General features: G+C 68.1%; 48 protein-coding genes (1 of these 48 running past the window's edge). 35 read left to right on the forward strand and 13 right to left on the reverse strand.

Going from position 1 to position 56,930, the window contains the following annotated elements:
* The first annotated feature begins 195 nt into the window (after positions 1 to 195).
* The 3 genes from HWX25_RS08375 to HWX25_RS08385 are packed head-to-tail and all read left to right on the forward strand — an operon-like array spanning position 196 to position 3,292.
* Positions 196 to 1,110, forward strand: a complete 915-nt coding sequence (locus HWX25_RS08375; RefSeq protein WP_175908144.1) for a glyoxalase — start codon at positions 196 to 198, stop codon at positions 1,108 to 1,110.
* On the forward strand, positions 1,107 to 1,805 hold the full coding sequence (locus HWX25_RS08380) for a DUF1275 family protein (protein ID WP_175908146.1): 699 nt from the start codon (positions 1,107 to 1,109) through the stop codon (positions 1,803 to 1,805). Before HWX25_RS08375 ends, HWX25_RS08380 begins: the two co-directional genes overlap by 4 nt.
* Positions 1,802 to 3,292 (forward strand): alginate export family protein, encoded by a 1,491-nt coding sequence (locus tag HWX25_RS08385; protein ID WP_175908148.1) that lies wholly within the window; start codon positions 1,802 to 1,804, stop codon positions 3,290 to 3,292. The genes HWX25_RS08380 and HWX25_RS08385 overlap by 4 nt, the downstream gene beginning before the upstream one ends.
* 105 nt (positions 3,293 to 3,397) lie before the next feature.
* Here the strand turns inward: HWX25_RS08385 and HWX25_RS08390 are convergent, their stop codons facing one another.
* Positions 3,398 to 4,984, reverse strand: coding sequence for an acid phosphatase (locus tag HWX25_RS08390; RefSeq protein ID WP_059817948.1), 1,587 nt, complete (start codon positions 4,982 to 4,984; stop codon positions 3,398 to 3,400).
* A 222-nt stretch (positions 4,985 to 5,206) separates the two neighbouring features.
* Here HWX25_RS08390 and HWX25_RS08395 point away from each other — a divergent pair, with 222 nt between their 5' ends.
* The 3 genes from HWX25_RS08395 (at position 5,207) to HWX25_RS08405 (ending at position 7,528) form a co-directional block, all read left to right on the forward strand.
* Entirely contained in the window at positions 5,207 to 6,547 is a 1,341-nt protein-coding gene (locus HWX25_RS08395; protein ID WP_175908150.1) for a cytochrome c peroxidase, read from the forward strand.
* 112 nt (positions 6,548 to 6,659) lie between these two features.
* Positions 6,660 to 7,046 (forward strand): hypothetical protein, encoded by a 387-nt coding sequence (locus HWX25_RS08400; protein ID WP_059524065.1) that lies wholly within the window; start codon positions 6,660 to 6,662, stop codon positions 7,044 to 7,046.
* Positions 7,047 to 7,057: 11 nt separating this feature from the next.
* Positions 7,058 to 7,528: an NUDIX hydrolase gene (locus tag HWX25_RS08405; RefSeq protein WP_059524067.1), complete on the forward strand. Its 471-nt coding sequence runs from the start codon at positions 7,058 to 7,060 to the stop codon at positions 7,526 to 7,528.
* A 112-nt stretch (positions 7,529 to 7,640) separates the two neighbouring features.
* On the opposite strand, the gene HWX25_RS08410 is transcribed toward HWX25_RS08405, so the two are convergent.
* A complete protein-coding gene (locus tag HWX25_RS08410) occupies positions 7,641 to 9,350 on the reverse strand; it encodes a glutamine--tRNA ligase/YqeY domain fusion protein (protein WP_175908152.1) in 1,710 nt (569 codons plus the stop codon).
* A 253-nt stretch (positions 9,351 to 9,603) separates the two neighbouring features.
* Here HWX25_RS08410 and HWX25_RS08415 point away from each other — a divergent pair, with 253 nt between their 5' ends.
* Entirely contained in the window at positions 9,604 to 9,813 is a 210-nt protein-coding gene (locus tag HWX25_RS08415) for an ornithine acetyltransferase (RefSeq protein WP_175908154.1), read from the forward strand.
* Between the two features lie 172 nt (positions 9,814 to 9,985).
* Entirely contained in the window at positions 9,986 to 10,534 is a 549-nt protein-coding gene (locus HWX25_RS08420) for an alpha/beta hydrolase (protein ID WP_175908156.1), read from the forward strand.
* 107 nt (positions 10,535 to 10,641) lie between these two features.
* Here HWX25_RS08420 and HWX25_RS08425 read toward each other — a convergent pair whose 3' ends face one another.
* Positions 10,642 to 11,862, reverse strand: coding sequence for a CaiB/BaiF CoA-transferase family protein (locus HWX25_RS08425; protein ID WP_175908158.1), 1,221 nt, complete (start codon positions 11,860 to 11,862; stop codon positions 10,642 to 10,644).
* A gap of 239 nt (positions 11,863 to 12,101) precedes the next feature.
* On the opposite strand from HWX25_RS08425, the gene alaS reads away from it, so the two are divergent.
* Entirely contained in the window at positions 12,102 to 14,726 is a 2,625-nt protein-coding gene (gene alaS / locus HWX25_RS08430; RefSeq protein ID WP_175908160.1) for an alanine--tRNA ligase, read from the forward strand.
* A 141-nt stretch (positions 14,727 to 14,867) separates the two neighbouring features.
* Here the strand turns inward: alaS and HWX25_RS08435 are convergent, their stop codons facing one another.
* Complete coding sequence (locus HWX25_RS08435; RefSeq protein WP_175908162.1) at positions 14,868 to 15,785, reverse strand: LysR family transcriptional regulator; 918 nt, start codon at positions 15,783 to 15,785, stop codon at positions 14,868 to 14,870.
* A gap of 124 nt (positions 15,786 to 15,909) precedes the next feature.
* Between HWX25_RS08435 and HWX25_RS08440 the strand changes: the two genes are divergently transcribed.
* From HWX25_RS08440 to HWX25_RS08475, 8 genes are all read left to right on the forward strand, one after another.
* A complete protein-coding gene (locus tag HWX25_RS08440; protein ID WP_175908163.1) occupies positions 15,910 to 17,166 on the forward strand; it encodes a YbfB/YjiJ family MFS transporter in 1,257 nt (418 codons plus the stop codon).
* A gap of 121 nt (positions 17,167 to 17,287) precedes the next feature.
* Positions 17,288 to 17,824, forward strand: a complete 537-nt coding sequence (locus HWX25_RS08445; RefSeq protein WP_059524079.1) for an NUDIX domain-containing protein — start codon at positions 17,288 to 17,290, stop codon at positions 17,822 to 17,824.
* A gap of 139 nt (positions 17,825 to 17,963) precedes the next feature.
* On the forward strand, positions 17,964 to 18,401 hold the full coding sequence (locus HWX25_RS08450) for a thioesterase family protein (RefSeq protein ID WP_059606502.1): 438 nt from the start codon (positions 17,964 to 17,966) through the stop codon (positions 18,399 to 18,401).
* 13 nt (positions 18,402 to 18,414) lie between these two features.
* A complete protein-coding gene (locus HWX25_RS08455; protein WP_175908362.1) occupies positions 18,415 to 19,350 on the forward strand; it encodes a branched-chain amino acid ABC transporter permease in 936 nt (311 codons plus the stop codon).
* Positions 19,343 to 20,569, forward strand: a complete 1,227-nt coding sequence (locus tag HWX25_RS08460; RefSeq protein WP_175908165.1) for a branched-chain amino acid ABC transporter permease — start codon at positions 19,343 to 19,345, stop codon at positions 20,567 to 20,569. Before HWX25_RS08455 ends, HWX25_RS08460 begins: the two co-directional genes overlap by 8 nt.
* A complete protein-coding gene (locus tag HWX25_RS08465; RefSeq protein ID WP_175908167.1) occupies positions 20,566 to 21,315 on the forward strand; it encodes an ABC transporter ATP-binding protein in 750 nt (249 codons plus the stop codon). Before HWX25_RS08460 ends, HWX25_RS08465 begins: the two co-directional genes overlap by 4 nt.
* Positions 21,312 to 22,016 (forward strand): ABC transporter ATP-binding protein, encoded by a 705-nt coding sequence (locus HWX25_RS08470; protein WP_175908169.1) that lies wholly within the window; start codon positions 21,312 to 21,314, stop codon positions 22,014 to 22,016. Before HWX25_RS08465 ends, HWX25_RS08470 begins: the two co-directional genes overlap by 4 nt.
* Before the next feature lie 164 nt (positions 22,017 to 22,180).
* Positions 22,181 to 22,927, forward strand: a complete 747-nt coding sequence (locus HWX25_RS08475; protein ID WP_059817968.1) for a glucose 1-dehydrogenase — start codon at positions 22,181 to 22,183, stop codon at positions 22,925 to 22,927.
* Positions 22,928 to 22,949: 22 nt separating this feature from the next.
* Here the strand turns inward: HWX25_RS08475 and HWX25_RS08480 are convergent, their stop codons facing one another.
* The 5 genes from HWX25_RS08480 to iolC all read right to left on the reverse strand — a co-directional run bounded on the left by HWX25_RS08480 (position 22,950) and on the right by iolC (position 29,277).
* Positions 22,950 to 23,444: a heme-degrading domain-containing protein gene (locus HWX25_RS08480; protein ID WP_175908171.1), complete on the reverse strand. Its 495-nt coding sequence runs from the start codon at positions 23,442 to 23,444 to the stop codon at positions 22,950 to 22,952.
* A 92-nt stretch (positions 23,445 to 23,536) separates the two neighbouring features.
* Positions 23,537 to 24,355, reverse strand: coding sequence for a 5-deoxy-glucuronate isomerase (gene iolB, locus HWX25_RS08485; RefSeq protein WP_175908173.1), 819 nt, complete (start codon positions 24,353 to 24,355; stop codon positions 23,537 to 23,539).
* Between the two features lie 42 nt (positions 24,356 to 24,397).
* Positions 24,398 to 25,327 carry a myo-inosose-2 dehydratase gene (iolE, locus tag HWX25_RS08490; RefSeq protein WP_175908175.1) on the reverse strand — a complete coding sequence of 310 codons (930 nt, stop codon included), beginning with the start codon at positions 25,325 to 25,327 and terminating at the stop codon, positions 24,398 to 24,400.
* A 61-nt stretch (positions 25,328 to 25,388) separates the two neighbouring features.
* The gene (gene iolD / locus HWX25_RS08495; protein ID WP_175908177.1) at positions 25,389 to 27,272 is read right to left on the reverse strand and encodes a 3D-(3,5/4)-trihydroxycyclohexane-1,2-dione acylhydrolase (decyclizing); all 1,884 of its coding nucleotides are present in this window, start codon (positions 27,270 to 27,272) and stop codon (positions 25,389 to 25,391) included.
* 46 nt (positions 27,273 to 27,318) lie between these two features.
* The gene (iolC, locus tag HWX25_RS08500) at positions 27,319 to 29,277 is read right to left on the reverse strand and encodes a 5-dehydro-2-deoxygluconokinase (protein ID WP_175908180.1); all 1,959 of its coding nucleotides are present in this window, start codon (positions 29,275 to 29,277) and stop codon (positions 27,319 to 27,321) included.
* 308 nt (positions 29,278 to 29,585) lie between these two features.
* On the opposite strand from iolC, the gene HWX25_RS08505 reads away from it, so the two are divergent.
* From HWX25_RS08505 to HWX25_RS08540, 8 genes are all read left to right on the forward strand, one after another.
* Positions 29,586 to 30,512, forward strand: a complete 927-nt coding sequence (locus HWX25_RS08505) for a sugar ABC transporter substrate-binding protein (protein WP_059690890.1) — start codon at positions 29,586 to 29,588, stop codon at positions 30,510 to 30,512.
* Between the two features lie 68 nt (positions 30,513 to 30,580).
* Positions 30,581 to 32,155, forward strand: a complete 1,575-nt coding sequence (locus tag HWX25_RS08510; protein ID WP_175908182.1) for a sugar ABC transporter ATP-binding protein — start codon at positions 30,581 to 30,583, stop codon at positions 32,153 to 32,155.
* Between the two features lie 27 nt (positions 32,156 to 32,182).
* The gene (locus tag HWX25_RS08515; protein ID WP_014722872.1) at positions 32,183 to 33,208 is read left to right on the forward strand and encodes an ABC transporter permease; all 1,026 of its coding nucleotides are present in this window, start codon (positions 32,183 to 32,185) and stop codon (positions 33,206 to 33,208) included.
* 37 nt (positions 33,209 to 33,245) lie between these two features.
* Positions 33,246 to 34,160 (forward strand): sugar phosphate isomerase/epimerase, encoded by a 915-nt coding sequence (locus tag HWX25_RS08520; RefSeq protein WP_175908184.1) that lies wholly within the window; start codon positions 33,246 to 33,248, stop codon positions 34,158 to 34,160.
* Between the two features lie 73 nt (positions 34,161 to 34,233).
* Positions 34,234 to 35,247 carry a Gfo/Idh/MocA family oxidoreductase gene (locus tag HWX25_RS08525; RefSeq protein ID WP_175908186.1) on the forward strand — a complete coding sequence of 338 codons (1,014 nt, stop codon included), beginning with the start codon at positions 34,234 to 34,236 and terminating at the stop codon, positions 35,245 to 35,247.
* An 85-nt stretch (positions 35,248 to 35,332) separates the two neighbouring features.
* Positions 35,333 to 36,259 carry a TIM barrel protein gene (locus HWX25_RS08530; protein WP_175908188.1) on the forward strand — a complete coding sequence of 309 codons (927 nt, stop codon included), beginning with the start codon at positions 35,333 to 35,335 and terminating at the stop codon, positions 36,257 to 36,259.
* A gap of 54 nt (positions 36,260 to 36,313) precedes the next feature.
* Positions 36,314 to 37,486 (forward strand): Gfo/Idh/MocA family oxidoreductase, encoded by a 1,173-nt coding sequence (locus HWX25_RS08535; RefSeq protein ID WP_059817987.1) that lies wholly within the window; start codon positions 36,314 to 36,316, stop codon positions 37,484 to 37,486.
* A gap of 284 nt (positions 37,487 to 37,770) precedes the next feature.
* Positions 37,771 to 38,655 (forward strand): MurR/RpiR family transcriptional regulator, encoded by an 885-nt coding sequence (locus tag HWX25_RS08540; protein ID WP_059524114.1) that lies wholly within the window; start codon positions 37,771 to 37,773, stop codon positions 38,653 to 38,655.
* A gap of 62 nt (positions 38,656 to 38,717) precedes the next feature.
* Here HWX25_RS08540 and HWX25_RS08545 read toward each other — a convergent pair whose 3' ends face one another.
* Positions 38,718 to 40,238 (reverse strand): CoA-acylating methylmalonate-semialdehyde dehydrogenase, encoded by a 1,521-nt coding sequence (locus HWX25_RS08545; protein WP_175908190.1) that lies wholly within the window; start codon positions 40,236 to 40,238, stop codon positions 38,718 to 38,720.
* Between the two features lie 107 nt (positions 40,239 to 40,345).
* Here HWX25_RS08545 and HWX25_RS08550 point away from each other — a divergent pair, with 107 nt between their 5' ends.
* From HWX25_RS08550 to HWX25_RS08580, 7 genes are all read left to right on the forward strand, one after another.
* Positions 40,346 to 41,281, forward strand: coding sequence for a LysR family transcriptional regulator (locus HWX25_RS08550; RefSeq protein ID WP_059690898.1), 936 nt, complete (start codon positions 40,346 to 40,348; stop codon positions 41,279 to 41,281).
* A gap of 127 nt (positions 41,282 to 41,408) precedes the next feature.
* Positions 41,409 to 41,636 (forward strand): sulfurtransferase TusA family protein, encoded by a 228-nt coding sequence (locus tag HWX25_RS08555; RefSeq protein WP_006753156.1) that lies wholly within the window; start codon positions 41,409 to 41,411, stop codon positions 41,634 to 41,636.
* A gap of 226 nt (positions 41,637 to 41,862) precedes the next feature.
* Entirely contained in the window at positions 41,863 to 42,315 is a 453-nt protein-coding gene (locus HWX25_RS08560; protein ID WP_175908192.1) for a peptidase, read from the forward strand.
* A 264-nt stretch (positions 42,316 to 42,579) separates the two neighbouring features.
* On the forward strand, positions 42,580 to 43,284 hold the full coding sequence (locus HWX25_RS08565) for a response regulator transcription factor (protein ID WP_175908194.1): 705 nt from the start codon (positions 42,580 to 42,582) through the stop codon (positions 43,282 to 43,284).
* The gene (locus HWX25_RS08570) at positions 43,281 to 44,642 is read left to right on the forward strand and encodes a FecR domain-containing protein (RefSeq protein WP_175908196.1); all 1,362 of its coding nucleotides are present in this window, start codon (positions 43,281 to 43,283) and stop codon (positions 44,640 to 44,642) included. The genes HWX25_RS08565 and HWX25_RS08570 overlap by 4 nt, the downstream gene beginning before the upstream one ends.
* 10 nt (positions 44,643 to 44,652) lie before the next feature.
* Complete coding sequence (locus HWX25_RS08575; RefSeq protein WP_175908198.1) at positions 44,653 to 47,040, forward strand: CHASE2 domain-containing protein; 2,388 nt, start codon at positions 44,653 to 44,655, stop codon at positions 47,038 to 47,040.
* Between the two features lie 37 nt (positions 47,041 to 47,077).
* Positions 47,078 to 47,692 carry a DUF4136 domain-containing protein gene (locus HWX25_RS08580; RefSeq protein ID WP_059818000.1) on the forward strand — a complete coding sequence of 205 codons (615 nt, stop codon included), beginning with the start codon at positions 47,078 to 47,080 and terminating at the stop codon, positions 47,690 to 47,692.
* 59 nt (positions 47,693 to 47,751) lie between these two features.
* Here HWX25_RS08580 and galU read toward each other — a convergent pair whose 3' ends face one another.
* Both galU and HWX25_RS08590 read right to left on the reverse strand, forming a co-directional pair.
* On the reverse strand, positions 47,752 to 48,636 hold the full coding sequence (galU, locus tag HWX25_RS08585; RefSeq protein WP_059818002.1) for a UTP--glucose-1-phosphate uridylyltransferase GalU: 885 nt from the start codon (positions 48,634 to 48,636) through the stop codon (positions 47,752 to 47,754).
* 88 nt (positions 48,637 to 48,724) lie between these two features.
* Complete coding sequence (locus HWX25_RS08590) at positions 48,725 to 51,592, reverse strand: valine--tRNA ligase (protein WP_059818004.1); 2,868 nt, start codon at positions 51,590 to 51,592, stop codon at positions 48,725 to 48,727.
* 214 nt (positions 51,593 to 51,806) lie between these two features.
* Between HWX25_RS08590 and HWX25_RS08595 the strand changes: the two genes are divergently transcribed.
* On the forward strand, positions 51,807 to 54,170 hold the full coding sequence (locus HWX25_RS08595) for a UvrD-helicase domain-containing protein (RefSeq protein ID WP_175908200.1): 2,364 nt from the start codon (positions 51,807 to 51,809) through the stop codon (positions 54,168 to 54,170).
* Positions 54,167 to 54,964 carry a 5'-methylthioadenosine/adenosylhomocysteine nucleosidase gene (locus tag HWX25_RS08600; protein ID WP_175908202.1) on the forward strand — a complete coding sequence of 266 codons (798 nt, stop codon included), beginning with the start codon at positions 54,167 to 54,169 and terminating at the stop codon, positions 54,962 to 54,964. The genes HWX25_RS08595 and HWX25_RS08600 overlap by 4 nt, the downstream gene beginning before the upstream one ends.
* 66 nt (positions 54,965 to 55,030) lie before the next feature.
* Here the strand turns inward: HWX25_RS08600 and HWX25_RS08605 are convergent, their stop codons facing one another.
* Positions 55,031 to 56,269, reverse strand: a complete 1,239-nt coding sequence (locus HWX25_RS08605) for an MFS transporter (RefSeq protein ID WP_059524136.1) — start codon at positions 56,267 to 56,269, stop codon at positions 55,031 to 55,033.
* Positions 56,270 to 56,668: 399 nt separating this feature from the next.
* Between HWX25_RS08605 and HWX25_RS08610 the strand changes: the two genes are divergently transcribed.
* Positions 56,669 to 56,930, forward strand: the beginning of a protein-coding gene (locus HWX25_RS08610) for a methyl-accepting chemotaxis protein (protein WP_175908204.1). 1,412 nt of this gene lie beyond the right edge of the window; 262 of the gene's 1,674 nt are visible here — the first part of the coding sequence; the start codon lies at positions 56,669 to 56,671; the stop codon falls past the right edge of the window.

The raw sequence follows: 56,930 nt of genomic DNA on the forward strand, positions 1-56,930 counted from the left end.
CGTGCACCAGCATGCGCATGCGAGCGCGTGGGGCAGCGCATTGCCGACGTCGGACGCGAAGGGCTTCTGGGGCGCGTTCGGCTGTTCGTGCTGGGCGGTCTGACATGTCGACGACAACCGGTCGGCGACGGGTCGAGAGTGACCGGGATCGCCTGAACCGCTGCACCATTCGATGAAACAACAAGGACATCCGTTATGAACTTTCTTCGTTCCGCGTTGCTGGCGCTTGCGATTGCCAGCGGCCTCGTCGCCGCGCCTGCCGCGTTCGCGAAACCGCCCGTGCCGCCCGCCGTCGCGCCCACGGTGGCCGTCGGTCCGCAGTACGATACGACGCACGTGTGCGTGGCACCGGAAGACTTCGACCGCTTCACCGACAGCTTCGTCGCGACATTCGGCGGCAGCAAGTCGAAGCAGGGCGTGTTCCAGGTCACGCCGACACCGAGCCAGACGATGTCGCAGCTCGTGTTGACGCCCGTCGGCACGATCTCGGTGTTCGGCTTCAAGACACCGATCCCGTATCCGTTCTGCGCGGAGCGCACCGGCTATCTCGTCACGGACATGGACGTCGCCGTGAAGTCGGCGCGCGAGCATGGCGCCGACGTGATCGTCGACACGTTCCCGGATCCCATCGGCCGTGATGCGGTCATTGCGTGGGCGGGCGGCGTGAAGATGCAGCTCTACTGGCACACGCAGACGCCGAACTACGATGCGCTGCAGACGATCCCCGAAAACCGCGTCTACGTGTCGCCGCAAAGCGTACGCAAGTTCGTGCACGACTTCGTCAAGTTCTCGAAGGGCAAGGTGGTGTCGGACAACTTGAAGGCGCCGGGCATCGAGATCGGCCGTCCGAACGACACGTATCGCCGCATCCGCATCGAGTCGGGCTTCGGCAAGATGACCGTGCTCGTGACCGACGGCCATCTGCCTTATCCGTTCGGGCGCGAGATGACCGGCTACGAAGTGCCCGATCTCGCCGCGACGCTGAAGAAGGCCGAAGCCGCGGGCGCGACCGTGCTCGTGCCGCCGTTCGCGGCGGATGGGCGCGACGCTGCACTCGTGCAGTTCCCGGGTGGCTATGTCGCCGAGATTCACGCGAGCGTGACGCGATGAAGCACGAAGACACGATTCTTGCCGCGGTGGCCGGCTTCGTCGACACGCTGAGCTTCGTCGCGCTGTTCGGGCTGTTCACTGCACACGTGACCGGCAACTTCGTGCTGATCGGCGCGGGCATCGCGGGCTTCGGCCAGGGTGTCGTGCTGAAGCTCAGCGTGTTTCCCGCGTTCGTGTGCGGCGTGATCGCGGCGAGCCTGATCGCGCGGTCGATGTCCGGGCGACCCGCGTGGCAAGGTGCGCGCGCGCTGCACGCGGTGCAGGCGGTGCTGCTGCTCGGCTTCTGCGCGGCCGGCGTGTGGGCGACGCCCGTCACGCAGCCGGACGCCTTGCCGGCGCTCGTGGCCGGCATTGTCGGCACGTTCGCGATGGGCGTCCAGAATGCGCATCCGCGCGTGATTTCGCGCGCGGGCGGCGTGCCGAATACGGTGATGACGGGCAACGTGACGCAAGCGATCCTCGACGTCGTCGACCTGCTGTCGGCCGGCACGTCCGACGCCGCGCGCGCGGCGGCACGGGCGCGCTTCGGCAAGATGCTGCCGGCGATCGTCGCGTTCGCGCTCGGCGCGGCGGGCGGTGCGCTCGGGTTCCGCCATGTCGGATTCCTGGCGCTGCTCGTGCCCGTCGGCGCGCTTGCGATCCTTGCACTGTGTGCGGCGCAAGCGGCCGGACCCGCCACGCAGGAGCGCGCATGATCGCGCGGGCGCGGGGGAGACAAGGGAGGCGCCACGGCCGCCGCTTCGAGCGGGCCGCGCGCGTGTCGATCGTCGCGGGTCTGCTGCTCGCGGGCGCCGACGCGGCGTTCGCGGAATCGGCGGCGACATCCACGTCGACATCGACATCCGGTGACGCAACCGCCTCGACCTGCACGGTGAAGCGGCCGACGGTGCTGTTCAACCGCTGGCAGGAAGACTGGTCGGTGCTGGCGAATCCGTGCGTGCCGCGCGCGCCGCTCGACGGGCTCAAATACATTCCGCTCGGCAATGATCCGGCATCCTATCTATCGCTCGGCGTGAACCTGCGCGAGCGGCTGGAGACCAACGACGCGCCGCTGTTCGGGATCGGCTCCGCGCAATCGGACACCTACCTGATCCAGCGCGTCGAAGTGCATGCCGATGCGCATCTGGGCCAGCACTGGCAGTTCTTCGTGCAGTTGCAGGACGATCGCGCATTCGGCAAGAACACGATCTCGCCGGTCGACCGGAATCCGCTCGATCTCGAACAGGCATTCGCGACCTACACGGGCGCGCTCGGCGGCGGCACGTTCAAGTTTCGCGTCGGCCGGCAGGAAATGGCGTTCGACTTGCAGCGCTTCATCGCCACGCGCGACGGTCCGAACGTGCGGCAGGCGTTCGATGCAGTGTGGGCTGACTACGAATATCAAAAGTGGCGCTTCATCGCGTATGCGACGCAGCCCGTGCAGAACCGCACGGTGTCCGCGTTCGACGACGTGTCGAACCGCGACCTCACGTTCAGCGGCGTGCGCTTCGAGCGGCAGTCGGTCGGGCCGGGCGATCTGTCGGGCTACTGGTCGCGCTACAACCGCAGCAACGCGCGTTTTCTCGATGCGAGCGGCCCCGAGCATCGCGACGTGTGGGACTTGCGCTACACGGGCACGCAGGGCCGCTTCGACTGGGATTTCGAGACGATGCTGCAGACGGGGACGGTCGGTAACGACACGATCGGTGCGTGGGCCGTCGGCTCGATCGCCGGCTACAAGCTCGATGCGCCGTGGTCGCCGCGCATCGCGCTGCAGTTCGATGCGGCATCGGGCGACCGGCATCCGCACGACGGCCGCGTCGGTACCTTCAATCCGCTGTTTCCGAACGGCTATTACTTCACGCTGGCCGGCTACACGGGCTATTCGAACCTGATCCACGTGAAGCCGTCGGTGACGCTGAAGCCGTCGCCGAACCTGTCGCTGCTCGGTGCGCTCGGCTTCCAGTGGCGTGAGACGACCGGCGACGCCGTCTATCAGCAGCCGAACGTCGCGGTGCCCGGCACGGCAGGCAAGGGCGGCCTGTGGACGGGGATGTACGTGCAGCTGCGCGCGGACTGGACGATCGCCGCGAACCTGATCGGTTCGGTCGAGGCCGTGCACTTCCAGGTCGGCGACGCCATCCGGCAGGCCGGCGGGCACAACGCGGACTACGCCGGCGTCGAGCTGAAGTACGGTTGGTGACGCGACCGCGCGGCAACCGCGCGCGTATCAAAAAGGGCGGCCCCGCGGGGCCGCCCTTCGTTCGTCCGGGCCGGCAGCGCGGCCGGCCCGTTCGCCGCGATGCCGTTACAGGTTCGGCGACAGCGCGAGCGCGTTCGTCAGGTCGCCCATCGGCTGCGCGCCATTTGCCTTCAGCGCGTCGTCGCGCTGCTGCAGGCCCGCGAGGCGCGGCAGCGAGAAGCGACGCGTGATGAAGCGCAGGATCGAACCCGTGTCGTATTGCGTATGGTCCACGAAACCCTTCTTCGCGAACGGCGACACGATCAGCGCCGGAATGCGGGTGCCGGGGCCCCAGCGATCGCCGCTCGGCGGTGCGGCGTGATCCCAGAAGCCGCCGTTTTCGTCGTACGTGACGACCACGACCATGTTCTTCCACTGCGGGCTGGCCTGCAGGTGCGCGATCACGTCCGCGATGTGCTGATCGCCGGAGGTGACGTCCGTATACCCCGGGTGCTCGTTCAGGTTGCCCTGCGGCTTGTAGAACGTGACTTGCGGCAGCGTGCCCGCGTCGATCGCCTTGATGAATTCCGCGCCGTTCGCGCCGCCGTCGAGCAGGTGCTGCGCGCGGTTCGCGGTGCCCGGTGCCTGGTTCGCGTAGTAGTTGAACGGCTGATGGTGCGGCTGGAAGTTCGGCGTCGAGAGGTCGGCGCCGTAAATCACGTTCGACGTGCCGTTCTGGCTCGCCTGCAGTGCCTGGCCCCATGCGCCGCTATACCATGCCCACGACACGTTGGCATTGGTCATCAGGTCGCCGATGTTGGTCGCCGTCTGCGGCGGCATCGTCGAGGGGTTGGCCGGGTCGGCGAGCAGCGGGTCGCCGCCCGTCGCGGCCTTGTTGCCGCTCGGCTGGTACGCCGGCTGCATCGTGTTGACACCGTAGAAGTCCGGCGTCAGTGCGCCGTCGTTGACGAACTTCGGCGGGCCGCTCAGCGCGGATGCCGGCGAGTTCGCGGCGACCGCCAGCGACTTGCCGTCAGCGTTCAGGACTGCGATCTTGCCGGCCGCCGGGCTCTTGTCGGCGTTCGCGTAGAACGGCGCGCACGCGCAGATCAGGTACTGGTGGTTCAGGAACGAGCCGCCGAACGCGCCCATGAAGAAGTTGTCGGCGAGCACGTATTGCTGCGCGATCTTCCACAGCGGCAGCTTCGACGGATCCGGCGTGTAGTGGCCCATCGTCAGGCCGCCCGCATCGGTCCATGCGGCATACATGTCGTTCTTGCCGCCGTCGATCTGCATCTGGTCCTGGTAGAAGCGGTGCACGATGTCGCGCGTCGCGATGCTCATCGACTGGTTGAAGCCGTTGGGATCGTCGATCGCGAACGGGGCGTTCGGCAGGTTCGCCGTCATCGCTTCGGTGACCGCAGGCGTGATGCCGGTTGCCGTCAGACCACCCCAGATCTTCGGCAGCGTCGCCATCGTCGAGCCGTCGCGATCCTTCTGCACCGAGTTCGCAGCCGTTGCGTTCTGCAGACCGTTCGCGCCCGGGAAGTTGCCGTAGAGGTTGTCGAAGCTGCGGTTTTCCGCGTAGATCACGACGACGTTCTTCACGGCCGACAGGCCTTGCTGCGTGACATCGTCGCCGCCGCAGGCGGTCAGGCTGAGCGCGGCCGCGAGGGCGATCGGCGTGTAGCGAATCCAGGCGTGCTTCTTCATGCGATGTTCTCTCTCATTCGTCGTTTGTCGCGTGTGGGAACCGGGTGGCGTCAGACCGGAGCAGGGGCCACGGGGCACCGACCGGCTGCGCGCATTATCTGGAACCCGTTTGACAGCCGGGTGTAGGGGCGCTTTCAATTGACTGTCGGTCGAACGTCATGCACCGGTCACGGAACTGACATAAGCTCCGGCCGATTGCCCACCGCTACAAGAAGAACGACGATGCACAGCCTTCTGAAATCCCTCGCGTTCGCGCGATCGTTGATCCCAGCCGCGGCGACGCTCGCGCTGATGGGCGGGCTCGCGCCGCTCGCCGGTTGCGATGCGCGGCCCGATGCGAACGCGCAGGCGGTTTCCGTCGTGTCGGCGGCGCAAGCCGCTCCGGCGGTCGCGCCGGCCAGCCAGCCGCAGACGCGCGCGCAGGTATTCGAGGGCGTGAAGCAGATGACGGCGCTCGGCAAGCAATTGTTCTTCGATCCGTCGCTGTCCGGCTCAGGCAAGCTCGCATGTGCGTCGTGTCATAGCGTCGAGCACGCGTTCGGCCCGCCGAACGCGCTGTCGGTACAACTCGGCGGCGACGACATGCATCGCATGGGCTTTCGCGCGGTGCCGTCGCTGAAATACGTGCGCGGCATTCCGCCGTTCACCGAGCACTTCCACGATTCGCCCGACGAAGGCGACGAAAGCATCGACGCAGGCCCGACCGGCGGATTGACCTGGGACGGTCGCGTCGACACGCGCGATGCGCAGGCGCGCATTCCCCTCACGTCGCCATTCGAGATGAGCAGCTCGCCGGCGCGGGTCGCGCAGGCGGTGCGTGCCGCGCCCTATGCCGACGCGTTCCGCAAGGCGTTCGGCGATCGGGTCCTCGGCGACGACCAGGCGACTTTCGGTGCGGTGCTGCGTGCGCTCGACGCATTCCAGCAGCAGCCTGCATTGTTCGATCCGTACACGAGCAAGTACGACGCGTATCTGGCCGGCCACGCGCAGCTCACGCCCGCCGAGTTGCACGGGCTGCAACTGTTCAACGACGAGAAGAAGGGCAACTGCGCGAGCTGTCACGTGAGCCAGCGCACGCTCGAAGGCGGGCCGCCGCAGTTCAGCGATTTCGGTCTGATCGCGATCGCGGTGCCGCGCAACCGCGCGCTGCCGGTCAATCGCGATCCGCGCTTCCACGATCTCGGCGCGTGCGGCCCCGAGCGCACCGACCTGAAGGGCCGCGACGAATTCTGCGGGCTGTTCCGCACTCCGTCGCTGCGCAACGTCGCGTTGCGCAAGACGTTCTTCCACAACGGCGTGTACCACTCGCTCGAGGACGTGATGCGCTTCTACGTCGAGCGCGACATCCATCCGGAGAAGTTCTATCCGGTCGTGCACGGCAAGGTGCAGGTGTACGACGACCTGCCGAAGCGCTACTGGCCGAACATCAACCGCGAACCGCCGTTCGACCGCAAGCGCGGCGACGCTCCCGCGCTGAACGCGGCCGAGATCAAGGACGTGATCGCGTTCCTGAACACGCTGACCGACGGATATCAACCGGCGGCCACGTCGGCCGCGCGCTAGAACGCGACCCTCGCGGCACGCATGCTATGCTCGCTGGCTGACGGGCGTGGCGCGTGCCGGTGTGCCGGCCGTGCGCCACGCCGTTCGATCGAACATCCAAGGAGAACAACACATGTCGATGCGTGCATCCCTTTCCGTCGTCACGCGCGTGCTGGCCGGCGCCGCGTGCGCAGCCGCGATGCTGCCCGCCCACGCGCAAAGCAACCTCGGCTTCCTGAACGACACGCCGCTGGCCTACTTCAGCAAGGCCGACCGCGCGTCGCTGGCCAAGGCCGTCGTGCAGGCGCGCGACGAAGGCAAGGACGGCGAGACCACGACGTGGCAGAGCAGCGGTCGCGGCACCCAGATCGACGCGAAGCTGACGCCGTCGACGTCCGAGAACGACGGCAAGACCTGCCGCGAAATCGCCACCGACATTTCCGCGAAGGGCCAGACGATGACGCTCAAGCCCGTCTATTGCAAGACCGCCGCGGGCAAGTGGCAGCTGCAGAAGCGCTGAGCGCGCGAGCAATGAAGCGCAGCGGTGCGCCGCGCACGGTTTCGTGCGGCGTCGTGATTCTCGACGGGGCCGGTCGCGTGTTCCTCGCGCACGCGACGGACACCACGCACTGGGATATTCCGAAGGGGCAGGGCGAGCCCGGCGAATCGCCGGCCGACGCGGCGCTGCGGGAGCTGCGCGAGGAAACCGGCATCGAACTCGCGGCGGCGCGGCTGCTCGACCTGGGCCGCTTCGCATACCGTCACGACAAGGATCTGCACCTGTTCGCGGTGCGGGTCGCGGACGACGAGATCGATCCCGCGCACTGCACGTGCACGTCGCTGTTCCCGAGCCGTCGCGACGGCTCGCCGATTCCCGAGATGGACGCATATCGCTGGACCGCGCCCGGCGACGTCGACGCGTATGCGAGCCGCAGCCTCGCGCGGCTGTTTCGCACGACGCTGTCGCTCGCGGATTTGCATCGGCGGCTGGCGGGGGCGTGAGCGCAGCCGCTTCGATCCCGACGATCCCGCACATGCAATAAAAAACCGGCCCGAAGGCCGGTTTTTTTATCGTCGCGCGACGCCGGCTCGGCGCCGCGCATGGAGCACGCCGTCAGGCCGGCTTGCCCCAGCTGTCGCGCAGCCCGACGATCCGGTTGAACACGGGCTTGCCCGGTTTCGAATCGACGCGATCGGCGACGAAATAGCCGTGACGCTCGAACTGGAGGCGCGTTTCCGGCGCGACGTCGCCGGCGCCCGGTTCGACATAGGCCTGCGTGACCTTCTTCGAATCCGGGTTCAGCGCTTCGAGGAAGTTCGCGCCGCCCGCGTCCGGATGCGGCTCCTTGAACAGCCGGTCGTAGACCCGCACTTCGGCCGCCTGCGCATGCTTCACGCTGACCCAGTGGATGTTGCCCTTGACCTTGTAGTTGTTCGCGCCTTCGGTGCCCGACTTGCTGTCCGGGAAGTAGTTGCAGTGCACGGCCGTCACGTTGCCGTCGGCGTCCTTGTCGAAGCCCGTGCACTCGATCACGTAACCGTAGCGCAGGCGCACCTTGTTGCCCGGGAACAAGCGGAAATAGCCCTTCGGCGGGTTTTCGACGAAGTCCTCGCGTTCGATCCACAGCTCGCGCGAGATCGGGAACGTGCGCACGCCGCGCTCCGGGTGATGCGGATGCACGGGGGCCGTGCACGCTTCCTCGAGATCTTCCGGGTAGTTGTCGATCACGAGCTTCAGCGGATCGAGCACGGCGACCGAGCGCGGCGCCTTGTCGTCGAGGTCGTCGCGCAGCGCGCCTTCGAACACGCTCATGTCGATCCACGAATCGACCTTCGTCACGCCGATCCGCTCGCAGAACAGGTGGATGCTTTCCGGCGTGAAGCCGCGGCGGCGGATCCCGACGATGGTCGGCATGCGCGGGTCGTCCCAGCCTTCGACGTGGCCTTCGGTGACGAGCTGCAGCAGCTTGCGCTTGCTGGTGATCGCGTACGTGAGGTTCAGGCGCGAGAATTCGATCTGTTGCGGCAGCGGACGCGTGAACATGCCGGCGTCCGCGAGTTCGTTCAGCACCCAGTCGTACAGCGGGCGGTGATCCTCGAACTCGAGCGTGCACAGCGAGTGCGTGATGCCTTCGAGCGCATCCGAGATGCAGTGCGTGTAGTCGTACATCGGATACACGCACCATGCGTCGCCGGTGCGGTAGTGGTGCGCGTAGCGGATCCGGTAGATCACCGGGTCGCGCATGTTCATGTTCGGCGAAGCCATGTCGATCTTCGCGCGCAGCACGTGCTCGCCTTCCTTGAACTCGCCGGCCTTCATCCGGCGGAACAGGTCGAGGTTTTCCTCGGGCGAACGGTCGCGGAACGGCGACGGCTTGCCGCCTTCGGTCAGCGAGCCGCGGTTCGCGCGCATTTCCTCGGCGCTCTGGCTGTCGACGTACGCCTTGCCGCGCTGGATCAGCAATTCGGCGAATTCGTACAGCTTGTCGTAGTAGTCGCTCGCGAAATACTGGTGATCGACCGCGTCCTTGCGCCAGTCGAAGCCGAGCCAGCGGACCGCGTCGACGATCGAGTCGACGTATTCGACGCTTTCCTTTTCCGGGTTCGTGTCGTCGAAGCGCAGGTGGCACACGCCGCCGTAGTCGCGCGCGACGCTGAAGTTCAGGCAGATGCTCTTGGCATGGCCGATGTGCAGATAGCCGTTCGGCTCGGGCGGAAAGCGCGTCTCGACGCGGCCGCCCCATTTGCCGGTGCGGTTGTCGTCGTCGATGATGTTGCGGATGAAGTTGGAAGCCGCGGGGGCGTCGTTGCGTTCGGTGCTCATGCGGTTGGCGTCAGGTTGTGTCGGCGCGTCGCGCCGGTTTAATCCCGTAATTCTACCTGACCGGGGTCCGTCCCGCGCGGGTTGCGCCACCGGGCGGGCCGGTTCGCGGTGCGGAACCGCAATATCTCGATTGTGTGTCGGCTGTAACACGACGTAAATCGGATTGCCCGGCGCATTCGGCGTTTCCTATGATGGCTTTACCGATTCAATGCCGTCATTCGTATTTTTTGCTGGCGGGAGGACACCAACAATCATGATGAAGAAGACCATTTTTCTCGTTCGTACCGCGGTAATCGTCGCGGCCCTGTCGCAACTCGGCGCATGCGCGATGACGCATACGCAACGTAACGCCGGTATCGGCGCGGCCGCGGGCGGCGCGCTCGGCTACCTGATCACGGGCGGCCCGGTCGGCACCGTTGCCGGCGCCGCGGCAGGCGGCCTGGTCGGCGCCGGCGTGCGCTGATCGAAGCCGGCGCGCGTGAGCGCCGGCTGGTCGTGACGGCGTTGCCGCCGCATCACGGCCCGTTCTTGCTCCGCACATCCATTCCGCGATTCGACAGGCAGCATCAGGGAGGAGCGGGTGTGCGACACTTCGTCGACGTCACATAACGACTTCATTCGTCGACGAACCCTCCATGAGCGATTCTCTCGTTTTCGTGCTGCCGGGCTACGGCAACTCCGGTCCGCTTCACTGGCAAAGCCGCTGGGAGCGCGCCGACGCGCGTTTCGTGCGCGTCGCGATGCCCGACTGGGACCGTGCGTTCCGCAACGGCTGGTGTCTCGCGCTCGACCGCGCGGTCGAGGCCGCACCGGGCCCCGTGACGATCGCCGCGCACAGCCTCGGCACCTTGACCGCCGCGTGGTGGGCGACCCGCTACGCGCGGCCGGCCGCGCTCGCGAAGGTGCGCGGCGCGTTGCTCGTCGCGTTGCCCGATCCGGCCGGGCCGGCGTTTCCGGCCGACGCGCACGGTTTCGGCCCGGTGCCGCATGAGCGGCTGCCGTTTCCGACCTGCGTGGTGGCAAGCAGCGACGATCCGTACGGCTCGATCGCGTTCGCGCGCGGCTGCGCGCACGCGTGGGGCAGCACTTTCCATGACCTCGGCCCGCGCGGCCACATCAACGCGGACAGCGGGCTCGGCGACTGGCCCGACGCGCGAGGCTGGCTCGATGCGCTCGCGCGCTAGCGGCTAACCGCTAGCCGTCGGTCCATCGATCCCGTCAGCTTCCGCCGGTGCACGGGCGCGCCGCCGCGTGCGCCCGAAGGCGTCGCGGCGCGCTCGTCCGGGTCGGTTCAGATCGCCTGCTTCGCCTTCAGCGCCGCAATGCGCGCCTCGTCGTAGCCGAGCATGTCGCGCAGTACGTCTTCCGTCTGCGCGCCGAGCAGCGGCGGGGCGGTGCGCGCGTCGGGCGGCGTCGCGCTCATCCGGATCGGATTGCGCACGAGCTTCACGTCCGCGCCGCACGGGTGCGGCAGCGACACCTGCATCCCGCGCGCGACCACCTGCTCGTTGTCGAACACCTCGTCGAGTTCGTTGATCGGCCCGCACGGCACGCCGGCCGCTTCGAGCGCGTCGATCCAGTCGGCCTTGCCGCGCGTCTTCACCATCTCCGCGAGTATCGGCACCAGCGTGTCGCGATGGCGCACGCGCGACGGGTTGGTCGCGAACCGTTCGTCGTCGGCCAGCTCGGGCCGGCCGCCGGCCTCGACGAACTTGCGGAACTGCCCGTCGTTGCCGACCGCGACGATGATCCAGCCATCGCGCGTCTGGAACGTCTGGTACGGCACGATGTTCGGATGCGCGTTGCCCCAGCGCACCGGCGGCTTGCCGCTCGCGAGGAAGTTGGTGTTCATGTTCGCGAGCAGCGCGACCTGCACGTCGAGCAGCGCCATGTCGATGTACTGGCCTTCGCCCGTGCGGTCGCGGTGCGCGAGCGCGGCGAGCACCGCGATCGTCGAGTAGAGGCCCGTCGCGAGATCGGCGATCGCGACACCGGCCTTCTGCGGGCCGCCGCCCGGCTCGCTGTCGCGCTCGCCGGTGATGCTCATGAAGCCGCCGATTCCCTGGACGATGAAGTCGTAGCCCGCGCGGTGCGCGTACGGGCCCGTCTGGCCGAAGCCCGTGACCGAGCAGTAAACGAGATCGGGCTTCACCGCGCGCAGCGATTCGTAATCGAGCCCGTACTTCTTCAACTGCCCGACCTTGTAATTCTCGAGCACGACGTCGCTCTGCGCGGCGAGCTCGCGCACGATCTGCTGGCCTTCCGGCGTCGCGATGTCGACCGTCACCGAGCGTTTGTTGCGGTTCGCCGCGAGGTAATACGCGGCCTCCGCCGTATCGTCGCCGTTCGCGTCCTTCAGGTACGGCGGCCCCCAGTGGCGCGTGTCGTCGCCCGCGCCGGGGCGCTCGACCTTGATCACGTCCGCGCCGAAGTCGGCGAGCGTCTGCGCGCACCACGGGCCCGCGAGCACGCGGGTCAGGTCAAGCACGCGGATATGGCTCAGGGCACCCATCGTCGAATCGTCTCCTTTCATGGCTCGCCCGGCCGGGGCAAGGCGGATTGGCATGCCGAGCATCTTAAGGCGAATCGGCCGCATGGGTGGCCCAGGCCGGCCGTCCGCCGCGCCGGGCCGCTGCCGTCAGGGCTGCCGATCTGTATCGTATAATCGACCGTTTACGATATTTGCCCGCCGTGCGTCCGCGAGGACGGCCGGCGTTTGAAGCCGTCTCAGCCAGACATTCCCCGCACGCCATGAAAGCTGCCGAAATCCGCGAGAAATTTCTCAAATTCTTCGAATCGAAGGGCCACACGATCGTCCGCTCGTCGAGCCTCGTGCCCGGTAACGACCCCACGCTGATGTTCACGAACTCGGGCATGGTCCAGTTCAAGGACGTGTTCCTCGGCACGGACCCGCGTCCGTACTCGCGCGCCACCACGGCGCAGCGCAGCGTGCGCGCGGGCGGCAAGCACAACGACCTCGAGAACGTCGGCTACACGGCGCGCCACCACACGTTCTTCGAGATGCTCGGCAACTTCTCGTTCGGCGACTACTTCAAGCACGACGCGATCAAGTTCGCGTGGGAGCTGCTGACCACGGTCTACCAGCTGCCGAAGGAAAAGCTGTGGGTCACCGTCTACCAGGAAGACGACGAAGCCTACGACATCTGGGCGAAGGAAGTCGGCGTGCCGACCGAGCGGATCATCCGCATCGGCGACAACAAGGGCGCGCGCTACGCGTCGGACAACTTCTGGACGATGGGCGACACCGGCCCGTGCGGCCCGTGCACGGAAATCTTCTACGACCACGGCCCGGACGTCTGGGGCGGCCCGCCGGGGTCGCCTGAAGAAGACGGCGACCGCTACATCGAGATCTGGAACCTCGTGTTCATGCAGTTCAACCGCGACGCGCAGGGCAACATGACGCGCCTGCCGAAGCAGTCGGTCGACACCGGCATGGGCCTCGAGCGTCTCGCCGCGGTGCTGCAGCACGTGCACAGCAACTACGAGATCGACCTGTTCCAGAACCTGATCAAGGCCGCTGCGCGCGTGACCGAGATCAGCGACCTCACCAACAACTCGCTGAAGGTGATCGCCGATCACATCCGCGCGTGCTCGTTCCTGATCGTCGACGGCGTGATTCCCGGCAACGAAGGCCGCGGCTACGTGCTGCGCCGCATCGTGCGCCGCGCGATCCGCCATGGCTACAAGCTCGGCCGCAAGGGCTCGTTCTTCCACAAGCTGGTGGCCGACCTCGTCGCCGAGATGGGCGCCGCGTATCCGGAACTGAAGGAAGCCGAACAGCGCGTGACGGACGTGCTGCGCCAGGAGGAAGAGCGCTTCTTCGAGACGATCGAGCACGGGATGTCGATCCTCGAGGCCGCGCTGGCGGACGTCGAGGCGAAGGGCGGCAAGGTGCTCGACGGCGAACTCGCGTTCAAGCTGCACGACACCTACGGCTTCCCGCTCGACCTCACGGCCGACGTGTGCCGCGAGCGCGGGATGACGGTCGACGAGCCGGCATTCGACGACGCGATGGCGCGCCAGCGCGAACAGGCGCGTGCGGCCGGCAAGTTCAAGGCCACGCAGGGCCTCGAATACTCGGGCGCGAAGACCACGTTCCACGGCTACGAGGAAATCGCGTTCGACGACGCGAAGGTCGTCGCGCTGTACGTCGACGGTTCGGCCGTCAATGAAGTGAAGCACGGCCAGGATGCGGTCGTCGTGCTCGACCACACGCCGTTCTACGCGGAATCGGGCGGCCAGGTCGGCGACCAGGGCGTGCTCGCGAACGCCGCGACGCGCTTCGCGGTGGCCGACACGCTGAAGGTGCAGGCCGACGTGATCGGCCATCACGGCACGCTCGAACAGGGCACGCTGAAGATCGGCGACGTGCTGCGCGCGGAAATCGACGCGCACCGCCGCGCGCGCACGCAGCGCAACCACTCGGCCACCCACCTGATGCACAAGGCGCTGCGCGAAGTGCTCGGCGCTCACGTGCAACAGAAGGGTTCGCTCGTCGACGCGGAGAAAACCCGCTTCGACTTCGCGCACAACGCGCCGATGACCGACGATGAAATCCGTCGCGTCGAGCAGATCGTCAACAACGAAATCCTCGCGAACGCGCCGGGCATCGTGCGCGTGATGCCGTATGACGAAGCGGTGAAGGGTGGCGCGATGGCGCTGTTCGGCGAGAAGTACGGCGACGAAGTGCGCGTGCTCGACCTCGGCTTCTCGCGCGAACTGTGCGGCGGCACGCACGTGCACCGCACCGGCGACATCGGTTTCTTCAAGATCGTCGTCGAAGGTGGTGTCGCGGCCGGCATCCGCCGCGTCGAAGCGATCACCGGCGACAACGCGGTGCGCTACGTGCAGGAGCTCGACGCCCGCGTGAACGAAGCCGCGGCCGCGCTGAAGGCGCAGCCGTCGGAACTCACGCAGCGCATCGCGCAGGTGCAGGACCAGGTGAAGTCGCTCGAGAAGGAACTGGGCGCGCTGAAGTCGAAGCTCGCGTCGAGCCAGGGTGACGAACTCGCGCAGCAGGCCGTCGAAATCGGCGGCGTGTATGTGCTTGCGGCGACGCTCGACGGCGCCGACGCGAAGACGCTGCGCGAAACGGTCGACAAGCTGAAGGACAAGCTGAAGAGCGCGGCGATCGTGCTGGCGGCCGTCGAAGGCGGCAAGGTCAGCCTGATCGCGGGCGTCACGCCGGACGCGAGCAAGAAGGTCAAGGCCGGCGAGCTCGTGAACTTCGTCGCGCAGCAGGTGGGTGGCAAGGGCGGCGGCCGTCCGGACATGGCGCAGGCAGGCGGCACGGAACCGGCGAATCTGCCGGGCGCGCTGGCAGGCGTCAAGGGCTGGGTCGAAGAGCGTCTTTGATCGGTATGGTTGATGCGATGCGGTCTTGCTGACCCCATCGCAGCGCACGAAAGAACGACCCGATCGGCAGTGGCCGGTCGGGTCGTTTTGTTTTTGCCGGTGCCCAGGATGAGCGCGTGCCGGCGCGGCGGCGCGGCGGAATCAGGCCGGTAATGCCGTCGCCGGCAACGCGGGCGCATCCCCCGATTCCTGCGCAGCATCGCCGAGCGCATCGCGCAACGCGGCGAGCGCCGCCGACGCGTAACCGTGCCGCCACGCAAGCAGCGTGTCGATCCCTTCGAGTTCCGCGATCGTATGAGCGGCGACGTTGCCGGTCTCGGGCTGAAGCTCGAGCACCGAGCGCGGCGCGACCGCGATGCCCGCACCGGCCGCGACGCACGCGACGATCGCGTGATACGAACCCAGTTCGAGCACGCGTGCGGGCTTCATCCCGTGCGCCGCATACCATCGCTCGACATACTTCCGGTACGTGCAGCCGCGCTCGAACGCGATCAGCGTCGGCAGGATCACGTCGCGCGGCGTGCGCACCGGCGGATGGCCGCGCGGCGTCAGCAGCACCAGATCCTCGCGGAAGATGGGCACCGTCTCGAACGTGTCGGGCAGCGTGTCTGGCTCGGGCGGCCGCGCGAACAGCGCCGCGTCGATCTCGAAGTCGCGCACCTTGTCGATCAGCCAGCCGGTCGTGCCGGTCACGAGCTCCAGCGACACGTCGGGCCACGCATGGTGATAGCGCGCGAGCACGGTCGGCAGCCGGCTCGCGGCCGTGCTTTCCATCGTGCCGAGCCGCAGCCGCCCGCGCGGCGTGTCCTCGCGCACCGCATCGCGCGCCTCGTCGGCAAGCTCGAGCAGCCGCTCCGCGTACGGCAGCAGCGTGTGCCCGGCCGGCGTCAGCACGAGCCGGCGGCCGTCGCGCACGAACAGCGCCGCGCCGAGTTCCTCCTCGAGCTGCTTGATGCGCGTCGTCACGTTCGATTGCACGCGATTGAGCTTCGCCGCCGCGCGCGTGATGCCGTTCTCGCGCACGACGGCCCGGAAAATCGCCAGCGCCGCCAGGTCCATGATTCTCTCCGTGCGATGGATGGATTCTCAATTATTCATTTTTAGAGAACATTCGGTCAAGCTACGATACAAGCCATCCGATTCCCGTTCCGGCCGTCGCACAACCCGCGCGGCCCATGCCGACATGTCCCGTTCCGATGCCCCAAGCGCCGCCGGCGTACACCTGTCCGATCACGCCGACCGCCGCGCCCGCGCGGCCGCGCTCGCCTGCATGATCGGGCTCGCGGTCGCGCTCGGCGTCGGCCGCTTCGCGTTTACGCCACTACTGCCGCTGATGCTCGCCGACGGCTCGATCGGCCTGAAGGCCGGCAGCTGGCTCGCGTCGGCGAACTACGCGGGCTATTTCGTCGGCGCGGTCAGCTGCGCGGTGGTGCGGGTCGAGCATGCGCGGATGGTGCGCTTCGGGCTTGGCGCCACCGTGCTGCTGACCGCCGCAATGGGCGTCGGTCACCTGCTGCCCGTGTGGCTGGTGGTGCGCTTCGTCGCGGGCGTCGTCAGCGCATGGACGTTCGTGTTCGTGTCGCAATGGGGGCTGCGGCGGCTCGCCGAGCTGCACGCGCCCGAGTGGAGCGGGGTGATCTACGCGGGGCCCGGCGTCGGCATCGTGCTGACGGGCCTGATCGGCAGCGCACTGGCCGGCCATCGCGCGGCGCCCGGCTGGCTCGGTTTCGCGGCGCTGTCTGCGGTGCTGTCGATCGCGATCTGGCGCACGTTCGGCAGCGCGCCGGTGCCGGCGGCCGCAACCGTTTCGTCGGCCGCGCCCGTCCGGCATGCGGTGACGGACGCGTCACCGCACAACGCACGGCGCCATCGCGCCGACGCCGCATGGCTCGTCGTCCTGTACGGGATGCCGGGCTTCGGCTACATCATCACCGCGACGTTCCTGCCGGTGATCGCGCGCGCCGCGCTGCCGGCCGCCTCGCCGTGGCCGGATCTGTTCTGGCCGATGTTCGGCGCGGCGCTGATCGTCGGCGCGATCGCGGCCGCGCGGCTGCCCGGCCACTGGGACAACCGGCTGCTGCTCGCCGCCGGTTGCGCGACGCAGGCGCTCGGAATCGCAGCGGGGATCGTGTGGCCGAATGCGGCGGGCTTCTCGATCGGCAGCGCGCTGCTCGGCCTGCCGTTCACCGCGATCACGCTGTTTGCGATGCGCGAGGCGCGGCGGCTGCACGGCGAGCGCGCGGCCGGGCTGATGGGCTATGCGACCGCGTCGTACGGGGTCGGGCAGATTCTCGGCCCGCTCGTCGCGGCACCGCTGACCGCGCGCTTCGGGTCGTTCTCGCCGGCGTTGTGGGTCGCGGCGGCTGCATTGCTCGTCGGTGCCGCCGGCTTCGCGGCGACAGCCGCACGCGGGTGTGCGCAACCGCGCATGCAACCCTGACATCATCGGGGCCGGATCGTCAGCGACGCGGGCAAACTCGCTAGAATGAAGCCTTTCCCGCGCCGGGCAGGCGTGCGAGGCGGCTTGCCGGCCGCCGTCGGCGCTTGCCAGATCCTCATCGATGACCATCGCCGACTACCGTTTTTGCCCGCGCTGCGCGCGTCCGCTGACCGAGCGCGCCGATCCCGAACACGAGGGCGGGCGTGTCCGCCAGGCCTGCCCGGACGACGAGTGCGGCTACGTCCATTGGAACAACCCGCTGCCGGTGGTGGCGGCGATCGTCGAGCTCGACGGCAAGATCCTGCTCGCGCGCAATGCGGCCTGGCCGGAGGGGATGTTCGCGCTGATCACCGGTTTCCTCGAGAACGGCGAGACACCCGAGGACGGCATCGCGCGCGAGGTGTTCGAGGAAACCGCGCTGAAGGCCGAGCAGGTCACGCTGGTCGGCGTTTATGAATTCATCCGCAAGAACGAGCTGATCATCGCGTATCACGTGCGCGCATCGGGCACCGTCGCGCTGTCGCCGGAGCTGCTCGAATACCGGCTCGTCGAGCCGCCGTTGCTGCGCCCGTGGCGCGCCGGCACAGGCTACGCGCTGGCCGACTGGATGCGCGCGCGCGGCCTCGATTTCGAATTCGTCGATCGAGCGGGGCAGTGACGGGCCGCGCCGTTCCCGGCACGTCATCCGCCGCGCCGCGCACGGTCGCGACGCGGCAATCCGCCGTTCGCCGCCGCGCCGTTTCGCACGGCCGCCACGCGCCGTCCGCTTCGTCTTCTTCCACCTGACCGCCATCGCCATGTCCGACAAGCCGCAGCCGCGTTCCCGCGACGCCTATCGCCACTTCCTGCCGATCACGACCCGCTGGATGGATAACGACGTCTACGGACACGTGAACAACGTCGTGTACTACAGCTACTTCGACACCGTCGTGAACGAATACCTGATCCGCGCGGGTGTGCTCGACGTCGAGCACGGGCAGACGATCGGGCTCGTGGTCGAGACGCAATGCAACTACTTCGCGCCGCTCGTGTTTCCGCAGTCGGTCGATGCGGGGCTGCGCGTCGCGAAGCTCGGCACGTCGAGCGTGCGCTACGAGATCGGGCTGTTCGCGGCAGGGGAGGCCGCGCCGGCCGCGCAGGGGCATTTCGTGCATGTGTACGTCGATCGCGGCACGCGCCGCCCGGTGCCGCTGCCCGACGCGCTGCGCGCGGCGCTCGAACCGCTCGCCGGCTGACGGGCGCGTGGCGGTGCACGCGTTCGCGCTCCAGGCGTTCAACGGCCTCAGCTACGGGTTGCTGCTGTTCATGCTGTCGGCCGGCCTCACGCTGATCTTCAGCGTGCAGGGCGTGCTCAACTTCGCGCATGCGAGCTTCTACATGCTTGGCGCCTACATCGGATACAGCATCGCGGCCCGCGCGGGTTTCTGGCCCGCGCTCGCGCTCGCGCCGCTCGCGGTCGGGCTGCTCGGTGCCGGCTGCGAGCGCTGGCTGCTGCGCCGCGTACAGCCGAACGGGCACACGAGCGAGCTGCTGCTGACCTTCGGGCTCGCATACCTGATCGGCGAGGGCGCGAAACTTTTTTGGGGTCTCGCGCCGCTGCCGGCCCCGGTGCCGCCGCTGTTCGACGGCGCGCCCGTGGCCGTGTTCGGCCTCGCGCTGCCGCGCTACCGGCTCTTCATGATGGCGATGTCCACGGCGATGCTGGTCGCGCTCGGCGTGCTGCTGCGCGCGTCGCGCATCGGGCTCGTCGTGCGCGCCGCGCTCACGCACCGTGCGGCCGTCGAGGCGCTCGGCTACGACGTGCCGCGTGTGATGACGGGGCTGTTCGGTGCGGGCACCGCGCTCGCGGCGCTCGCCGGCGTGATCGGTGCGCCGCTCGCGGTGATCGAACCGGCGCTGGCCGAGACTGTCGGGTCGGTGGTGTTCGCGGTCGTCGTGATCGGCGGGCTCGGCTCGCTCGGCGGCGCGTTCGTCGCGTCGCTCGCGGTCGGCTTCGCGCAGACCTTCGCGGCGGCCAGCGACACGTCGTTGCGCGACCTCGCGCAATGGTCGGGCGTCGCGCTGCCCGACAGCGTCGCCGCCGTGTCGATCGCGCAGCTCGCACCGCTGGTCCCGTACCTGCTGCTCGTCGCGGTGCTGGTTGCCCGTCCGCGCGGACTGTTCGGCGAGCGTGTCGATGGCTAGCCGCGCACGGGCCGGCGCACTGCGCTGGGTGCTGTTCGCCGCGTGCCTGATCCTGCCGGCGTGGCTGTGGCCGCATGGCGCGGTGCTCGGCTATCTCGCACAGACGGCCGCGCTCGTCGTGCTCGCGCTGTCGTACAACCTGCAGCTCGGCACGACGGGGCTGCTGTCGTTCGGTCATGCCGCGTTCGCGGGCCTTGGCGCATTCGCCGCCGCGCATTGGTTCAATCATGTCGGTGGCCCGTTGCCGTTGTTGCCGCTCGTCGGCGGGGTGGCCGGCGCGGGCTTCGGGTTCGTCGCCGGCCTGCTCGCGACACGCCGCGCGGGCACCGTGTTCGCGATGATCACGCTAGGCCTCGGCGAGTGCGTCGCGGCCGCGGCGTGGAGCGTGCCCGCATGGTTCGGCGGCCTCGGCGGCGTACCGATCGATCGCGCGAGCGGCACGCCGTTGGGCGGCTGGCATTTCGGCGCGGAAACGCAGGCCTACGCCGTGATTGCCGCGTGGTGCATCGTCTCCGCGGTGGCGATGCACGCGTTGACGCGCACGCCGCTCGCGCGGCTCGCGAACGCGGTGCGCGACAACCCCGCGCGCGTTGCCGCGCTCGGCACCGAGCCGCGTCGCGTGCGGCTCGCAATGGTGACCTGCGCGTCGTTCTTCGCGGGCATTGCCGGCACGCTGACGCTGATCGACGTCGAGATCGCGACGCCCGACAGCGTGTCGATGGCGCGTTCGGCGACCGTGCTGATCGCCGCGGTGATCGGCGGCACCGGCACGTTCTTCGGGCCGGCGGCCGGCGCGGTGGTGCTGACCGCGCTGAGCATCGTCGTCGCGGGCGTGTCGCGCGCATGGGCGCTGTATCTCGGCGTGCTGTTCGTCGCGGTCGTCGTCGCCGCGCCGCGCGGGATCGCGGGCATCGCGCAGACGCTTGCGCTTGCGTCGCGCGGCGACGCGCCGCCGGCCGAGCGCTGGCGCGTGCTGTGCGGCGTTGGCGCATGTGCGTTCTGGGCCGTCGCGATCGTCTGCGCGGCCGAACTCGGCTATGCATGGCGCTTCGCGCAGGACGACGGGGCGGGCATCGCGTTCGGTGCGTGGGGCATCGACGCCGATGCGCCGGCGGGCTGGGTCGTCGCATGCTCGGCGGCCGGCATCGGCACGTTGCTGTGGGCCTGGCGCGCGCGGTTCCAGAACCACGGGCACGGCAAGCGGGAGGACGGACGATGAACGGTAACGCGATCGCGCTGCACGGGATCGTGCAGCGCTTCGGTGCGCAAACCGTGCTCGACGGCATCGAGCTGACCGTCCCGGCCGGCGAGCGTCACGCGCTGATCGGGCCGAACGGCGCGGGCAAGTCGACGCTGTTCGGCGTGATCGCCGGCGCGACGCGGCCGACGCGCGGGCGCGTCATGCTGCACGGCGTCGAGCTGCGCGGGCGCGGGCCGGTCGTGGCGAGCCGGCTCGGCATCGGCCGCAGTTTCCAGCAGACGAGCGCGTTCGCACGATTGAGCGTGTTCGACAACCTGCGCTGCGCGGCGCTGCATGCGCCGGCCGAGCGGCGGCGCTGGTGGAACCGGCTGCGCGAATCCGCGTCGGTCGATCGCGCGGCCGCGCGCGTGCTGAGCGATATCGGTCTCGATGCGCGGCGCGACACGCTGGCCGGCGAACTCGGCTATGCGGAACAGCGCGCGCTCGATCTCGGCATCGCGCTCGCGAGCGGCGCGCGCACGCTGCTGCTCGACGAACCGACGGCCGGCATGAACCGCGATCAGGCGGCGCGGATGATCGCGCTGATCCGCGCGACGACGCAGGGCCGCACGGTGCTGATGATCGAGCACGACATGGATGCGGTGTTCGGCTTCGCCGAGCGCATCACGGTGCTCGTGCGCGGCGCGGTGGTCGCGACCGGCGCACCCGACGCGATCCGCGCAGACCCGGCCGTGCGTGCGGCCTATCTTGGCGAGGGCGCATGAGCGTGCTGCTCGACATTCGCGGCCTGCGCGCGTGGTACGGAATGCAGCCCGTGCTCGACGGCGTCGATCTCGCGCTCGCGCCGGGCGAGACGCTCGCGCTGCTCGGCCGCAACGGCTCGGGTCGCTCGACGCTCGCGAAGGCCGTGATGGGGCTCGTACGCACAGCGGGCTCGGTGCGCGTCGCCGGCGCCGAATGCGCGGGCGCGCGCACGTTCGAGATCGCGCGGCGCGGGGTCGCTTACGTCGCTGAAAGCCGCGACGTATTTCCGCTGCTGAGCGTGCGCGACAACCTGCGGCTCGGGCTGCGCGGCGTGCACGGCGCGGCCGAACGCGCGGCGCTCGACCGGTTGCTCGCGCGCTTTCCGCTGCTGGCCGCGCGGGCGGACGTGAAGGCCGGACGGCTGTCGGGCGGCGAACAGCAGGTGCTCGCGCTGGTGCGCGCGCTCGCCGGCCGCCCGCGCGTGCTGATCGTCGACGAACCGGCCGAAGGGCTCGCGCCGCGCGCGGTCGACGAGGTCGGCGCGTGTCTCGCCGCGCTGCAGGCCGACGGCGTCGCGATCCTGCTGATCGAGCAGCGGCTGCAGCTCGCGCCGCGGCTCGCGCGGCGCGTCGCGGTGATGGGGCGCGGTCGGATCGTCTACGACGGCCCGCTCGACGGGCTCGGCGCCGACGTCGTCAGTGCATGGTTGAGTGCCGGCTGACCGTCCGTCCGCCGATTGTTCGGATAACTCCGCCAGTCAATTCGCATCGAGCCGCTTTATCGCCGCCGCGCGAACCGCCAAGATTGCCAGCAAGGCCGGTGTGCGCCGCGACAGGCGCGATCGGCACCCATCCATCGAAAGTCTTCCGACTGAGGAATGAAATCATGAGCAAGCTGGCAAGCAAGGTAGCAATCGTCACGGGCGGCTCCAAGGGGATCGGCGCCGCGATCGCGAAGGCGCTGGCCGCCGAAGGCGCGTCGGTCGTGGTCAACTACGCGAGCAGCAAGGCCGGTGCCGACGCGGTCGTGAGCGCGATCGTCGAGGCGGGCGGCCGCGCGGTCGCGGTCGGCGGCGACGTGTCGAAGGCAGCGGATGCCCAGCGCATCGTCGACACCGCGATCGAGACCTATGGCCGTCTCGACGTGCTGGTCAACAATTCCGGCGTGTACGAATTCGCGCCGATCGAGGCGATCACCGAAGAGCACTACCGCCGGCAATTCGACACGAACGTGTTCGGCGTGCTGCTGACCACGCAGGCCGCCGTCAAGCATCTCGGCGAAGGCGCGAGCATCATCAACATCAGCTCGGTGGTGACGAGCATCACGCCGCCCGCGAGCGCCGTATACAGCGGCACGAAGGGCGCCGTCGACGCGATCACCGGCGTGCTCGCACTCGAGCTCGGCCCGCGCAAGATTCGCGTGAACGCGATCAACCCGGGCATGATCGTGACCGAAGGCACGCACAGCGCGGGCATCATCGGTTCGGATCTCGAGAAGCAGGTGCGCAGCGAAACGCCGCTCGGCCGCCTCGGCGAGCCGGACGACATCGCGTCGGTCGCCGTGTTCCTCGCATCGGACGACTCCCGCTGGCTGACCGGCGAGCGCCTCGTCGCGAGCGGCGGGCTGCACTGACCGCGCGAGTCGGCGCGCGCGGCTACGCGATCATCGCGAGCGCGTTCGCGCCGACATGCCAGCGCAGGCATTCGACGACGAGTGCGTGATCGCATGCGTCGTCGAGCCCCGCGATCGTCATCGCGCCGACGATGCCGCCGCCGGCAAGCCGCAACGGCACGCCGCCGCCGTCGAGCGCATAGTCGGCGTCCGACAATCCCTGCGACTGCAACGACCAGCCGGCGCGGCGAAAGCGCGCGCCGACCTCGAGCGAACTGACGCCGAAACGGAACACCGTGTTCTGTCGTCGGCGGATCGCGTCGCTGTCGTTCGCGCGGCTGCCGTCCAGCGCGCAGTAGAACAGCGGCGCGGCTTCGCCGACGATGCCGACCGCGATCGGCAGCCCGCGGAGCGCCGCGAGATTGACGGCGATGTTGCCGAGCCGGCGCGCAACGTCGGCATCGAAATGCGACAGCGTTGGAGTCGACGCGGTGTCGCCGAAGGGCGCGGGTGCGAAGCGGGGGAAAGGGGGCGCCATGGCAGCTCCGTGTCGTCGCAAATCCGGCTCAGGCACGCGCTCTCGTCCTGCGTGTCGCGTGCCAGCCGTCGATCGTTCAGCGCATCAGCGCGTTAGCGCCTCGGTGCCGCGTCGAGCATCCATTCGTGCGCGGGGTCGTTCTTGAACGCCCATGCGCGGCTCGGCCCGGCCATCACGTTCAGGTAATACAGGTTGTAGCCATGCGGCGCGACCACCGGGTGATAGCCGCGCGGCACCATCACCACGTCGTGGTTCTCGACCGCGCACGTTTCGTCGAGGCTGCGATCGTCCGTGTATACGCGCTGAAACGCGAAACCCTGCGGCGGATCGATCCGGTGGTAATAGGTTTCCTCGAGCGACGTTTCGTCCGGCGCCGCGTCGCGATCGTGCTTGTGCGGCGGATAGCTGCTCGAGTGGCTCGCGGGCGTGATCACTTCGACGACGAGCAGGCGATCGGCGGCCGGGTTGTCGCCCATCAGGATGTCGCACACGTAGCGCGTGTTGGTGCCTTGCCCGCGCACCGCGCGCCGCATCCGTTCGCCGTCGAGGCGCTGCACGCGCTTGTCGCCGCTCGCGTAAGGCGCGGTGCACAGCGCGACTTCCGCATCGCGCGTCGCGACCAGCGTGACGGTCTTGCCGCCCGGCACGTACAGCGCGTCCGGCGACACTTCCTCGAACACGCTGTCGCGCTTGCCGAGCGCATCGTAGGTCTCGCCGTCGACTTGCGCGCGCAGCGTGCCCGTAAGCACGACGACGCACAGCTCGCGCGCGCCGGTATCGAGCGTTTCGGTGTCGCCGGCCTTCAGGCGCAGCGCGCGAAAGCCGACGTGTTTCCAGCCGGCCGACTCGGGCGTCACGTTGCAGATTTCGCGGTCGGCGGATGCTTTGACCAGCAGGGGAGAAATCGTCATGGAACGGGGCTCCGCAATGGGGTGACAGCGGGGTGACGGGGCTTAAGCGCTCAACCGGTCGACGATCGTGCGCAGCGATTCGTAGCCCTTCTTCGCATACTGATAGCTCGGCGCGACGGCCGGGTCCTGCTCGGCCTCGACCACGAGCCAGCCTTCGTAGCCGGCGTCCTTCAGCGTGCGCAGCGTCGCTTCGTAATCGAGCGCGCCGTCGCCCGGCACCGTGAAGGTGCCGTTGATCACGCCGTTCAGGAAGCTCCAGCCGCCGTTGCGCGCCTGCGTGACGACCTGCGGTCGCACGTCCTTGCAGTGCACGTGCACGACGCGCGACACGTGTTTCTTCAGCAGTGCGACCGGATCGGCCGCGCCGCCGAAATACGCGTGGCCCGTGTCGAACAGCAGGAACACCTTCGCCGGATCGGTCAGCGCCATCAGCCGGTCGACGTCGGCGGGCGATTCGACGTATGCGCCCATGTGGTGATGGTAGGCGAGCTTGATCCCGTAGGTCTCGAGCAGGTGCGCGCCGAATGCGTCGAGGCGTGCCGCGTAGCGTCGCCAGGCTTCGTCGTCGACGAAACGCGGACGCTTCGCGACCGGCGTGTCGATGCTGCCCTGGATCGTGCCCGCGCATTCGCCGTACACCACGACCTTCACGTCGTTGAACTGCAGCTTCGTCATGTGTGCGCGGCAGCGCTCGATTTCGGCGGCGAGCGCATCGGCGTCGCTCATGCCGGGTTCGACTTCCGCGAGAAAGCCCGAATACCAGCCCGACACGCACACGAGCCCGAACTCGGCGAGCTTCGCCTTCAGCTCGGGGCCCGTTTTCGGAAACTTGTTGCCGAGCTCGAAGCCCGCGTAGCCGATTTCGGCGCCTTCCTTCAGCGCCGTCTCGAGCGGCGTTTCGCCGCCGAGCGACGGCAGGTCGTCGTTCATCCACGACAGGGGATTGATACCGATGCGAACGTTCCAGCTCATGACTTGCTTCCTTGGTTCGATTGTTGTCGTCGCGGGGCGGAGGATTGAAACGGAAAGCGTGTCAGCGCCGCTGCCGGGCCTTCGCGTCGAGATACGCGCGATGCGCATCGCCGACGCCGGCGCGCGCGGACACCTGCGGCACCGCGACTTCCCACCATGCGCCGCCGTCCGCGGTCGTGCGCTCGTGCGTCGTGTCGATCACGATGATCTGGCTCGTCTTCGCCGCGCGCGCACGCTTCATTTCGCTGCGCAGCTCGCCGACGTCACGCACGTGCACGGCTTCGGCGCCCATCGCGCGCGCATGCATCGCGAAGTCGATCGTCGAGCGTTCGCCGCCTTCGGGTACGCAGTCGTCGAGCATGTTGTTGAAGCTCGCGCCGCCGCAGTTCAGTTGCAGCCGCTCGATGCAGCCGTAGCCGCGGTTGTCGAGGATCACGACGATGATCTTGCGGCCGAGCATCACGGACGTCGCGAGCTCCGCGTTGAGCATCATGTACGAGCCGTCGCCGACGATCACGATCACTTCGCGCTCGGGCCGCGCGAGCTTCGCGCCGAGGCCGCCCGCGACCTCGTAGCCCATGCACGAGTACGCGTAGTCCATGTGATAGTTGCCCGGCACGCCGCTGCGCCACAGCTTGTGCAACTCGGCCGGCAGCGTGCCGGCCGCGCACACGACGAGATCGTCGCGCGCGCTGTCGCGCCCCGCGTCGGCCGCGGAGTCGCGCACCGCGCCGATCACTTCCGCGTCGTACGGCAGCGTGTCCTTCGGCACGCGCGTGGTCAGCTCGGTCACACGCGCGTTCCACGCGGCGGCCTGGTCGCGGTTCGCGGCGGTCCACGCCGCATCCGCCTGCCAGCCCGCGAGCGCGGCCGACAGCTGGCCGAGGCCGGTGCGCGCGTCGGCGATCAATTGCCGGCCGCGCTTCTTGCCCGCGTCGAACGGTTGCACGTTCAGGCTCAGCAGCGTCGCGTTGCCGAACAGCGCGTGCGAGCCGGTCGTGAAGTCCTGCAGGCGCGTGCCGACCGCGAACACCACGTCGGCCTGCGCGGCCGCGCGGTTCGCGGCGGGCGAGCCCGTCACGCCGATCGAGCCGAGGTTCAGCGGGTGGTCCCACGCGAGGCTGCCCTTGCCGGCCTGCGATTCGGCGACCGGCACGCCGTGCGTGTCGGCGAACGTGCGCAGCGCGTCCCATGCCTGGCTGTACAGCACGCCGCCGCCGGCGACGATCAGCGGCTTCTTCGCGGCCTTCAGCACGTCCAGCGCGTCCGCGAGTTCGAGCGCGTCGGCGGGCGGCCGGCGCATCCGGATCACCGGCGGCGCGAAGAAATCTTCCGGCCAGTCGTACGCGAAGGTCTGCACGTCCTGCGGCAGCGCGAGGCACACGGGCCCGCACTGCGCGGGGTCGGTCATCACCTGGATCGCGCGCGGCAGCGCGACGAGCAGCTGCTCCGGCGACGTGATCCGGTCGAAGTAGCGCGTCACCGGCCGGAAGCAGTCGTTCGCGCTGACGTCGCCCTGTTCGAAATCCTCGACCTGCTGCAGCACCGGGTCGGGCAACCGCGACACGAACACGTCGCCGGGCAGCAGCAACAGCGGCAGCCGGCCGACGTGCGCGAGCGCGGCGGAGGTCAGCATGTTGGTCGCGCCGGGGCCGATGCTCGACGTCGCGGCCATCATCCGCTGGCGGAAATTCGCTTTCGCGAACGCGACGGCCGCATTCGCCATGCCTTGCTCGTTGTGCGCGCGGAACGTCGGCAGCCGGTCCTTTTCGGCGTGCAGCGCCTCGCCGAGCCCGGCCACGTTGCCGTGCCCGAAGATCGCGAACACGCCGCCGCAATACGGCAGGATTTCGGTGCGGCCGTCCGGCTGGACGACTTCGGCGCGCAGGGCGGCCAGGTAGCGCACGAGCGCCTGGCTGACGGTCAGTCTCACGGTGGTGGTCATCGTCTGTCGATCAGGAGGAGTCGGGTGGTCATCACGGACATCTGCATCAGGCTGCCGCCGCGGCGCGCGCGGCGGCACGGCGGCCGAGCCAGGCGTCGACCAGCTGCGCGAAATTGCCGGCCACTTCGTCGATCAGCGCCTGGTCGTCGATCCGGCCGGCGAGCCAGTGCAGCGACGCGTCGGCCCACAGCGTACGGCCGACCATGAAGCCCTTGACGATCGGGTTGGTCGCCGAGCGGAAACTGTCGACGAGATACTGCAACGGCTGGTTCAGCCCGAGGATCACCGCGCCGCGGCAGTACGGATCGCGCTCGGCTACGAGCGCTTCGAGCCGCGCCCAGCCGTCGGCGCTCATCGGCGCGAGCTTCCACCACTCGGGCATCACGCCGAGGTTGTAGAAGCGCGCGACCGTGCGCAGCACCGCGTCGTCCTCGGTGCCGGCCGGCGTGACCGCGCGCGGCGGAATGATTTCCAGCAGCAGCTCGTTGCCGCTCGCGCGCGTGGCTTCCCACAGCTCCAGCACGCGCTGCTCCTGCGCGACGCGCAGGTCGACGTCGTCGTCGGGGTGGTAGTGGACGAGGCACTTCACGACCTGCTCGGTCGGCCAGTGCGTGAGCGACGAGCCGACCGAGCGCGTGTCGTCGAAGCACAGCGGCCGCGAGCCGGGCAATTCGACCGGGCGCCCGACCCACCAGCCGCGGCCGGTGGCCGACGCGAGCGCGTCGCTGCCGTACGCACCGCCGTCGATCAGCACGCCGACGTGGCCTTCGATATGGCGATCGCGTTCGACCTGTTCGGCCGCGCGCACGAGCAGGCGCTTCAGCGTCTTGATCCGCGTCTCGTCCGCGCCGGCCTGCACCGCGAGTTCGTAGAACTGGCTGCGATGGTCGAACGCCATCACGCACAGGTCGTCCCATTCGCGGCGCGGCACCGTCACGCGATGCAGGTGCGCGAGCGTGCGATCGGCGTCCACCCGCGGATTGCGGCTGCCGCCGAACCAGTGCGCGAGTTCGGCCGGCGTCGGCATCGCGGCGGAACACGCGTGGCGCGACACGACGATCGCGCCGCACGCGTTCGCGATGCGCGTCGATTCGGCCCAGTCGCGCCCGCGCAGCAGCCCGGACAGCAGGCCGGACAGGAACGCGTCGCCCGCGCCGAGCACGTTCAGCACGTCGACGCGCTCGCCGTGGAAGGTCGGCGCATCCTCGATGCGCGCGGGGATGTCGCCCTCGATCACGCAGCAGCCGAGCGCACCGCGCTTGACCACCAGCGCCGCGCCGCTCGCGCGCCGCACGGCCTGCAGCGATGCGATCAGGTCGTGCGGCAGGCCGCCCGCGATCAGGAATTCCTCCTCGGTGCCGACCAGCAGGTCGAACTCGCCGAGCACCTGCTGCAACTGGCGCGTGACCTGCGTGTCCGGCACGTAGCGGTTCTCGCCCGCGCCGCGCGCGGTCAGCCCCCACAGCACCGGCCGGTAGTCGATGTCGAGAATGCGCACGACGCCGTGGCGGCGCGCGTAGCCGAGCGCGGTCAGCGATGCCTCGCGGGTGCCCGGCGTCGACAGATGGGTGCCGGTGATCGCGAGCGCGCGGCAACCGGCGATGAAGTCCTCGCGAATTTCGTCGGCGCGCACGGCCATGTCCGCGCAGTTCTCGCGCACGAACAGCAGCGGAAACGTGTCGCGATCCTTCAGACCGAGCAGCACCAGCGCGGTCAGCCGTTCCGGATCCGTCTGCAGCTGGCTCGTGTCGCAGCCTTCGCGCTCGAGCGTCTCGCGCACGAAGCGGCCCATCTGCTCGTCGCCGACGCGCGAGATCATCGCGGTCTTCAGCCCGAGCCGGGCGACGCCGAACGCGACGTTGCCCGACGAGCCGCCGAGATACATCTGGAAGCTGCGCGCGTCTTCCAGGCGGCTGCCGTACTGTTGCGCGTAAAGGTCCACGGCGACGCGGCCGAGGCAGGCGAGATCGATGGGGCGGTCAGTCGGAAAGTTCAACGGGCTCATATCACGTATCACGCTCGCGGCCGGCGTTCGACCTTGCCGGCGGATTGGGGACCGATCCAGCGACGGATCTTCGTCGCATGTCGCGACGCGACGCGAATGCGCGTGCCGCAACGACTCGGGCTACGGAACGGAGTCTAGACTTTTTGGAAATCCAGTTCCCTAGGTGAAATCACGTAGAAATAAATTTCCAAATTTTCGACGAAGTGATCTACAGTTTCATCCGGATGCTTCAGTCCGTTATCGGACTCGGCCCGGCGGCGCGCAACGCGCCGTTTTCCGCCCCCCGGAGATGAGGAGACAGAGTGATCATGAAGACCAAGCTGATGGCCGCCGCGGCCGCCGCGATCCTGGCCATGCCGCTCGCGCATGCCGAGAAGATCGGCGTGACGATGGCATCGTTCGACGACACGTTCCTGACGATCCTGCGCAACAGCATCGGCGACGCGGCGAAGAAGGACGGCGCGACCGTACAGATCGAGGACGGCGGCAACGACGTCGGCAAGCAGTTGAGCCAGGTCCAGAACATGATCGCGCAGAAGGTCGACGCGATCATCGTGAATGCGGTCGACACCGACGCGACGCCGAAGATCACGAAGATGGTGACCGCCGCGAAGATTCCGCTCGTCTACGTGAACCGCAAGCCGGTCGATTTCGACAAGCTGCCGGCCGGCGTCGCGGTGGTCGCGTCCGACGAGAAGCAGTCGGGCACGCTGCAGGCGCGTCAAGTGTGCAAGCTGCTCGGCGGCAAGGGCGACATTCTCGTGCTGATGGGCGAGCTGTCCAACGAGTCGGCACGTGCGCGCACCAAGGACATCGAGGACGTGATCGCGACCAAGGACTGTTCCGGCATGAAGATCGTCGACAAGCGCGAAGGCAAGTGGAGCCGCACGCAGGGCCAGGACATCACGATGAACTGGCTGAGCTCGGGGACGAAGTTCGACGCGATCGTGTCGAACAACGACGAAATGGCGATCGGCGCGATCAACGCGCTGAAGGCCGCGCGCAAGCTGACGCCGAAGACGGTCGTCGCGGGCATCGACGCGACGCCGGACGGGCTCGCGGCGATGAAGAGCGGCGACCTGAAAGTGTCCGTGTACCAGAATGCGGCCGGGCAGGGGGCGCAGGCCGTCGCGACCGCGCTGAAGCTCGCGAAGAAGCAGCCGGTCGACCGCTACGTGAACGTGCCGTTCGAGCTGGTCACGCCGGAGAACATGAACCAGTACGCGAAGCACTGACCGGTTTTTCCGCTGAACTGCGCGAGCCCGGCGCGTCCGGGTTCGCGTGTGACTTTCGAGGAACGTCCATGTTTACAGCCAGGATGGCGCGCTCGATGGCCAACGAAAGCGCGCCGGCCGCCTCGTTCGCCGCGTCGGGTTCGTCCGGTGCGCCCGTCGACGATTGCCTGCTCGAGGTGCGCGGCGTCGGCAAGTCGTTTCCCGGCGTCGTCGCGCTCGACGGCGTGCAGTTCCGCGTGCGCCGCGGCACCGTGCATGCGCTGATGGGCGAGAACGGCGCCGGCAAGTCGACGCTGATGAAGATCATCGCTGGCGTCTACACGCCCGACCAGGGCGAGATCCTGATCAACGGCGAGCCGGTCGTGCTGAGCGGTCCGCTCGACGCGCTCGATCGCGGGATCGCGATGATCCACCAGGAACTCAACCTGATGCCGTACATGACGGTCGCGGAGAACATCTGGATCCGCCGCGAACCGAAGAACCGCTTCGGCCTGATCGATCACGCCGAGCTGCGCCGCCGCACCGCCGCGCTGTTCGAGCGGCTGTCGATCGACATCGACCCCGAAGCCGACGTACGCACGCTGACGGTCGCGAGCCGCCAGATGGTCGAGATCGCGAAGGCGGTGTCGTTCGACTCGGACGTGCTGATCATGGACGAGCCGACCTCCGCGCTGACCGACAAGGAAGTCACGCACCTGTTCCGGATCATTCGCCAGCTGCGCGAGCAGGGCAAGGGCATCGTCTACATCACGCACAAGATGAACGAGCTGTTCGAGATCGCCGACGAGTTCTCGGTGTTCCGCGACGGCAAGTACATCGGCACGCATGCGTCGACCGACGTCACGCGCGACGACATCATCCGGATGATGGTCGGCCGCGAGATCACGCAGATGTTCCCGAAGGAGGAGGTGCCGATCGGCGACGTCGTGCTGGCCGTGAAGAACCTCGGCGTCGACGGCGTGTTCCGCGACGTCAGCTTCGAGCTGCGCGCGGGCGAGATCCTCGGCGTCGCGGGCCTCGTCGGCTCGGGGCGCTCGAACGTCGCGGAGGCGCTGTTCGGCGTCGTGCCGGCGACCTCGGGCGAGATCCGGATCGACGGCAAGCCGGTGCGAATTTCCACGCCCGCGCAGGCGATGAAGCACGGGATGGCGTTCCTCACCGAGGACCGCAAGGACACCGGTTGCTTCCTGAATCTCGACCTGCTCGCGAACATGGAAGCGGCGGTGCTCAGCAACCGCTACGTGAAGTTCAATTTCGTGCGGCAGGCGCAGTTGAAGCGCGATTGCGAGGAAATGAGCCGGATGCTGCGCGTGAAGACGCCGGGGCTGCACGAGGAAATCCAGAACCTGTCGGGCGGCAACCAGCAGAAGGTGCTGATCGGCAGATGGTTGCTGACGCAACCGCGCATCCTGATCCTCGACGAGCCGACGCGCGGGATCGACGTCGGCGCGAAGGCCGAGATCCACCGGCTCGTCAGCGCGCTCGCCGCCAAGGGCGTCGCGGTTCTGATGATCTCGTCGGAAATGCCGGAAGTGCTCGGCATGAGCGACCGCGTGATGGTGATGCACGAAGGCCGGATGACCGGCATCGTCGAGCGCAAGGACGCCGACCAGGTCCGCATCATGGACCTGGCCTCGCGCTGAGCCGCAACAAGCATGGAGACAACTGAAATGGGCAACCTGAACCCGGTCGCGGACGCGCAGTCCATGACGATCAAGACGCGGCACGCGAAGTGGCCGCCCGAACTGAGCATCTTCCTCGTGCTGGTGGGCATCAGCCTGTTCTTCGAGGTGATCGGCTGGCTCGTCGTCGGCCAGAGCTTCCTGTTCAACGCGGAGCGGCTCGAGATCATCGTGTTGCAGATGGCCGTGATCGGCATCATCGCAGTCGGCGTGAACCTCGTGATCATCACCAGCGGGATCGACCTGTCGTCGGGGTCGGTCGTCGCCGCGGCGGCCGTCGTGTCGGCCAGCCTCGCACAGGTGTCCGATTTTCCGCGCGCGGTGTTCCCGCACCTGACCGACCTGCCGATCATCTGGCCGGTGCTGGCCGGCGTGTGCGTCGGCCTGCTGGTCGGCCTCCTGAACGGCTCGCTGATCGCGCTGACGGGGATCCCGCCGTTCATCGCGACGCTCGGCACGATGGTTGCCGCGCGCGGCTTCGCGAAATGGTTCACCAACGGGATGCCGGTGTCGATGCTGACCGACCAGTTCGCGGCGATCGGCGCGGGCGCGAACCCGGTGATCATCTTCGTCGTGGTGGCGGCGATCTTCCACGTCGTGCTGCGCTACACGCGCTTCGGCAAGTACACGTATGCGATCGGCGCGAACCGCCACGCGGCCGTCGTGTCGGGCATCAACGTGACGCGCCACCTGGTGTTCGTCTATGCGATCGCGGGCCTGCTGAGCGGAATCGCGGGCACCGTGACGGCCGCGCGTGCGATCTCCGGCCAGTCGGGCATGGGCGTGATGTACGAGCTCGACGCGATCGCGGCCGTCGTGATCGGCGGCACGTCGCTGTCGGGCGGTCTCGGGCGCGTGACGGGCACCGTGATCGGCGTGCTGATCCTCGGCGTGATGACGTCGGGCTTCACGTTCATCCGGATCGACGCGTATTACCAGGAAATGGTCAAGGGCGCGATCATCGTCGCTGCCGTGATCGCCGACCAGTATCGCAACAAGAAGTCGCGGCGCTGATTCGCCACGGCCGAATGCTCAACCTTCCGGGAAGAAGATGAAGATCGCTCTGGATCCCTACATGATTCGCCACCTGCCGCTCGACCGGCTGCCGCATGCCGTCGCCGAGCTCGGCTACGACCAGATCGAGCTGTCGCCGCGCAGCGACTTTCTCGACTGGTGGGTGATGCCGCGCGCGACGCGCGAGCGCATGGCCGCGTTCCGGCACGCGTTGCGCGCAAGCGGCGTGGGCCTCGCGTCGCTGCAGCCGATGTACCGCTGGGCCAGCCCGTTCGACGACGAGCGGCAGTGGGCCGTGCGCTGCTGGAAGAAGGCGATCGAGGTCGCGATCGAGATGGAATGCCCGCTGATGGTGTCCGAATTCGGGCGCGGCGCGTCGCCGGAGCGCTCGGTCGGCGAACGGCCGGGCGCGAACCCAAAGGAGCTGTGCGAAGCCGCGTGGTTCCGTTCGATGGACGAGCTGCTGCCGATCCTCGAGCGCGAACGCATCGTGCTGTCGGTCGAGCCGCATCCGGAGGACTGGATCGAGCAGCTGCAGCCGGCGATCGACATCGTCACGAACATCGGCTCGCCGTCGCTGAAACTGTCGTACATCGCGCCGCACACGTTCTACTACGGCGACGACATGGCGGCGATGATCGCGGCCGCCGCACCGATTCTCGCGCACGTGCGCGTGGCCGATACCTTCGATCACCGCAAGAGCAGCCAGCTACGCTACATCGTGAACCCGCCGGGCTCGAATCAGATCCGCGTGCACCAGCATCTCGACATCGGGCAGGGCGAGATCGACTGGGACGTGTTTTTCCGCGCACTCGGCAGCGTCGGCTTCGACGACGTGATGTCGTCGTGCGTGTTCGCGTGGGAGGACCGCGCCGAAGCATCGTCGCGCTACATGCGCGACACGATCCAGCGCTACGTCGAGCGCCATTTCGAACGGGCGACCGCGCGCTGACCCGCCTGGAACCATTGCTGACCGGCGCGGCACGGGCCGTGCCGTTGATGAACGACAGACTGGAGATATCCGGATGACCTTGCAAATCGGCGTGATCGGCTGCGGCGCGATCGGCCAGGACCATATCCGCAGGCTCACACGCACGCTGTCCGGCGCGCGCGTGGTGGCCGTCAACGACATCGATCCGCAGCAGGCGCGCGACGCGGTGACGAAGTACGGGCTCGACGCGGAAATCTACGGCGACGGCCACGAGGTGGTCGCGGCCGCCGACGTGCGGGCCGTGCTCGTCACGTCGTGGGGGCCGACGCACGAAGCGTTCGTCCTCGACGCGATCGCGCACGGCAAGCCGGTGTTCTGCGAGAAGCCGCTCGCGGTGACGGCCGACGGTTGCATGCGCATCGTCGAGGCCGAGGTCGCGCACGGCAAGCGGCTCGTGCAGGTTGGCTTCATGCGGCCGTACGACGAAGGCTATCGCGCGCTGAAGCGCGTGATCGACGGCGGCGAGATCGGCGCGCCGCTGATGCTGCATTGCGCGCACCGCAACCAGTCGGTCGGCGAGCGCTACACGACCGACATGGCGATCACCGACACGCTGATCCACGAACTCGACGTGCTGCGCTGGCTCCTCGGCGAGGACTACACGAGCGCGCAGGTCGTCTACCCGAAGAAGACGCGTCATGCGAGCGCGCATCTCGCCGATCCGCAGATCGTGCTGCTCGAAACCGCGAGCGGCGTGCGCATCGACGTCGAGATCTTCGTCAACTGCCAGTACGGCTATGACATCCAATGCGAGGTGGTCGGCGAGAACGGCATCGCGAAGCTGCCCGATCCGCCCGCGGTCGGGCTCAAGCATGCCGCGCGGCAGTCGGTCGAGATCATGACCGACTGGAAGGAGCGCTTCATCGCGTCGTACGACGTCGAACTGCAGGCGTTCATCGACGGCGTGCGACAGGGGGCGCTGACCGGCCCGTCCGCATGGGACGGCTATGCGGCGGCAGTCGCGGCCGATGCGTGCGTGCGCGCGCAGCAGAGCGGGGCGGTCGAGCCGATCGCGATGGCCGAACGCCCTGCGTTTTATCGCGGCTGAACCGGCTGAACAAGCTGATACCGGGCCGCGTGTTCGTGCGGCCACGCTCGCGGCCGCGCGCCGCTTTCCTGATGAACCGACCGACATGACGATGAAGATTGGCTGCGCGCCCTGCTGCTGGGGCGTCGACGATGTGAAGAACCCGCACCTGCCGCCGTGGCGGCGCGTGCTCGCCGAAGCTGCAGAGGCCGGCTATTCGGGCATCGAGCTCGGCCCGTACGGCTACATCCCGCTCGAGCTCGACGTGGTGAGCGCCGAGCTCGAACGGCAGCGCTTGAGCATCACCGCCGGCACGATCTTCGACGACCTGGTGTCGCCGGAGAACCTGCCGAACCTGCTGCGCCAGACGCGCGAGATTTGCGCGCTGATCTCGCGCTTGCCGAAGTTGCCGACGCAGCCGGGTCAGCGGTATGCGGCGCCGTATCTGGTCGTGATGGACTGGGGGCACGACGAACGCGACTACGCGGCCGGCCATGCCGATCGTGCGCCGCGCCTGTCCGACGAACGCTGGGCGCGCATGGTCGACCACATTCGCGAGATCGCGACGATCGCGCGCGACGAATTCGGCGTGCGCGCGGTGATCCATCCGCATGCGGGCGGCTACATCGAGTTCGCGGACGAGATCGACCGGATCGTCGCCGACATCGCCGCCGATACGGCGGGCCTCTGTCTCGACACCGGGCACCTGTACTACTCGGGGATGGATCCCGAGACGTGGCTGCGCCGTCACGCGGCGCGGCTCGACTACGTGCATTTCAAGGATATCGACGCGGCCGTGTATCACGCGGTGATGGGCGAACACATTGCGTTCTTCGCGGCGTGCGCGCGCGGCGTGATGTGCCCGATCGGCAATGGCGTGCTCGACTACCGAGCGATCCGTCGCGCGCTCGACGACATCGGCTATGCGGGCTACATCACGATCGAACAGGAGCGCGATCCGCGCAATGCCGGCACGAGCCTGCGCGACGTCGCGGCGAGCCGCGCGTTTCTCGCGTCGGCCGGATTCGCGTAATCGGCCGTCGGCCCGACATTCTGAACACTGAACACGGACAGGAACACGACAATCATGATCGACGGACAGATTCTGCTCGGACATTCGATTCCCTGGGGCATGGTCGGCGGCGGGCTCGGCAGCCAGATCGGCTACAGCCACCGGTCGGCCGCGTTGCGCGACGGCAGTTTCCGGCTGGTCGCCGGCGCATTCGACATCGATGCCGAGCGCGGCCGGCAGTTCGGCGTGAAGCTCGGCGTCGACGCCGAGCGCTGCTATTCCGACTATCGGACGATGTTCGAGGCCGAGGCGAAGCGCGCCGACGGCATTCGCGCGGTGTCGATCGCGACACCGAACAACACGCACTTCGAAATTTGCCGCGCGGCGCTGAACGCGGGGCTGCATGTCGTGTGCGAGAAACCGCTGTGCTTCACGACCGAGGAGGCCGAGACGCTGCAGCGGCTTTCGGTCGAGAAGAACCGCATCGTCGGCGTCGCGTACGGTTATTCAGGTCACCAGATGATCGAGCAGGCGCGCGAAATGATCGCGCGCGGCGATCTCGGCGAGATCCGCATCGTGCAGATGCAGTTCGCGCACGGCTTCCACAGCGAGGGCGTCGAGGCCGCGAGCGCGGCCGCCCGCTGGCGCGTCGACCCGAAGTTCGCGGGCCCGAGCTACGTGCTCGGCGACATCGGCACGCATCCGCTGTACATCTCGGAAGTGATGGCGCCCGAGCTGAAGATCCGCCGCCTGATGTGCTCGCGGCAAAGCTTCGTGAAGAGCCGCGCGCCGCTCGAGGACAACGCGTTCACGATCATGGAATACGACACGGGCGCGATCGGCTACGTCTGGTCGAGCGCGGTGAACGCGGGCTCGATGCACGGGCAGAAGGTGCGCGTGATCGGCTCGAAGGCGAGCGTCGAATGGTGGGACGAGCATCCGAACCAGTTGCGCTACGAAATCCAGGGGCAACCCGCGCAGGTGCTCGATCGCGGAATGGGCTATCTGCATCCGCACGCCTTGCGCGAGGATCGCATCGGCGCCGGGCATCCGGAAGGGCTGTTCGAAGCGTGGTCGAACCTGTATGCGCGTTTCGCGCTCGCGATGGACGCGGCCGACCGCGGCGATGCGCAGGCATTGAAGCAAATCCGCTTTCCGGACGTCCACGCGGGCGTCGAAGGCGTGCGCTGGGTCGAGAACTGCGTGCGGTCCGCCGATGCGGGCGGCGTGTGGGTCGACTATCGTTGAGCCATGGACGGCCGACGCGCGGCATCGGCCTGCGGCGGCGGGTGTCGGCGTCCGCGTCGGTAAACGCCCTAATCTTTACGGCACGGCGCGCGCGTTGGAAAATCGTTTCCATTACCGCCGTGGAGCGTGTGCAGGTGATGATCGAGCGCGTGGGAGCGAGCGTGCGGCGCGGTCCGTGCCGCAAACGTGATTAAATTCGCCCTTCATGCATGTGTACAGGTGAGTCCCGGGCGGCGTGCGTCGGTATCGCGCGCGCATCGGGGCCGTCAACTTCGCGCTATCCGATGAGTTCATCCGAGAAACCTCCCGCCACCGTCGAGCAGTTCCTGCAGCATCTGACGCAGGAGTACGACGGCCTCAGCAATCGCCTGAAGGTGATCGCGCGTCACGTGGAAACGCATCGGGACCAGCTTGGTCTGGAAGGCATCCAGTCGCTCGCGGAGGCGTGCGGGGTCCAGCCGTCGGCCGTCGTGCGGTTCGCGAAGCATTTCGGCTTTTCCGGCTTCTCCGAGATGCAGCGATTGTTCCGCGAGGGCCTGGCCCAGCAGATCGCGCCGGGCCGCGCGTACAACCTGCGATTGCGCGACGTGATCGAATCGGGCTCGTCGAGCCTGCAACCCGAGCAGATCGCCGACGAATTCATCAAGGGCAGCATTGCCGGGATGCAGCAGTTGCGGCAGACGCTCGACCCGCAGGCGCTCGCGCAGGCCGTCGACCTGCTCGCCGACACGCAGGCGATCTGGATCGCCGGCTCGCGCCGCGCGTTTCCGATCGCCGTCTATCTCGACTACGCGCTGCAGCACACCGACAAGCGCATCGGCCTGTTCAGCGCGCTCGGCAGCATGCATCTCGGGCAGATCCGGTCGGTGCGCGAGGGCGACGTGATGATTGTGATCTCGTTCATGCCGTATGCGGACGAGACGGTGCAGGTCGCGCAGCAGGCCGTGCAGCGCGGCGCGCGCCTGATCGCGATCACCGACAGCCGGATGAGCCCGCTGGCGCGGGAGGCCGAGGTGACGCTGATGGTGCAGGACAGCGCGACCTTCGGGTTCCGTGCGCTGACCGCGACGATGGGCCTCGCGCAGAGCCTGTTCGTGGCGCTCGCCTATCGGCTCGAGCTGTCGTACCTGCCGACCGCCGACGGCGGCCACGACACGAAGGCCGGCTGACGCCGGCCTTGCGCATGCGTGCCGCCCGCGGGCACATCCGGCGGGCGGCATGCGCATCGCGCTTACTTCGCGGTCGGCATCGCGAATTCCGCGCCCTTGCCGATGCTCGACGCCCAGCGCTGCATCACCGACTTCTGGCGCGTGTAGAAGCGCACGCCTTCCTCGCCGTATGCGTGCATGTCGCCGAACAGGCTCTTCTTCCAGCCGCCGAAGCCGTGCCATGCCATCGGCACCGGGATTGGCACGTTGATGCCGACCATGCCGACCTGGATGCGTCGCGCGAATTCGCGTGCGATGCCGCCGTCGCTCGTGAAGCACGACACGCCGTTGCCGAACTCGTGCGCGTTGATCAGGTCGACCGCTTCGCTGAAGTCCTTCACGCGTACGCAGCCGAGCACGGGCCCGAAGATTTCCTCCTTGTAGATGCGCATGTCGGGCGTCACATGATCGAACAGCGTGCCGCCGGTGAAGAAGCCCGCCTCGCGGCCCGGCACGCGCAGCCCGCGCCCGTCGACCACCAGCTGCGCGCCTTCGCTGACGCCTTGCTCGATATAGCCTTCGATACGCTTGAGCGCTTCGCCGGTGACGATCGGGCCCATCTCGACTTCCGGCGACATCCCGTCGCCGATCACCAGCTTGCGCGCGCGCTCGGCGACCGCCGGCACGATCTTGTCGGCCACGTCGCCGACCAGCACCGCGACGCTGATCGCCATGCAGCGTTCGCCCGCCGAGCCGTACGCGGCACCGATCAGCGCGTCGACCGCCTGCTCGATGTTCGCGTCGGGCATCACGACGAGGTGGTTCTTCGCGCCGCCGAGCGCCTGCACGCGCTTGCCCGACTGCACCGCGCGCTGCTGCACGTAGGCCGCGATCGGCGTCGAGCCGACGAAGCTGACAGCCTGCACGTCCGGATGGTCGAGCAGCGCGTCGACCGCGCCCTTGTCGCCCTGCACGACGTTGAACACGCCGGCGGGCAGGCCGGCCTGCGTGAGCAGGTCGGCCATGAACAGCGCCGCCGACGGGTCGCGTTCGCTCGGCTTCAGCACGAACGTGTTGCCCGTCGCGAGCGCGACCGGGAACATCCAGCACGGCACCATGCACGGGAAGTTGAACGGCGTGATCCCGGCGACGACGCCGAGCGGCTGGCGCATGGTCCAGTTGTCGATGCCGGTGCTGACCTGATCGGTGAAGTCGCCCTTCAGCAGCTGCGGCACGCCGCATGCGAATTCGATGATGTCGATGCCGCGCGCGACTTCGCCCTGCGCGTCGGAGAACACCTTGCCGTGCTCGGCCGTGATGATCGCCGCGAGCGCGTCGCGGTGTTCGTTCATCAGCTGCAGGAAGCGGTGCAGCACGCGTGCGCGGCGGATCGGCGGCGTGGCGGCCCAGGCCGGGAACGCGGCGTGGGCGGACGCGACGGCCTGCTGCACCTCGTCGTCGCCGGCGAGCGCGACGCGGCGCACCGCGCGGCCTAGCGCCGGATTGAGGACGTCCTGGAAGCGGCCGCTGCGGCCGGCAACGGGCGCGCCGTCGACATAGTGGCCGACATCGGCGTCGGACGTGTAGGCGGGAACTGGGTTCATCGTGTCTCCTGATATGGGGGTGGACGGAACCTAGTCTAGGCAAAGCGGCGGGGCGGGAGAAGGCCGCGCAGCTTGATTCACTGTTCAGAATTCTGAATAATCAGCGAATGAATCAGCAAAATGTCCAGGCGCTCTGGCCGCACATCCATTCGCTGACGGTGCTGGCGGCGGCAGGCAGTTTCACCGCCGCCGCGCAGCGGCTGGGCATCAGCAAAGCCGCGATGAGCCAGCGCATCGCCGATCTCGAGAAGGCGGCCGGCGTGCCGCTGGTGCGGCGCACGACGCGCAGTGTGCGGCTCACCGACGCGGGGCAGACGCTGGTCGACAGCACGCGCGACGCGTTCGAATCGATCGGCCAGCACTTCGCGCGCGTGAAGGACCTGGCGGGCGAGCCGCGCGGGCTGCTGCGCGTGACGGCGCCCGTCGCGCTGGGGCGCCAGCAGGTCGTGCCGCACTTGCCCGATTTCCTGCGGCAGCATCCGGGCGTGCATATCGAACTCGACCTGTCCGACCGGCTGCATTCGCTGACGCAGGAGGGTTTCGACCTCGCGATCCGCCATACGACGACCGCGCCGCAAACCCATGTCGCGTGGAAGCTGTGCGACACGCGTTCGTTGCTGGTCGCGAGCCGGGACTACCTCGACGCGCGCGGCACGCCGCGCCACCCGAGCGAGCTCGTCGACCACAGCTGCCTGTGCTACCTGCGCGACAACGAACCGGCGGCGTGGAGCTTCGAGCCGGACGGTCGCCGGCGCCAGCGCGTGAGTGTGCCCGTGCGCGGCAGCTTCGCGGCGAACAACAGCGAGGCGATGCGCGAAGCCGCGCTCGGCGGGCTCGGCATCGCGCTGCTGCCGGATTTCAGCGCGCGGCGCGATCTCGACGCCGGCCGGCTCGTCGCGCTGCTCGACGGCTGGCGACCGTCGGGCGCGTTCGGCGACCACATCTTCGCGATCCGGCCGTACAGCCCGGTCGTGCCGAGCGCGGTGCGCGCGCTCGTAAGGCACCTGCGCGAGCGGCTCGCGGGCGGTTTCACGGGCGCCTGACGGGCGAGGGCGGGCGCGCCGGTCGTATGGCCGGGCTCCGGCCGCGCGGGCAGGGGTGGCCGCGCTGCGGTAAAATCGCCGCTTCCTCCCGCGCCCGTGTGGCGCGTCATTCGAAGGTCGACAGCCGATGCAGATTCACAAGGAAGTGGATGCGCGCGGGCTCAATTGCCCGTTGCCGATCCTGCGCGCCAAGAAAGCGCTCGCCGATATGGAGAGCGGGCAGATCCTCAAGGTGCTCGCGACCGATCCGGGCTCGCAGCGCGATTTCGCGGCGTTCGCGAAGCAGACGGGCAACGAGATCGTCGAAGTGACGACCCAGGACAAGACGTTCGTGTTCCTGATGCGCCGCCGCTGACGGCCCGCATCACGCGCCGCTTGCGGCAACCGGACGGGCAGCGCCTGTTGCGGTCCGTCCGCGCCTCTGACACCTCTGACAATTCTTAAACCTCGTCGCACGGTCGGCTGCGTATACTGACCCGGCCGGTCGTCCGTCTCGGATGGATGCGCCGGCCACGGTACGTCATACGAGGCTGGCACGGGGGCCATGCCTGACGCTACCGTCGTACAAACGGGGAGAGGACATGTCCTTCAGACCAGGGACCATTCGAAGTCCGTCCGCAGCGGAATGCATCGCGCCCGCACGCGCGGCGGGGTTGAGCCGGATCGAGCTCGACCCGCAACGGGATCGCCACGCGCGTGCTGCGCTGGAGGCATATGCCGATTCGGCGGCGGCCGAGATGCCGTGGCTGGCCGAATCGCTCGACGAACGGCTGCGCGGCGCCGCGCAGGACGACGGCGCGGGCCTCACGTATTGCGGCGCAACGATCGAGCGCGTGTTCGATCTCGCGCAGACGTGGGCTGCGAGCCAGCCCGACTACGCGGCGCCGGCGTGGGAGCGCGTGCGCGGCCAGCTGGAGCGGATGCTGGGGCAGCCCAAGCTGGGGCTGCCGGAGGCGTTCCCGGTCGCGCGGCTGCGGCGCCTGTCGACCGACGATCTGGCCGAGCCGAAGGCCGGCAAGGCGGGCCCCGACTAGGCGCGCAATCGCGCGACGGGAAGGATTATTCGAATAAAGGACCGTAGTCCGCGCAATTTCTTGGCGAATTTCATACTACTATGATGAAATCGCCGGTTCGTCCGTGCCCCGTTTTTGAGATATTTCCCCGGGGCGGCCGTGCCGCGCAGGTTGCGCGCTCGGCAAACGACGGCTCGCCGGCCGGTGTCAAAGGCCGCGCGCGTGCTGCGCGGGGTGAGCGCGGGGAGCTGAACTGGACGAATCGTTTTCGATTTGCGGGGTGCTATGAGAATTGCTGTACTGGATGACGATCCGGCCCAGACGGATTTCGTCAGTCAAACGCTGACGGCCGCTGGCCACACATGCTATGCGTTCAAGGAAGGCAAGACCCTGAAGAAGCGTCTGCAGCGCGAGACGTTCGATCTGCTCGTGCTCGACTGGAACGTGCCGGACATGTCCGGCGAGGAAGTGCTCAAGTGGGTGCGTGCGAACCAGACCGAGCACAGCCTGCCGATCATCTTCATGACGAGCCGCGACGACGAGGCGGGGATCACGCAGATCCTCAACGCCGGCGCCGACGATTACGTGGTCAAGCCCGTGTCGGGCCCGATCCTGCGCGCGCGCATCGGCTCGCTGCTGCGCCGCGCGTATCCGGTCAACGCTGAGGCGACCGTTCGCGAGTTCGACCAGTTCCGCTTCGACGTAAACCTGAAGCAGGCGTACGTCGGCGACAAGGCCGTGAGCCTCACGCAGAAGGAATTCGAGCTCGCACTGCTGCTGTTCCAGCACCTCGACCGACCGCTGTCGCGCGCGCATATTCTCGATCTCGTGTGGAAGCAGGCGACCGACATTCCGTCGCGCACGATGGACACGCACATCTCGATGCTGCGGACGAAGCTCGGCCTGCGGCCGGAAAACGGCTATCGCCTCGCGCCGATCTACGGCTACGGCTACCGGCTCGAGCGGGTCGGCCAGGGAGAACCGGAGTGACCCAGCGAATCACGCAGCGCACGGCGCGCTTGCGCGCGGTGGCACTGCATGCGGCGTGCGCGGTCGCGTTCGCGTTCGCGGCACGGCAGGCCGTCGCGCAGCCGCCCGCTGCCGTGGGCAAGACGGTCGTCTACCGCACGCAGGCCGGCGACACGTTGTACGACGTCGCCGCGCGCTACCTGCAGGGCTCGGACGACTGGCAGCTGCTGCAGCAGATCAACGGCGTGCCTGCGCCGAAGCGCCTGCAGCCGGGCATCGCGCTGAAGCTGCCCGTCGCGCGTCTGCGCAAGGAAAAGCTGACCGCGCGCGTCGTCGCGGTGCAGGGCGCGGCCGAGCGCGCGTCCGGCGACGCATACGCGCCGCTCGTGAGCGATGCGACGCTCACCGAGGGCGACCGCGTGCGCACCGGCGCGAACGGCTTCCTGACGCTCGAACTGGCCGACGGCACGCACATGAGCCTGCCGCCCGACAGTCAGCTCAACCTGAAGACTTTGCGCCGCACCGTGCTGACCGGCACGCTCGATCGCGAATTCGAGCTCACGCGCGGCTCGGTCGACAGCGAGGTCACGCACCTGAAGAAACGCGACGACCGCTTCCAGATCCGCTCGCCGTCGGTCGTGGCCGGCGTGCGCGGCACGCGCTTCCGCGTGAACTACGACGCCGCCGGCAACGCGGCGACGCGCGTCGAGGTGCTCGACGGCACCGTCGGCGTCGCGGGCAAGCAGCAGTCGGCCGATCCGACGCTCGTGCATGCGAACTTCGGCAGCGTCTCGACGTCGTCCGGCGCGGTCGGCGCACCGGTGCAGCTGCTGTCGGCGCCCGCGCTTACGCATCCCGACAAGGTGCAGGACGAGCCCGACCTCACGTTCGACATCGCGCCGCTCGAGCATGCGCACGCCTATCACCTGCAACTCGCGCGCGACGCGGGCATGCTGGAGCTGTTCAGCGAAACGCGCACCGTCTCGTCGCGCGCGGTGTTCCGCGAGGTGCCGAACGGTACGTACTTCGTCCGGATTGCCGCGATCGACGACAACGGCCTCGAGGGCATGCCGCACATTTACGCGTTCGAGCGGCGCCTGATGGGGCTCGACGCGACCGCGTCGCCCGGCCCGAACGGCTATGAGTTCCGCTGGTCGCCGAATGGCGCGAGCAAGGATGCGCGTTATCGGTTCGTGCTGTCGCGCTCGAAGGACCTGAGCGCGCCGGTCGTCGACCAGATGGGCCTGCAGGCGCACAGGATCACGGTCGCGCACCTGCCGCCCGGCGACTACTACTGGGCGGTGACGGTCGAGGAGTTCGAAGGCGGCAAGTTCTATCAGAAGACGAGTCCGGTCAGCGCGTTCACGTTGTCGCGCTGACCCGCGGCGCATGAAAACCGACTCCGTTTCCCCGCGGCGGCGCCTCGGCCGCCGCTTCCTCATCGAGTGGATCGCGATCGGCTGCCTCGGGATCGCGGTGATCCTCGCATGCGCGTTCGGCCGGTTCTCGTCGAGCGTCGACGGGCTCATCTACGACCGGCTGCTGATGCTGCGCAGCCTGCCGTTGTCACCCGATGTCGTCGTCGTCGACATCGACAACCAGAGCGTGTCCGCACTCGGCCGCTGGCCGTGGCCGCGCAGCGTGCACGCGCGGCTGCTCGACACGCTGGCGCGTGCGCACCCGGCCGCGGTCGTCTACGACGTGCTGTTTACCGAGCAGTCGCCGGAGGATCGCGCGTTCGCAGACGCAATGACCCGTGTGCCGACCTTCCTGCCCGTCTTGCTGAGCCCGGAGCAGGCGGACGGCACGCGCACCGTCGATCCGCCGGTGGCGGAGCTCTCGGCACGCACGATGGGGCTCGGCCACATCAATCTCGAAGTCGATCCCGACGGCATCGTGCGCAGCGTCGCGCTGTTCGAAAGCGACGGACGCGTGCGCTGGCCGCAACTGATGGTGCCCGTCTATCGTGCGATCCAGGCCGGCCGGCTGCATCCGGTCGGCGGTGTGCCCGGCGCGAATGCGCACGACCTGTCGCGCGACGCGAACGGCGAGGGCCGCTACCTGATCCCGTTCAGCCGCAGCACGCCCGCCTATCCGACGGTGTCGTTCGACGACGTGCTCGAAGGGCGCGTGAAACCCGACGCGCTGCGCGGCAAGATCGTCGTCGTCGGCGTGACCGCATCGGGCCTCTTCGACCGCTTCGCGACCCCGGTGTCGGGGGACTTCGGCCCGCTCGCCGGCGTGTACATTCATGCGAACGTCCTCGACATGCTGGCCACCGGCAGTGCGATCCTGCCCGCGCCTCGTGACTGGCTCTTCGCCGCATCGCTGCTGCCGCTCGCCGTGCTGCTGGGCGGTTTCCTGATGCTGTCGCCGTGGCGCGCGCTGCTGCTGACGCTGAGCCTGGCCGCGCTCTCCGTCGTCGCGAGCCTGGCGCTGCTGTTCGAGGCGCGCGTGTGGCTGTCGCCCGCGCCGGCGATCTTCGGGCTGATCGCCGTCTACCCGATCTGGAACTGGCGGCGCTTGGAAATGACGATGTCGCACCTGCGCCGTGAGCTGCAGCGGCTGGCCGACGAGCCGCACCTGCTGCCCGAGGCGCCGCGCACGCGCAGCGTTGGCGGCGACGTGCTCGAACGGCAGATAGCGCTGATGGCGCAGGCCGCGCAACGCGTGCAGGACATGAAGCGCTTCGTGTGGGACAGCCTCGACAGTATGCCGGAGCCGATCTTCGTCACCGACCTGGCCGGAACCGTGCTGATCGCGAACCATGCGGCGAAGCGCTACGGGGCGCGCCTCGCGCTGCCGCTGCCGGAAGGGCGGCCGCTGCGCGCCGCGCTCGGCGAGTTGACCTTCATGAAGACCGTCGACGGCAACGCCGAACACGACGTCACGATCCGCGAACACTGGCCGGCCGCGCTCGACCCGACGCTCGGGGCCGAAGACGAAGCGATGGCGCGCGGCATCGAGGTGCGCGATCGCGACGGGCTCGACCATCTGTTACGCTACGCCCCGTGTACGAATGCGCAGGGCCATGTGACGGGCTGGATCGCCGGCCTCGTCGACGTAACCGAGCTGCATGCGGCCGAGCGGCAGCGCGAGGAGGCGCTGCACCTGCTGTCGCACGACATGCGCTCGCCGCAGTCGTCGATCCTCGCGCTCGTCGAGATCGAGCGCGATCGCGTCGAAACCGACGCGATGCGCGGGCTGCTCGCGCGGATCGAGCGATATGCGCACCGTGCGCTGTCGCTCGCCGACGAGTTCGTGCAGCTGGCGCGCGCGGAGTCGCAGGCGTACCAGCTCGAACCGACCAGCCTCGTCGACGTGCTGATCGACGCGAGCGACGAAGTGTGGCCGCAGGCGCAGGCGAAGCGCATCCGCATCGAGACCGACGTCGGCGCCGACATGTGCTGGGCGCGTGCCGACCGCTCGCTGATCACGCGTGCGTTCGTCAACCTGCTGAACAATGCGGTCAAATACAGTCCGTCCGACACGGTGATCACGTGTACGCTGACGGTCGAGCATGCATCGAAGCGGATGTTCTGTACGATTCGCGATCAGGGGTACGGCATCGCGCCGGAAGATCAGCGGCATCTGTTCGAGCGTTTCAAGCGATTCCATGCGGGCGAGCGGCCCGAAATCTCGGGCTCGGGGCTCGGCATGGCATTCGTGAAGACGGTCGTCACGCGCCACGGCGGCAGCGTGACGGTCGACAGCGAAGTGGGTGTCGGCACCGCGGTGACGGTGTCGCTGCCCGCGATCGACGAGCCGTCCGCCTGACAGGGCCGGGCACGACGGCAGGCATTTGGGGGAAGTCATGAGAAAGGAATGGGCAGCGACCGCGCTCGCGGTGGCGCTGTTGACGGGTTGCGCCGGCGTCACGACCGGCGTGAGCGCGCTCGGGCAGCCGAACGCGTTCGAGTCCGGTTCGCACGACTACGAGCTCGTTCGCACGGCCGCTCAGGCCGACGATGCCGAATACCGGCAGATCGAGACGCTCGTGCGCGACGAGCTCGCGCACCGCGGCTTCGACGCGCAGCCTGGCCAGGCCGCGCGCTACCGGCTGTCGATCGCGTACGCGACGCAGCCGGCGTCGGTCGCGGCGACGGCCGACCAGTGCGGCGCGGCAAGCAGCGCGTGCGTGACCGTCGACGGGCCGGCGCCGTTCGCGCTGCCGTTCGCGGGCAGCGTGTATCGCCACGTGCTGACGCTGCGTTTCGTCGACGCGAAGTCGGGCGCCGACGTCTATCGCGTGTCGGCGTCGATGCGCGACCGCGATGCGGGCACGCAGCAGGCCGCGCCGACGCTCGTGAAGAGCGCGCTCGCGAAGCTGCCGTTCGAGCAGGGCGACGGCTGGCTCGTGAAGACGAAAAAAGACGACGCGGGCGCGATGCCGGGCGTCGTCTCGGTGAAGTCGGCCGCCGCGCGCTGACGCGCCGGCCGTGAGGTGAGGGCGGGCCGCCGCGCAGGCGAGGCCGGCCCGTGCCGCGTTCAGGCAGCCGGTTGCCCGTTGCCGCGCGCGCGCAGATACGCGTCGAACTCGGCGCCGACTTCCGGGTGGCGCAGCGCGAACTCGACCGTCGCCTTCAGGTAGCCGAGCTTGCTGCCGCAGTCGTAGCGCGTGCCCTGATACTTGTAGGCCAGCACCTGTTCGTCGGCGAGCAGCGCCTGGATTGCGTCGGTGAGCTGCAGCTCGCCGCCCGCGCCCGGCTTCAGCGCGCGCAGATGTTCGAAGATCCGCGGCTTCAGGATGTAGCGGCCGACCACGCCGAGGTTCGACGGCGCGACTTCCGGCGCCGGCTTCTCGACGATCGCCGACATCTTGACGATCGATTCTTCCCACTCCTTGCCGTCGACGATGCCGTACGACTTCGTCTCCGACGGCGGGATCTCCTCCACGCCGATCACCGAGCTGTGATAGTGGTCGAACACGTCGACCATCTGCTTCATCACGGGCGGGTTGCCGTCGAGCAGGTCGTCGGCGAGGATCACCGCGAACGGGTTGTCGGCGACGAGCTTCTCCGCGCACAGCACCGCATGGCCAAGGCCGAGCGCTTCCGGCTGGCGCACGTAGAAGCAGTCGACATGGCTCGGCTTGATGCTGCGCACGAGCTCGAGCAGTTTCTCCTTGCCGCGCGCCTCGAGTTCGGCCTCGACTTCGTACGACTTGTCGAAGTGGTCCTCGATCGCGCGCTTGCTGCGCCCGGTCACGAAGATCATCTCCGTGATGCCCGCGGCGATTGCTTCCTCGACGGCGTACTGGATCAGCGGCTTGTCGACGACGGGCAGCATTTCCTTCGGGCTCGCCTTCGTTGCCGGGAGGAACCGCGTGCCGAGACCGGCAACGGGGAATACCGCCTTGGTGACTTTCAACATGATCGAACCTTTATTCCTGTAATCGACTTGTCAGACAGTCTTATGTTCACGTTCCGATTATAGTGAACGCAAACGACCTTACCGTTTGTTACGCAGGCAACCGATCGAGCTGAGCGCGCAGTTTTTCCAGCGTGCTCTGGAATTCGGCGACACGCTTCTGCTCCTGTTCGACCACGGCCGGCGGCGCTTTCGCGACGAACGCCTCGTTGCCGAGCTTCGCGTTGCACTTCGCGATTTCGCCCGTCAGGCGCGCGATTTCCTTCGACAGGCGCTCGCGTTCGGCCGCGACGTCGATTTCCACTTTCAGTACCAGCTTGTTCGGGCCCACGATCGCGATCGGCGCGCCGTGCGCGGCCTGGTCGAGCGTCGCTTCGTCGGCCAGGATCTGCACTTCCGACAGGCGGGCGAGGGCCTGGACGTACGGCGCGAACGAGCGCAGGCGCTCGGCGTCGCCGGCCGCGAGCAGCGGCACCTTGGTCGCCGGCGACAGGTTCATCTCGCCGCGCAGGTTGCGGCACGCGTCGACGATCGCCTTCAGGTCGGCCGCCCATTGCTCCGACGCCTCGTCGATCTTCTGCAGGTTCGCGACCGGATACGCCTGCATCATCAGCGACGCTTCGCCTTCGGCCTTGCCTTGCGGATAACGGCCGGCGAGCGGCGCGACCTTCTGCCAGAGCGCTTCGGTGATGAACGGGATGATCGGGTGCGCGAGACGCAGCACCGTTTCCAGCACGCGCAGCAGCGTGCGACGCGTCGCACGCTGCTGTTCCGGCGTGCCGTTCTGGATCTGCACCTTCGCGAGTTCGAGGTACCAGTCGCAGTACTCGTCCCACACGAATTTGTAGATGCTGGTGGCGATGTTGTCGAAGCGGTAATCGGCGAAGCCCTTCGCGATGTCGGCCTCGGTGCGCTGCAGGAGCGACACGATCCAGCGGTCGGCCGCCGAGAAGTCGAGGTAGCCGCCGGGGCCGCAGTCGCCCGCGCCGCACACTTCCGGCTTGTCGGCGCCGCAGTCGTGGCCTTCGCAGTTCATCAGCACGAAGCGCGTCGCGTTCCACAGCTTGTTGCAGAAGTTGCGATAGCCTTCGCAGCGCGCGAGGTCGAAGTTCACGTTGCGGCCGAGCGTCGCCATCGACGCCATCGTGAAGCGCAGCGCGTCGGTGCCGAATGCGGCGATGCCGTCCGGGAATTCCTTGCGCGTCTTCTTCTCGATGGTGGCTGCCTGCTTCGGGTTCATCAGGCCCGTCGTGCGCTTCGCGACCAGCGTTTCGAGGTCGATGCCGTCGACGATGTCGATCGGGTCGAGCGTGTTGCCCTTGCTCTTCGACATCTTCTGGCCTTCCGCGTCGCGCACGAGGCCGTGCACGTAGACGGTGTGGAACGGCACCTTGCCGGTGAAGTGCGTCGTCATCATCACCATCCGGGCGACCCAGAAGAAGATGATGTCGAAGCCGGTGACGAGCACCGACGACGGCAGGAAGTGCTGCAGTTCAGGCGTGTCGTTCGGCCAGCCGAGCGACGAGAACGGCACGAGCGCCGACGAGAACCACGTGTCGAGCACGTCCTCGTCGCGCTTCAGCGCGCCGGCATAGCCCTTCGCGGCGGCCTGCGCGCGGGCTTCTTCCTCGTTGCGCGCGACGAACACCTCGCCGTTTTCGCCATACCATGCGGGAATCTGGTGCCCCCACCACAGCTGGCGCGAGATGCACCAGTCCTGGATGTTCTCGAGCCATTGATAGTAGGTGGTCGTCCAGTTTTCCGGCACGAACTTGATCTGGCCGTTTCGCACGACGTCGAGCGACGTTTCGGTGATCGACTTGCCCGGGTTGAACGTGCCTTCCGGTGCCGGCTTCGTCATCGCGACGAACCACTGGTCGGTCAGCATCGGCTCGATCACGACGCCGGTGCGGTCGCCGCGCGGCACCATCAGCTTGTGCGGTTTGACGGAGTCGAGGAAACCCTCTGCATCGAGGTCGGCGACGATCGCTTTGCGCGCGTCGAAGCGGTCGAGGCCGCGATACTGCTCGGGGCCGTTGTCGTTGATCTTCGCGTCGAGCGTCAGGATCTCGATCGGCGCGAGGTTGTGGCGCAGGCCGACCTGGTAGTCGTTGAAGTCGTGCGCGGGCGTGACCTTCACGACGCCCGTGCCGAACTCGCGGTCGACGTAGTCGTCGGCGATCACCGGAATCTCGCGGCCCGTCAGCGGCAGCGTGACGAGCTTGCCGATCAGGTGCGCGTAGCGCTCGTCTTCCGGATGGACCATCAGCGCGACGTCGCCGAGCATCGTTTCCGGGCGCGTGGTCGCGACGGTCAGCGAACCCGAACCGTCGACGAGCGGGTAGCGGATGTGCCACAGGTGGCCGTTTTCCTCTTCGCTCGCGACCTCGAGATCCGACACCGCGGTGAGCAGCACCGGATCCCAGTTCACGAGGCGCTTGCCGCGGTAGATCAGGCCCTGTTCGTAGAGCGTGACGAACACGTCGCGCACGGCGGCCGACATCTTGTCGTCCATCGTGAAATATTCGCGCGACCAGTCGGTCGACGCGCCGAGACGACGCACTTGGCCGGTGATCGTCGAACCGGACTGCTGCTTCCACTCCCACACGCGCTCGACGAACTTCTCGCGGCCGAGGTCATGGCGCGATACGCCCTGTGCGTCGAGCTGGCGCTCGACGACGATCTGGGTCGCGATCCCCGCGTGGTCGGTGCCGGGCACCCACAGCGTGTTCTCGCCGAGCATCCGGTGGTAACGGGCGAGGCCGTCCATGATCGTCTGGTTGAACGCGTGGCCCATGTGCAACGTGCCGGTGACGTTCGGCGGCGGCAGCTGGATCGCGAAATCGGGGCGTGCCGGATCGAATGCCGGTGCGGCATAGCCGCGTTTTTCCCACTCCGGCCCCCATTGGGACTCGATGGTGTGGGGCTCGAAACTCTTCGCAAGCGTGCTGTCGCTCATGGTTGGAAATCTGCCGAAAAATGCGTGAATTGGATGCCGAATCTGACAATTATAAATGGATGCACATCGGCCAGCCATCGCTTGCCCGGGCGGGCGGGTCGCGGGGGCGCCGCAACGCGGGCGATGGCAGGCGTCGGAACGGATCGGAAACGGCATCGCGCGGCCGACTTATAATGGCGGGTCCGCATTTTTCTCGCACGTCCGCTGCCGCTCCATGCCCGATCTGCTCGCCAATCTGAACCCTGAACAATACGCCGCCGTCACGCTGCCGAACGAACCGGCGCTGATCCTCGCGGGGGCGGGCAGCGGCAAGACCCGCGTGCTGATCACGCGCATCGCGTGGCTGATCCAGCAGGGCTACGCGTCGCCGGCCACCGTGCTTGCCGTCACCTTCACGAACAAGGCCGCGCGCGAAATGATGGCGCGCCTGTCGGCGATGATGCCGATCGACACGCGCGGCATGTGGATCGGCACGTTCCACGGGCTGTGCAACCGGATGCTGCGCACGCACTGGCGCGACGCCGGCCTGCCGCAGACCTTCCAGATCCTCGACACGGCCGACCAGTTGTCGGCGATCAAGCGGCTGATGAAGGCGGCGAATGTCGACGACGAAAAATATCCGCCGAAGAACGTCCAGTACTTCATCAACAACGCGAAGGAGCAGGGGCTGCGTCCCGACAAGGTCGACGCGTCCGACAACTTCAACCGCAAGTTCGTCGAGCTCTACCAGGCGTACGACCAGCAGTGCCAGCGCGAGGGTGTCGTCGACTTCCCCGAGCTGCTGCTGCGCTGCTACGAGCTGCTCGCGTACAACGCGCCGCTGCGCGCGCACTACCAGGCGCGCTTCAAGCACATTCTCGTCGACGAGTTCCAGGACACCAACAAGCTGCAGTACGCGTGGCTCAAGATGCTCGCGGGCGGCGAGAACGCGATCTTCGCGGTGGGCGACGACGACCAGTCGATCTACGCGTTCCGCGGTGCGAACGTCGGCAACATGCGCGACTTCGAAGACGAATTCCGCGTGCGCAACCTGATCAAGCTCGAGCAGAACTACCGGTCGCACGGCAACATCCTCGACGCGGCGAACCAGCTGATCTCGAACAACTCGCATCGCCTCGGCAAGAACCTGCGCACCGACGCCGGCCACGGCGAGCCCGTACGCGTGTACGAGGCGAGCACCGATGCGCAGGAGGCCGGCTGGATCGTCGAGGAGATCCGCTCGCTGATCAACACCGGGATGTCGCGCAGCGAGGTTGCCGTGCTGTATCGCAGCAACGCGCAGTCGCGTGCGATCGAGCACACGCTGATGACGTCGGGCATCCCGTATCGCGTGTATGGCGGTCTGCGCTTCTTCGAGCGCCAGGAAGTGAAGCACGCGCTCGCGTACCTGCGCCTGATCGACAACCCGAACGACGACACCGCGTTCGTGCGAGTCGTGAATTTCCCGACGCGCGGGATCGGCGCGCGCTCGATCGAGCAGCTCGCGGACGCGGCGCGCCTGTACGACTGCTCGATGGCTGCGGCGATTCCGTACGTCACCGGCAAGGCCGGCACGAGTCTCGGCGCGTTCGCAAACCTCGTCGCGAAGATGCGCGCCGAGACGCAGCAGATGAGCCTGCCGGAGACGGTCGAATACGTCGTGCGCGCGAGTGGCCTCGCCGATTTCTACCAGGGCGAGCGCGAAGGCCAGGACCGCCTCGAGAACTTGCAGGAACTCGTGAACGCGGCCACCGCGTTCGTCAGCGAGGAAGGTTACGGGCTCGATGCGCCGGCCCGCTCGATTCCGCTGCGCGCGGGCGCGATCGCGGCGCCGGAGCTCGGCGTGGACGCGGACGATGCGACGGTCGACGTGCTCGATCCGGCGCCGCTCGGCGACCCCGCGCAGAATCCCGACACGATGACGCCGCTCGCGGGCTTCCTGTCGCACGCGTCGCTGGAAGCCGGCGACAACCAGGCGCAGGCTGGCCAGGACGCGGTGCAACTGATGACGGTGCACGCGGCGAAGGGTCTCGAATTTTCGGCCGTGTTCATCACCGGCCTCGAGGAAGGGCTGTTCCCGCACGAGAACAGCGTGCTCGAATCGGACGGCCTCGAGGAAGAGCGGCGGCTGATGTACGTCGCGATCACGCGCGCGAAGGAGCGGCTCTACCTGTCGTTCGCGCAAAGCCGGATGCTGCACGGCCAGACGCGCTACAACGTGCGCTCGCGCTTTTTCGACGAATTGCCGGAGCACGTGCTGAAGTGGCTCACGCCGAAGGTCGAGGCGGGTTCGCGCTGGGGCGGCCGCTCGGACAACGCCGGCTGGGGGCGCGACTGGTTCGCGCGGCCGGGCGGCGGCAGTCGCGAGCAGGTCGTCGATGCGGCGGTCTCCGCGCCGCTGCCGGCGTTCGCGAACAAGCAGCGCGCGGCCGACACCGGCTTCCGCATCGGCCAGCAGGTATTCCATACCAAGTTCGGCGAGGGGACGGTCACCGCGCTCGAAGGCAACGGCGCCGATGCGAAGGCGCAAGTGAAGTTCAAACGGCACGGCGAGAAATGGCTCGCGCTGGCGGTCGCCAAACTGCAGGCGGTGGAATGATGAGCATCGACATGGTTGAAACGGTATCGACGCGTCCGCTCGGCATTCTGGCCGCGCTGCCCGAGGAACTCGGCGACCTGATCGTCGCGATGCGCGCCGACGGCGTGATGAAGACGATCACGCTCGGCCGCCGCGATTATCACGTCGGCACCGTGCACGGCGCGGCCTGCGTCGTCACGCTCGCGCGGGTCGGCAAGGTCGCGGCCGCCGCGACGGTCAGCGCGCTGATTCACGTGTTCGGCGTGTCCGGCATCGTCTTCACCGGCGTCGCCGGCGGCGTGTCGCGCACGGTGCGCGTCGGCGACGTCGTCGTCGCCGATCTGCTGCTGCAGCACGATCTCGATGCGTCGCCGCTGTTTCCGCGCTACGAGGTGCCGCTGCTCGGCATCACGCGGTTCGCGACCGATGCGGCGCTGACGGCTCGCCTGAAGGCCGCATGCACGCTGTTCGTCGCCGAGGAGGGCGCGCGGTTCGCCGAGCGTTTCGGGCTGGCGGGTGCGACGCTGCACGGCGGGCTGATCATCAGCGGCGACCGCTTCGTGTCGAGCGAGCGGGAAGTCGTCGCGCTGCGCGACGCGCTGCCGGACGCGCTCGCGGTCGAGATGGAAGGCGCGGCGATCGCGCAGGTGTGCGCCGAGCACGACGTGCCGTTCGCCATCGTGCGCACGATCTCCGATACGGCCGACGATCATGCGACGCAGTCGTTCTCGCACTTCCTGTCGGCGATCGCGAGCAACTATTCGTCCGGCATCCTCAAGCGTTTCCTGACGCTGCATGCGACGACGGCGGCCTGAAGCCGCCGTCGTACTTTCCCTTCGAATCGGTCGACCGGCCGCGGCACACATGCCGCGGCCGGTTCGTCACGCCTTCTTGCGCCGGCTGCTTTCGAGGTTCGGCAGGAACACCGTCAGCACGCCGATCAGCGGCAGGAACGAGCACACCTTGTAGACGAACGTGATGCTCGTCGCATCCGCGAGCTGGCCGAGCACGGCGGCACCCACGCCGCCCAGGCCGAACGCGAAGCCGAAGAACAGGCCCGCGACCATTCCGACCTTGCCGGGCATCAGCTCCGTCGCGTAGACGAGGATCGCGGCGAACGCCGACGCCAGCACGACGCCGATGATCACGCTCAGCACGCTCGTCCAGAACAGGTTCGCGTACGGCAGCAGCAGCGTGAACGGCGCGACACCGAGGATCGACACCCAGATCACGTACTTGCGGCCGATCCGGTCGCCGACCGGCCCGCCGATCAGCGTGCCGGCCGCGACTGCCGCGAGAAACACGAACAGGTGGATCTGCGCGGCCTGCACCGACAGGTGGAACTTGTCGATCAGGTAGAACGTGAAATAGCTGTTGATGCTCGCGAGGTAGAAGTACTTCGAGAAGACCAGCAGCACCAGCACGCCGATCGCGGCGAGCACGCGGCCCTGCGACAACGTCGGATGGCCGGCCGCTGCGGCCTTTTTCTTCATCGACGGATGCTTCTTGTACCAGTGGCCGATCTGCGTGAGGACGACCATCGCGACGAGCGCGGCTGCCGAGAACCACGCGATGCTGTGCTGGCCGTGCGGAATGATCACCAGCGCGGCGAGCAGCGGCCCGAGTGCCGAGCCGGCGTTGCCGCCGACCTGGAACAGCGACTGCGCGAGCCCGTGCTGGCCGCCCGATGCCATCCGCGCGACGCGCGACGATTCCGGATGGAACACCGACGAGCCGCAGCCGACCAGCGCCGCCGCCGCCAGCAGCGTCGGGAAGTTCTGCGCGGCCGACATCAGCAGCAGCCCCGCGAGCGTGAAGCCCATCCCGACCGGCAGCGAATACGGCTTCGGCCGCTTGTCCGTGTACAGGCCGACGAGCGGCTGCAACAGCGACGCGGTGATCTGGTAGGTCAGCGTGATCAGGCCGATCTGCGCGAACGACAGCGCGAACTGGCTCTTGAGCATCGGATAGATCGCGAGGATCAACGACTGGATCATGTCGTTGAGCATGTGCGAGAAGCTGATCGCGCCGAGCACGGGGTAGACGGTACGCGGAGCGGGTGGGGCAGACGGCTGGGCTGCGGCTGTCGCGCCGGCGCCCGTATCGAGGCTGGTTTCCATGTGAGCTGAGCGAGTTGAGGTGGCGGGACGCGCTCTGATGGGGATCGGCGCGTTCGATTCGTTGTTGCGTCAAAGAAGTCTAATGTGGCGTATCGAGAATGTCAGGCCAAGTTTTGTCGCGATTCGGACATTGTTGTGACGATTCGGCCATGACGCCGTTTTTTGGCCAGGTATAACGCTGCGGCGCGTCCGGCTTTCGTCGGGCCGCGCGGGACGGGATCGGTGTTTGCCCGGACTCAAGGCGCGCCGATGGCGGCCGTAGAAGGACAAATGACATCACAGTGCGGCACCGGCCACGAGCCGGGCGAGCGCAGGGCGCGCGGCATGGCGGGCCAGCGCGGGAATGCCGGCCGCCGGAACCGACCTTTCCGGCGGCATGATCAATACGGGGATATATCGATGAAAGCAGCTTCATTGCATCCGCGGCCGGTTGCGGCCGCCGCCGCATCCGACGCAGCCGCCAGGCCAGCCGCACGGCGTGCGCGCGCAGCCCGGCGCGAATCCCGGCCGTGGACGGTCAAGGCGACGTTGCGCGCCGCGTTCGCGATCCTGCTGGCCGGCACGCTCGCGATCGGTGTGTTTTCGCTGTGGCAGATCAGCCGGCTGAACGCATCGATTGCGTCGGTCTACGAGCAGGGGCACGTCGCGAGCCGGGCGGCGG

The sequence above is a fragment of the Burkholderia sp. BCC1640 genome (assembly GCF_902833125.1).
In the GTDB taxonomy this organism is placed as follows: Bacteria; Pseudomonadota; Gammaproteobacteria; order Burkholderiales; family Burkholderiaceae; genus Burkholderia; species Burkholderia diffusa.

Excerpts from the sequence above, each read along its gene's own strand:
- HWX25_RS08605 (WP_059524136.1), bottom strand. The coding sequence starts at position 56,269 with ATGGAAACCAGCCTCGATACGGGCGCCGGCGCGACAGCCGCAGCCCAG.
- iolE (WP_175908175.1), bottom strand. The coding sequence starts at position 25,327 with ATGAGCTGGAACGTTCGCATCGGTATCAATCCCCTGTCGTGGATGAAC.
- iolD (WP_175908177.1), bottom strand. The coding sequence starts at position 27,272 with ATGACCACCACCGTGAGACTGACCGTCAGCCAGGCGCTCGTGCGCTAC.
- HWX25_RS08480 (WP_175908171.1), bottom strand. The coding sequence starts at position 23,444 with ATGGCGCCCCCTTTCCCCCGCTTCGCACCCGCGCCCTTCGGCGACACC.
- iolB (WP_175908173.1), bottom strand. The coding sequence starts at position 24,355 with ATGACGATTTCTCCCCTGCTGGTCAAAGCATCCGCCGACCGCGAAATC.
- HWX25_RS08410 (WP_175908152.1), bottom strand. The coding sequence starts at position 9,350 with ATGAGCACCGAACGCAACGACGCCCCCGCGGCTTCCAACTTCATCCGC.
- HWX25_RS08545 (WP_175908190.1), bottom strand. The coding sequence starts at position 40,238 with ATGAACCCAGTTCCCGCCTACACGTCCGACGCCGATGTCGGCCACTAT.
- HWX25_RS08375 (WP_175908144.1), top strand. The coding sequence starts at position 196 with ATGAACTTTCTTCGTTCCGCGTTGCTGGCGCTTGCGATTGCCAGCGGC.
- HWX25_RS08505 (WP_059690890.1), top strand. The coding sequence starts at position 29,586 with ATGAAGACCAAGCTGATGGCCGCCGCGGCCGCCGCGATCCTGGCCATG.
- HWX25_RS08555 (WP_006753156.1), top strand. The coding sequence starts at position 41,409 with ATGCAGATTCACAAGGAAGTGGATGCGCGCGGGCTCAATTGCCCGTTG.
- HWX25_RS08475 (WP_059817968.1), top strand. The coding sequence starts at position 22,181 with ATGAGCAAGCTGGCAAGCAAGGTAGCAATCGTCACGGGCGGCTCCAAG.
- HWX25_RS08450 (WP_059606502.1), top strand. The coding sequence starts at position 17,964 with ATGTCCGACAAGCCGCAGCCGCGTTCCCGCGACGCCTATCGCCACTTC.
- HWX25_RS08425 (WP_175908158.1), bottom strand. The coding sequence starts at position 11,862 with ATGGGTGCCCTGAGCCATATCCGCGTGCTTGACCTGACCCGCGTGCTC.
- HWX25_RS08540 (WP_059524114.1), top strand. The coding sequence starts at position 37,771 with ATGAGTTCATCCGAGAAACCTCCCGCCACCGTCGAGCAGTTCCTGCAG.
- HWX25_RS08535 (WP_059817987.1), top strand. The coding sequence starts at position 36,314 with ATGATCGACGGACAGATTCTGCTCGGACATTCGATTCCCTGGGGCATG.
- HWX25_RS08445 (WP_059524079.1), top strand. The coding sequence starts at position 17,288 with ATGACCATCGCCGACTACCGTTTTTGCCCGCGCTGCGCGCGTCCGCTG.
- HWX25_RS08400 (WP_059524065.1), top strand. The coding sequence starts at position 6,660 with ATGTCGATGCGTGCATCCCTTTCCGTCGTCACGCGCGTGCTGGCCGGC.
- HWX25_RS08525 (WP_175908186.1), top strand. The coding sequence starts at position 34,234 with ATGACCTTGCAAATCGGCGTGATCGGCTGCGGCGCGATCGGCCAGGAC.
- HWX25_RS08510 (WP_175908182.1), top strand. The coding sequence starts at position 30,581 with ATGTTTACAGCCAGGATGGCGCGCTCGATGGCCAACGAAAGCGCGCCG.
- HWX25_RS08550 (WP_059690898.1), top strand. The coding sequence starts at position 40,346 with ATGAATCAGCAAAATGTCCAGGCGCTCTGGCCGCACATCCATTCGCTG.
- alaS (WP_175908160.1), top strand. The coding sequence starts at position 12,102 with ATGAAAGCTGCCGAAATCCGCGAGAAATTTCTCAAATTCTTCGAATCG.
- HWX25_RS08600 (WP_175908202.1), top strand. The coding sequence starts at position 54,167 with ATGATGAGCATCGACATGGTTGAAACGGTATCGACGCGTCCGCTCGGC.
- HWX25_RS08390 (WP_059817948.1), bottom strand. The coding sequence starts at position 4,984 with ATGAAGAAGCACGCCTGGATTCGCTACACGCCGATCGCCCTCGCGGCC.
- galU (WP_059818002.1), bottom strand. The coding sequence starts at position 48,636 with ATGTTGAAAGTCACCAAGGCGGTATTCCCCGTTGCCGGTCTCGGCACG.
- HWX25_RS08420 (WP_175908156.1), top strand. The coding sequence starts at position 9,986 with ATGAGCGATTCTCTCGTTTTCGTGCTGCCGGGCTACGGCAACTCCGGT.
- HWX25_RS08580 (WP_059818000.1), top strand. The coding sequence starts at position 47,078 with ATGAGAAAGGAATGGGCAGCGACCGCGCTCGCGGTGGCGCTGTTGACG.
- HWX25_RS08470 (WP_175908169.1), top strand. The coding sequence starts at position 21,312 with ATGAGCGTGCTGCTCGACATTCGCGGCCTGCGCGCGTGGTACGGAATG.
- HWX25_RS08395 (WP_175908150.1), top strand. The coding sequence starts at position 5,207 with ATGCACAGCCTTCTGAAATCCCTCGCGTTCGCGCGATCGTTGATCCCA.
- HWX25_RS08530 (WP_175908188.1), top strand. The coding sequence starts at position 35,333 with ATGACGATGAAGATTGGCTGCGCGCCCTGCTGCTGGGGCGTCGACGAT.
- HWX25_RS08405 (WP_059524067.1), top strand. The coding sequence starts at position 7,058 with ATGAAGCGCAGCGGTGCGCCGCGCACGGTTTCGTGCGGCGTCGTGATT.
- HWX25_RS08565 (WP_175908194.1), top strand. The coding sequence starts at position 42,580 with ATGAGAATTGCTGTACTGGATGACGATCCGGCCCAGACGGATTTCGTC.
- HWX25_RS08465 (WP_175908167.1), top strand. The coding sequence starts at position 20,566 with ATGAACGGTAACGCGATCGCGCTGCACGGGATCGTGCAGCGCTTCGGT.
- HWX25_RS08415 (WP_175908154.1), top strand. The coding sequence starts at position 9,604 with ATGATGAAGAAGACCATTTTTCTCGTTCGTACCGCGGTAATCGTCGCG.
- HWX25_RS08575 (WP_175908198.1), top strand. The coding sequence starts at position 44,653 with ATGAAAACCGACTCCGTTTCCCCGCGGCGGCGCCTCGGCCGCCGCTTC.
- iolC (WP_175908180.1), bottom strand. The coding sequence starts at position 29,277 with ATGAGCCCGTTGAACTTTCCGACTGACCGCCCCATCGATCTCGCCTGC.
- HWX25_RS08460 (WP_175908165.1), top strand. The coding sequence starts at position 19,343 with ATGGCTAGCCGCGCACGGGCCGGCGCACTGCGCTGGGTGCTGTTCGCC.
- HWX25_RS08560 (WP_175908192.1), top strand. The coding sequence starts at position 41,863 with ATGTCCTTCAGACCAGGGACCATTCGAAGTCCGTCCGCAGCGGAATGC.
- HWX25_RS08595 (WP_175908200.1), top strand. The coding sequence starts at position 51,807 with ATGCCCGATCTGCTCGCCAATCTGAACCCTGAACAATACGCCGCCGTC.
- HWX25_RS08385 (WP_175908148.1), top strand. The coding sequence starts at position 1,802 with ATGATCGCGCGGGCGCGGGGGAGACAAGGGAGGCGCCACGGCCGCCGC.
- HWX25_RS08380 (WP_175908146.1), top strand. The coding sequence starts at position 1,107 with ATGAAGCACGAAGACACGATTCTTGCCGCGGTGGCCGGCTTCGTCGAC.
- HWX25_RS08590 (WP_059818004.1), bottom strand. The coding sequence starts at position 51,592 with ATGAGCGACAGCACGCTTGCGAAGAGTTTCGAGCCCCACACCATCGAG.
- HWX25_RS08520 (WP_175908184.1), top strand. The coding sequence starts at position 33,246 with ATGAAGATCGCTCTGGATCCCTACATGATTCGCCACCTGCCGCTCGAC.
- HWX25_RS08440 (WP_175908163.1), top strand. The coding sequence starts at position 15,910 with ATGTCCCGTTCCGATGCCCCAAGCGCCGCCGGCGTACACCTGTCCGAT.
- HWX25_RS08435 (WP_175908162.1), bottom strand. The coding sequence starts at position 15,785 with ATGGACCTGGCGGCGCTGGCGATTTTCCGGGCCGTCGTGCGCGAGAAC.
- HWX25_RS08515 (WP_014722872.1), top strand. The coding sequence starts at position 32,183 with ATGGGCAACCTGAACCCGGTCGCGGACGCGCAGTCCATGACGATCAAG.